At 71.1% G+C, this 56346-nt stretch carries 53 protein-coding genes and 1 tRNA gene (1 of these 54 only partly in view); 38 read left to right on the forward strand and 16 right to left on the reverse strand.

Annotated elements, in window-relative coordinates:
* Positions 1-544 precede the first annotated feature (544 nt).
* Positions 545-1786, reverse strand: coding sequence for an MFS transporter (locus A37W_RS0107370; protein WP_018302386.1), 1242 nt, complete (start codon positions 1784-1786; stop codon positions 545-547).
* On the reverse strand, positions 1783-2382 hold the full coding sequence (locus tag A37W_RS0107375) for an ArsR/SmtB family transcription factor (RefSeq protein ID WP_018302387.1): 600 nt from the start codon (positions 2380-2382) through the stop codon (positions 1783-1785). The genes A37W_RS0107370 and A37W_RS0107375 overlap by 4 nt, the downstream gene beginning before the upstream one ends.
* A 102-nt stretch (positions 2383-2484) precedes the next feature.
* Here A37W_RS0107375 and A37W_RS0107380 point away from each other — a divergent pair, with 102 nt between their 5' ends.
* Together A37W_RS0107380 and A37W_RS21175 are read left to right on the forward strand one after the other, a co-directional pair.
* A complete protein-coding gene (locus tag A37W_RS0107380; RefSeq protein ID WP_018302388.1) occupies positions 2485-3228 on the forward strand; it encodes an RlmE family RNA methyltransferase in 744 nt (247 codons plus the stop codon).
* 35 nt (positions 3229-3263) lie between these two features.
* Positions 3264-5717 carry a beta-glucosidase gene (locus A37W_RS21175; RefSeq protein ID WP_018302389.1) on the forward strand — a complete coding sequence of 818 codons (2454 nt, stop codon included), beginning with the start codon at positions 3264-3266 and terminating at the stop codon, positions 5715-5717.
* A 4-nt stretch (positions 5718-5721) separates the two neighbouring features.
* Here the strand turns inward: A37W_RS21175 and A37W_RS0107390 are convergent, their stop codons facing one another.
* From A37W_RS0107390 to A37W_RS0107400, 3 genes are read right to left on the reverse strand one after another with little or no spacing between them, the layout of a single operon-like run.
* Positions 5722-6630: a DMT family transporter gene (locus A37W_RS0107390; protein WP_018302390.1), complete on the reverse strand. Its 909-nt coding sequence runs from the start codon at positions 6628-6630 to the stop codon at positions 5722-5724.
* On the reverse strand, positions 6627-8978 hold the full coding sequence (locus A37W_RS0107395; protein WP_018302391.1) for a PIG-L family deacetylase: 2352 nt from the start codon (positions 8976-8978) through the stop codon (positions 6627-6629). The genes A37W_RS0107390 and A37W_RS0107395 overlap by 4 nt, the downstream gene beginning before the upstream one ends.
* Positions 8975-10207, reverse strand: coding sequence for an ROK family transcriptional regulator (locus A37W_RS0107400; RefSeq protein ID WP_018302392.1), 1233 nt, complete (start codon positions 10205-10207; stop codon positions 8975-8977). The genes A37W_RS0107395 and A37W_RS0107400 overlap by 4 nt, the downstream gene beginning before the upstream one ends.
* Before the next feature lie 203 nt (positions 10208-10410).
* Between A37W_RS0107400 and A37W_RS0107405 the strand changes: the two genes are divergently transcribed.
* The 6 genes from A37W_RS0107405 (at position 10411) to A37W_RS21180 (ending at position 17123) form a co-directional block, all read left to right on the forward strand.
* Positions 10411-11652 carry a sugar ABC transporter substrate-binding protein gene (locus A37W_RS0107405; protein WP_018302393.1) on the forward strand — a complete coding sequence of 414 codons (1242 nt, stop codon included), beginning with the start codon at positions 10411-10413 and terminating at the stop codon, positions 11650-11652.
* 78 nt (positions 11653-11730) lie between these two features.
* Positions 11731-12669 carry a carbohydrate ABC transporter permease gene (locus A37W_RS0107410; RefSeq protein WP_018302394.1) on the forward strand — a complete coding sequence of 313 codons (939 nt, stop codon included), beginning with the start codon at positions 11731-11733 and terminating at the stop codon, positions 12667-12669.
* The gene (locus A37W_RS0107415; RefSeq protein WP_018302395.1) at positions 12666-13517 is read left to right on the forward strand and encodes a carbohydrate ABC transporter permease; all 852 of its coding nucleotides are present in this window, start codon (positions 12666-12668) and stop codon (positions 13515-13517) included. The genes A37W_RS0107410 and A37W_RS0107415 overlap by 4 nt, the downstream gene beginning before the upstream one ends.
* Positions 13514-15025 (forward strand): argininosuccinate lyase, encoded by a 1512-nt coding sequence (gene argH, locus A37W_RS0107420; RefSeq protein WP_018302396.1) that lies wholly within the window; start codon positions 13514-13516, stop codon positions 15023-15025. Before A37W_RS0107415 ends, argH begins: the two co-directional genes overlap by 4 nt.
* On the forward strand, positions 15025-16074 hold the full coding sequence (locus A37W_RS0107425) for an ABC transporter ATP-binding protein (RefSeq protein ID WP_018302397.1): 1050 nt from the start codon (positions 15025-15027) through the stop codon (positions 16072-16074). Before argH ends, A37W_RS0107425 begins: the two co-directional genes overlap by 1 nt.
* Positions 16074-17123: an ROK family protein gene (locus A37W_RS21180; protein ID WP_018302398.1), complete on the forward strand. Its 1050-nt coding sequence runs from the start codon at positions 16074-16076 to the stop codon at positions 17121-17123. Before A37W_RS0107425 ends, A37W_RS21180 begins: the two co-directional genes overlap by 1 nt.
* Before the next feature lie 123 nt (positions 17124-17246).
* Here A37W_RS21180 and A37W_RS0107435 read toward each other — a convergent pair whose 3' ends face one another.
* Positions 17247-17918 carry a sugar transferase gene (locus tag A37W_RS0107435; protein WP_018302399.1) on the reverse strand — a complete coding sequence of 224 codons (672 nt, stop codon included), beginning with the start codon at positions 17916-17918 and terminating at the stop codon, positions 17247-17249.
* Positions 17919-18092: 174 nt separating this feature from the next.
* Here A37W_RS0107435 and A37W_RS0107440 point away from each other — a divergent pair, with 174 nt between their 5' ends.
* Positions 18093-19247 (forward strand): glycosyltransferase, encoded by a 1155-nt coding sequence (locus tag A37W_RS0107440; RefSeq protein WP_018302400.1) that lies wholly within the window; start codon positions 18093-18095, stop codon positions 19245-19247.
* An 8-nt stretch (positions 19248-19255) separates the two neighbouring features.
* Here A37W_RS0107440 and A37W_RS0107445 read toward each other — a convergent pair whose 3' ends face one another.
* The gene (locus tag A37W_RS0107445) at positions 19256-20521 is read right to left on the reverse strand and encodes a glycosyltransferase family 4 protein (RefSeq protein ID WP_018302401.1); all 1266 of its coding nucleotides are present in this window, start codon (positions 20519-20521) and stop codon (positions 19256-19258) included.
* Positions 20522-20769: 248 nt separating this feature from the next.
* Here A37W_RS0107445 and A37W_RS0107450 point away from each other — a divergent pair, with 248 nt between their 5' ends.
* Positions 20770-22248 carry a hypothetical protein gene (locus A37W_RS0107450; protein ID WP_018302402.1) on the forward strand — a complete coding sequence of 493 codons (1479 nt, stop codon included), beginning with the start codon at positions 20770-20772 and terminating at the stop codon, positions 22246-22248.
* 36 nt (positions 22249-22284) lie between these two features.
* On the opposite strand, the gene A37W_RS0107455 is transcribed toward A37W_RS0107450, so the two are convergent.
* The gene (locus A37W_RS0107455) at positions 22285-23382 is read right to left on the reverse strand and encodes a glycosyltransferase family 4 protein (protein ID WP_156169443.1); all 1098 of its coding nucleotides are present in this window, start codon (positions 23380-23382) and stop codon (positions 22285-22287) included.
* Between the two features lie 373 nt (positions 23383-23755).
* On the opposite strand from A37W_RS0107455, the gene A37W_RS21185 reads away from it, so the two are divergent.
* From A37W_RS21185 to A37W_RS22745, 4 genes are all read left to right on the forward strand, one after another.
* Entirely contained in the window at positions 23756-24826 is a 1071-nt protein-coding gene (locus A37W_RS21185; RefSeq protein WP_018302404.1) for an acyltransferase family protein, read from the forward strand.
* 131 nt (positions 24827-24957) lie between these two features.
* Positions 24958-25218, forward strand: a complete 261-nt coding sequence (locus A37W_RS0107465) for a spike base protein, RCAP_Rcc01079 family (RefSeq protein ID WP_018302405.1) — start codon at positions 24958-24960, stop codon at positions 25216-25218.
* The gene (locus A37W_RS0107470; protein ID WP_018302406.1) at positions 25218-27176 is read left to right on the forward strand and encodes a sialate O-acetylesterase; all 1959 of its coding nucleotides are present in this window, start codon (positions 25218-25220) and stop codon (positions 27174-27176) included. Before A37W_RS0107465 ends, A37W_RS0107470 begins: the two co-directional genes overlap by 1 nt.
* 111 nt (positions 27177-27287) lie before the next feature.
* Positions 27288-28205: a sulfotransferase family protein gene (locus tag A37W_RS22745; protein ID WP_018302407.1), complete on the forward strand. Its 918-nt coding sequence runs from the start codon at positions 27288-27290 to the stop codon at positions 28203-28205.
* Here the strand turns inward: A37W_RS22745 and A37W_RS0107480 are convergent, their stop codons facing one another.
* On the reverse strand, positions 28206-29669 hold the full coding sequence (locus A37W_RS0107480; RefSeq protein ID WP_018302408.1) for an oligosaccharide flippase family protein: 1464 nt from the start codon (positions 29667-29669) through the stop codon (positions 28206-28208). It abuts the gene before it with no gap.
* A gap of 278 nt (positions 29670-29947) precedes the next feature.
* Between A37W_RS0107480 and A37W_RS0107485 the strand changes: the two genes are divergently transcribed.
* From A37W_RS0107485 to A37W_RS24635, 10 genes are all read left to right on the forward strand, one after another.
* Positions 29948-30715, forward strand: a complete 768-nt coding sequence (locus A37W_RS0107485) for a sulfotransferase family protein (RefSeq protein WP_018302409.1) — start codon at positions 29948-29950, stop codon at positions 30713-30715.
* Between the two features lie 96 nt (positions 30716-30811).
* Entirely contained in the window at positions 30812-31753 is a 942-nt protein-coding gene (locus A37W_RS0107490) for a glycosyltransferase family 2 protein (protein WP_018302410.1), read from the forward strand.
* A 110-nt stretch (positions 31754-31863) separates the two neighbouring features.
* The gene (locus A37W_RS0107495) at positions 31864-33231 is read left to right on the forward strand and encodes a polysaccharide pyruvyl transferase family protein (RefSeq protein ID WP_047772389.1); all 1368 of its coding nucleotides are present in this window, start codon (positions 31864-31866) and stop codon (positions 33229-33231) included.
* A 276-nt stretch (positions 33232-33507) separates the two neighbouring features.
* A complete protein-coding gene (locus A37W_RS0107500) occupies positions 33508-35751 on the forward strand; it encodes a GumC family protein (protein WP_018302412.1) in 2244 nt (747 codons plus the stop codon).
* On the forward strand, positions 35738-37012 hold the full coding sequence (locus A37W_RS0107505; protein ID WP_157236472.1) for a polysaccharide biosynthesis/export family protein: 1275 nt from the start codon (positions 35738-35740) through the stop codon (positions 37010-37012). Before A37W_RS0107500 ends, A37W_RS0107505 begins: the two co-directional genes overlap by 14 nt.
* Positions 37013-37289: 277 nt before the next feature.
* On the forward strand, positions 37290-38489 hold the full coding sequence (locus tag A37W_RS0107510) for a tyrosine-type recombinase/integrase (protein ID WP_040753659.1): 1200 nt from the start codon (positions 37290-37292) through the stop codon (positions 38487-38489).
* Positions 38490-39076: 587 nt separating this feature from the next.
* Complete coding sequence (locus A37W_RS0107515) at positions 39077-39262, forward strand: helix-turn-helix transcriptional regulator (protein WP_018302415.1); 186 nt, start codon at positions 39077-39079, stop codon at positions 39260-39262.
* Positions 39262-39651 carry a winged helix domain-containing protein gene (locus tag A37W_RS24110; protein WP_018302416.1) on the forward strand — a complete coding sequence of 130 codons (390 nt, stop codon included), beginning with the start codon at positions 39262-39264 and terminating at the stop codon, positions 39649-39651. Before A37W_RS0107515 ends, A37W_RS24110 begins: the two co-directional genes overlap by 1 nt.
* Before the next feature lie 123 nt (positions 39652-39774).
* On the forward strand, positions 39775-40176 hold the full coding sequence (locus tag A37W_RS21200) for a helix-turn-helix domain-containing protein (RefSeq protein ID WP_040753646.1): 402 nt from the start codon (positions 39775-39777) through the stop codon (positions 40174-40176).
* Between the two features lie 288 nt (positions 40177-40464).
* Positions 40465-40740: a Rap1a/Tai family immunity protein gene (locus A37W_RS24635; protein ID WP_367834143.1), complete on the forward strand. Its 276-nt coding sequence runs from the start codon at positions 40465-40467 to the stop codon at positions 40738-40740.
* A 191-nt stretch (positions 40741-40931) separates the two neighbouring features.
* Here the strand turns inward: A37W_RS24635 and A37W_RS0107535 are convergent.
* A tRNA-Ser gene (locus A37W_RS0107535) sits at positions 40932-41021 on the reverse strand.
* A 165-nt stretch (positions 41022-41186) separates the two neighbouring features.
* On the opposite strand from A37W_RS0107535, the gene A37W_RS0107540 reads away from it, so the two are divergent.
* Positions 41187-42026: a DUF2059 domain-containing protein gene (locus A37W_RS0107540; protein ID WP_018302419.1), complete on the forward strand. Its 840-nt coding sequence runs from the start codon at positions 41187-41189 to the stop codon at positions 42024-42026.
* On the opposite strand, the gene A37W_RS0107545 is transcribed toward A37W_RS0107540, so the two are convergent.
* A complete protein-coding gene (locus A37W_RS0107545) occupies positions 42023-42364 on the reverse strand; it encodes a hypothetical protein (protein ID WP_040753662.1) in 342 nt (113 codons plus the stop codon). The genes A37W_RS0107540 and A37W_RS0107545 overlap by 4 nt on opposite strands.
* A 252-nt stretch (positions 42365-42616) precedes the next feature.
* Between A37W_RS0107545 and A37W_RS0107550 the strand changes: the two genes are divergently transcribed.
* The 9 genes from A37W_RS0107550 (at position 42617) to A37W_RS0107590 (ending at position 49580) form a co-directional block, all read left to right on the forward strand.
* On the forward strand, positions 42617-43294 hold the full coding sequence (locus A37W_RS0107550; RefSeq protein WP_018302421.1) for a 50S ribosomal protein L21: 678 nt from the start codon (positions 42617-42619) through the stop codon (positions 43292-43294).
* A gap of 6 nt (positions 43295-43300) precedes the next feature.
* Positions 43301-43570, forward strand: a complete 270-nt coding sequence (gene rpmA / locus A37W_RS0107555) for a 50S ribosomal protein L27 (protein WP_018302422.1) — start codon at positions 43301-43303, stop codon at positions 43568-43570.
* A 141-nt stretch (positions 43571-43711) separates the two neighbouring features.
* The gene (locus A37W_RS0107560; RefSeq protein ID WP_018302423.1) at positions 43712-44254 is read left to right on the forward strand and encodes a GNAT family N-acetyltransferase; all 543 of its coding nucleotides are present in this window, start codon (positions 43712-43714) and stop codon (positions 44252-44254) included.
* The gene (locus A37W_RS0107565; protein ID WP_018302424.1) at positions 44251-44766 is read left to right on the forward strand and encodes a GNAT family N-acetyltransferase; all 516 of its coding nucleotides are present in this window, start codon (positions 44251-44253) and stop codon (positions 44764-44766) included. The genes A37W_RS0107560 and A37W_RS0107565 overlap by 4 nt, the downstream gene beginning before the upstream one ends.
* A gap of 2 nt (positions 44767-44768) precedes the next feature.
* Complete coding sequence (locus A37W_RS21205; protein ID WP_157236473.1) at positions 44769-45284, forward strand: GNAT family N-acetyltransferase; 516 nt, start codon at positions 44769-44771, stop codon at positions 45282-45284.
* A 34-nt stretch (positions 45285-45318) separates the two neighbouring features.
* Positions 45319-46368: a GTPase ObgE gene (obgE, locus tag A37W_RS0107575; RefSeq protein WP_018302426.1), complete on the forward strand. Its 1050-nt coding sequence runs from the start codon at positions 45319-45321 to the stop codon at positions 46366-46368.
* Positions 46365-47474: a glutamate 5-kinase gene (gene proB / locus A37W_RS0107580; RefSeq protein WP_040753665.1), complete on the forward strand. Its 1110-nt coding sequence runs from the start codon at positions 46365-46367 to the stop codon at positions 47472-47474. The genes obgE and proB overlap by 4 nt, the downstream gene beginning before the upstream one ends.
* A complete protein-coding gene (locus tag A37W_RS21210) occupies positions 47471-48292 on the forward strand; it encodes an aminoglycoside phosphotransferase family protein (protein ID WP_018302428.1) in 822 nt (273 codons plus the stop codon). The genes proB and A37W_RS21210 overlap by 4 nt, the downstream gene beginning before the upstream one ends.
* Before the next feature lie 22 nt (positions 48293-48314).
* On the forward strand, positions 48315-49580 hold the full coding sequence (locus A37W_RS0107590; RefSeq protein WP_018302429.1) for a glutamate-5-semialdehyde dehydrogenase: 1266 nt from the start codon (positions 48315-48317) through the stop codon (positions 49578-49580).
* A gap of 39 nt (positions 49581-49619) precedes the next feature.
* Here the strand turns inward: A37W_RS0107590 and A37W_RS0107595 are convergent, their stop codons facing one another.
* Positions 49620-50222 carry a histidine phosphotransferase family protein gene (locus tag A37W_RS0107595; protein ID WP_018302430.1) on the reverse strand — a complete coding sequence of 201 codons (603 nt, stop codon included), beginning with the start codon at positions 50220-50222 and terminating at the stop codon, positions 49620-49622.
* Between the two features lie 21 nt (positions 50223-50243).
* On the opposite strand from A37W_RS0107595, the gene A37W_RS0107600 reads away from it, so the two are divergent.
* The 3 genes from A37W_RS0107600 to olsA all read left to right on the forward strand — a co-directional run bounded on the left by A37W_RS0107600 (position 50244) and on the right by olsA (position 52150).
* The gene (locus A37W_RS0107600) at positions 50244-50420 is read left to right on the forward strand and encodes a DUF3553 domain-containing protein (protein ID WP_018302431.1); all 177 of its coding nucleotides are present in this window, start codon (positions 50244-50246) and stop codon (positions 50418-50420) included.
* A 141-nt stretch (positions 50421-50561) separates the two neighbouring features.
* The gene (locus A37W_RS0107605; protein ID WP_018302432.1) at positions 50562-51320 is read left to right on the forward strand and encodes a GNAT family N-acetyltransferase; all 759 of its coding nucleotides are present in this window, start codon (positions 50562-50564) and stop codon (positions 51318-51320) included.
* On the forward strand, positions 51317-52150 hold the full coding sequence (gene olsA, locus A37W_RS0107610; protein ID WP_026198355.1) for a lyso-ornithine lipid O-acyltransferase: 834 nt from the start codon (positions 51317-51319) through the stop codon (positions 52148-52150). Before A37W_RS0107605 ends, olsA begins: the two co-directional genes overlap by 4 nt.
* Here the strand turns inward: olsA and A37W_RS0107615 are convergent.
* Entirely contained in the window at positions 52122-52742 is a 621-nt protein-coding gene (locus A37W_RS0107615) for a thiamine phosphate synthase (protein WP_018302434.1), read from the reverse strand. The genes olsA and A37W_RS0107615 overlap by 29 nt on opposite strands.
* A gap of 112 nt (positions 52743-52854) precedes the next feature.
* Entirely contained in the window at positions 52855-53361 is a 507-nt protein-coding gene (ssb, locus tag A37W_RS0107620; RefSeq protein ID WP_018302435.1) for a single-stranded DNA-binding protein, read from the reverse strand.
* Positions 53362-53813: 452 nt separating this feature from the next.
* On the opposite strand from ssb, the gene A37W_RS0107625 reads away from it, so the two are divergent.
* Positions 53814-54440 carry a lytic transglycosylase domain-containing protein gene (locus A37W_RS0107625; RefSeq protein WP_018302436.1) on the forward strand — a complete coding sequence of 209 codons (627 nt, stop codon included), beginning with the start codon at positions 53814-53816 and terminating at the stop codon, positions 54438-54440.
* Positions 54441-54443: 3 nt separating this feature from the next.
* Here the strand turns inward: A37W_RS0107625 and A37W_RS0107630 are convergent, their stop codons facing one another.
* On the reverse strand, positions 54444-55580 hold the full coding sequence (locus A37W_RS0107630) for an MFS transporter (protein WP_018302437.1): 1137 nt from the start codon (positions 55578-55580) through the stop codon (positions 54444-54446).
* 1 nt (position 55581) lies between these two features.
* Positions 55582-56346, reverse strand: partial view of a dipeptide ABC transporter ATP-binding protein gene (locus A37W_RS0107635; protein WP_018302438.1) — the 3' end only. Its footprint extends 1314 nt past the window's final position; the window shows 765 of its 2079 coding nt (coding positions 1315-2079); its start codon lies beyond the right edge, outside the window; its stop codon occupies positions 55582-55584.

Raw genomic sequence — 56346 nt, forward strand, 5'->3', positions numbered from 1 at the left:
CGAAGGAGCGAAGGACCTTGGGCTCGGTGGCCAGACGGGCCGGTCCGGTCTGCGGATGATGCACGTCGATCCACCGCTTCGAGACGTCGACGCCGATGCACTCTTCTGTCATGATCTTCTCCTGTCCCTGTCGGTGCGGGGTCTGGTCACGCAGCCCCAAGCAACTGTTCAGGTTGACGATCCAAAGGCGGACGACTCCCGCGCCGGCTCGCGGGCTCCAAGCCCTGGGACCTCACGGGATGCCGTCCGCCACCAGCACATTGACATGATTTCGTTAGACAGGGGCCTCGCGCGGACGTCGCGCGACATCGGTCGAGGCCCCGGCTCAGGGCCGGGGCGGGCATCCTGTGGCGGCGGCGTCGCGCGTCTCGCACGCTGCCCGGGCCGCTGGCGCGACTGTTCCGGGCGGGGGCTGCGCGAGAGCCTGATCGCTTGATGTCACCCGCCCCGGCCCTGAGCCGGGGCCTCTCGCAGATGAAGCGCGACACTGGTCGAGGCCCCGGCTCAAGGCCGGGCGGGCGACGCCGGAGACGCCGCCCGCCTCTCACGCCGCCCGCTCCAGCTTCTCCACCTCCGCCTCCGCCGCCCGCGCATCCATCCGCCGGAACCCCGGCACCAGGAATGGCACCATCGTCGCCGCGAAGTACGCCGCGCCCAGGGCCAGGAACGCCGCCGTCAGGCCCGCGCCCTGAACCAGCGCACCCGCCGCCAGGCCGCCCAGCGGCATCAGCGACCACGCGATCGCGGTGAAGAGAGAGCTGACCCGGCCGACCAGCCGCCGCGGCACCCTCTCGAAGATGATCGCGCTGACGATCGGATTGATGAAGCCCGCAGCGAAGCCCCCGATCGCGAGGCCGACGAACAGCGTCCAGATCGGCAGCGGCACGACGAATAGCGCGAAGCGGGGCAGGCCGATCAGGAAGAAGCCGATGGCGTAGGTGCGCAGGCGCGGCACCCTCTCCGCCCAGCCGGCGGCGACCAGCGACCCGCACAGGGCGCCGACCCCGAAACAGACCTGCGACGCACCCAGGTAGGCCACGCCACCCGCGCCCTGCGCCCAGAGCGGCTGCAGCACGACGGCCATCCCCTGGTCGAGGAGGTTGGTCACCGCGACCATCATCGTGATCGCCAGCAACGTGCCGTCGGCGCGCAGGAACCGCCAGCCGCCGCGCAGCTGCGCGAGGTAGCCCTCGCCGCTGTCGTCCGGCTCGGGGCGGCCGAGACCGGGCAGGCCGACCGCGACGACGAGCGCCGCAAGGCCGACGAGCCCCGCGTTCACCGCCAAGGCGTTGGCCGGCCCGATCAAGGCGACGAGACCTGCGGCGAGGCCGGCGCCGACGAGGCCGGACAGGCGCTCGATCCCCGAGATCAAGCCCGTCACGCGGGTCAGCGGGACGTCCGCGGCCTCGGCGACGGAGGGCACCATCGCGTATTTCGCGGCATCCGCAGGCCCGCGGAGCGTTCCGACCAGCGCCATCAGCGGCACCAGCAGGAGCGGCGTCAGCACGCCGAGGCCGTAGAGCAGCGGCACGGCCGCGAGCGCGGCGACCGAGGCGAGGTCGGTCCAGACGGACACCCGCCGCGCGCTGAGACGGTCGATCAGCGGCCCGCCCGCGGCCTTGGCGACCACGTAGGGCGCGATCTCGGCGAAGGCGACCACGCCGGCCCAGATCGGATCGCCGAGTTCCGTGAGCACCAGCCACGGCACGGCGATCATCGACAGCCGGGTGCCGAGGAGCGCGGTCCCCTGCGCGAGGAGGAGGGCGGACAGGGCAGGGCGTTTCATTCCGTCTCTCCGAAGCCGGGATGCGGGAAGGCGTGGATCTGCACGCTGAAGCGGCGGCTCCCCTGGGGCGCGGGGCCGTCGAGCGGCGGGTTGGCCGCCTTCAGCGCGCGCAACTCGTCCACCAGCCGCTCGGTCAGCGCCCGCGCCTCGTCGGCGGTCAGCCAGAAGGTCGCGTCGCTGGCGGTGCTCGCCCGGCGCCACTCGACCGGGAGCCCGGCATGGCGGGACTGCGCGGCGAGGATCAGGCGGACCTGCCCGCCGACGATGGCCGAGAGATAGGCGCCGATCGTCTCGGCCTCGGAGCTGCCGGCAGGGGCGTCGTCCTCGGTGTTGGTCGATTCGTGCGCCGCCCGCCACCAGCGGTCGCGCCCGGTGCCGAGGTCGGGCGCATCCTCGATGAAGCCGTGCTGGGCGAGCTGCCGCAGGTGGTACGAGGTGGCGCCGGAGGTGAGCCCCAGCCGCGTTGCCAGTCCGCTCGCCGTCTGCGGGCCTTCAAGCCGGAGGATCGCGAGCATGCGGAGCCGGTCGGCATGGGTGAGGGCCTTCAGGGCCTCGGGGCCGGGGCGGATCTGCTTGATGGGGCGCGTGTCGGTCATGCCCCCGATATAGACCGCAAAGAAATGTTTGCAAAGATTCGTTTGCGATTGAGCCGGACGCCGCCGCTGGACAAGCCGCGGCCGCTCGCCTAGCTGCGGCACATGGCGAAGGGTCCGAAAAAGAACACGTCCGGCCGCGGCCAGCGCGACCTGACGGTGCGGGTGAAGACGGCGAAGGGCCGCAAGCTCAGCTCGACCCTGTGGCTCGAGCGGCAGCTGAACGACCCCTATGTCCGCCGCGCCAAGGCCGACGGCTACCGCGGCCGCGCCGCCTACAAGATCCTCGAACTCGACGACCGCGCCCGCTTCCTCGTCCCCGGCGCCCGGGTCATCGACCTCGGCTGCGCGCCGGGCGGCTGGTGCCAGGTGGCCGTCGCGCGCACCAACGCGCTGGGAGAGAAGCCGGGCAAGAAGATCGGCCGCATCATCGGCGTCGACCTGCAGGAGATCGACCCGATCCCGGGGGCCGAGATCCACCAGCTCGACTTCCTGGCCGACGACGCGGACGAGAAGATCAAGGGCTGGCTGGGCGGGCAGGCGGACGTGGTGATGTCGGACATGGCCGCCTCGTCGTCGGGCCACAAGCAGACCGACCACATCCGCATCATCGCACTGTGCGAGGCCGCGGCCGAACTGGCCTTCGACGTGCTCGCGCCAGGCGGCACCTTCGTCGCCAAGGTCCTCGCGGGCGGGGCCGAGGGCGAGTTGCAGAAGCGCCTCAAGCAGGCCTTCACCAAGGTCGAGAACGTGAAGCCGCCGGCGAGCCGCGCGGATTCCTCCGAGAAATTCGTCCTCGCCACCGGCTTCCGCGGCCGGCCGGACGGGGAGGCGCCGGCCGGGGACTGACCTCCCGCGCCGGCGGTCAGCAAAGGACCGACCAGATGACCGACACCGATCTCGATTCCCTCCTCGACCGGATGACGCTGGAGGAGCAGGTCTCTCTCCTGTCGGGCGAGGATATCTGGTCGCTCCCCGCGATCCCGCGGCTGAACATCGGCAAGCTGCGGGTCACCGACGGCCCGAACGGCGCCCGCGGCTCCGGCTCGCTCGTCGGCGGCGTGACGGCGGCGGCGTTTCCGGTCGGCATCGCCATCGGTGCGACATGGGACCCCGAGCTCGCCCGCGAAATCGGCGCGGCCATCGCCGAAGAGGTGAAGTCCAAGGGCGCCCACGTCTCGCTGGCCCCGACGGTGAACATCCACCGCAGCGTCACCAACGGCCGCAACTTCGAGTGCTATTCCGAAGACCCCGAACTCGCCGCGCAACTCACCGCCGGCTACGTCACCGGCCTGCAGTCGGGCGGCGTCGCCGCGACGGTCAAGCATTTCGCCGGCAACGAGAGCGAGATCGAGCGGACCACCATCAACTCCGAGATCCCCGAGCGGGCGCTGCGCGAGATCTACCTGCGCCCGTTCGAGGCGGCGGTGAAGGAGGCGGGGACCTGGGCCGTCATGTCCTCGTACAACAAGCTGAACGGCACCTACACGGCCGAGAATTACTGGCTGCTGACCGAGGTGCTGCGCGACGACTGGGGCTTCGACGGCGTGGTGATGTCCGACTGGTTCGGCTCGCGCACGACGGCGCCGACGGTGAATGCCGGCCTCGATCTGGAGATGCCGGGGCCGACCCGCGACCGCGGGCCGCAGCTCATCGCCGCCGTCGAGGCGGGCGAGGTGTCGCGCGAGACGATCCGCGAGCGGGCACGCAATATCCTGCGCCTGATGGCACGCACCGGCGCCCTGCACGACGACAGGCCCTTCGAGGAGCGGGCGAACGACCGCCCCGATGACCGCGCGCTGATCCGCCGCGCCGGGGCGGAGGGGACCGTCCTGCTGAAGAACGAGGGCGTCCTGCCGCTGGCGGAGGCGCCCGGAACGGTCGCCGTCATCGGACCCAACGCCAAGGTGGCGCAGATCATGGGCGGCGGGTCGGCCCAGCTGAACCCGCACTACCGCGTCTCGCCGTGGGACGGGCTCGTCGAGCGGCTCGGAGCGGACGTGCTGACCTACGCCAAGGGCTGCGACAACCACCGGTGGGAGCCGCTGATCGAGGGCGGCCTGACCATCGACTACTTCGATTCGACCGACTGGACCGGCCCCGCCGTCCATTCCGAAACTATGGAGCAGTCCGTCGCCTTCCTCGCCCCGCCCTACGGCGGCGGCAAGGTCGATCCCCGCGCCTTCACCGCGCGCGTCACCGGCAGCTTCACCGCCGAGGCGGACGGCCCGCACCGCTTCGGCCTCCACGCCGCCGGCTACGGCCGGCTCTACGTTGACGGCGCGCTCGTCGTCGATGCCGAGGAGGGGGCCTGGGCGAAGGGCCGGACCTTCTTCGAGGAGGGCAACGACGAGGTGACGGGGACGGTCGACCTGGCCGCCGGACAGACGGTGCAGGTCACGGTCGAGGTGCGGCCGAAGACGCCCGACAATCTCGATGTGACCGCCTTCCGCTTCGGCGTGTCCCGCCCCCTCGGCGACGCCGACATCGCCGAGGCGGTGCGGATTGCGGGCGAAGCGGAGACGGCAATCCTCTTCGTCGGCCGCTCGGGCGAGTGGGACACCGAAGGCTCCGACCTCGACGGGATCGAGCTGCCGGGCCGGCAGGCCGAGCTGGTCGAGGCGGTGCTCGCCGCCAATCCGAACGCGGTGATCGTCCTGCAGACCGGCGGCCCGGTCGAGATGCCCTGGATCGGCCGAGCCAGGGCGGTGCTGCAGGCCTGGTATCCGGGGCAGGAGGCGGGCAACGCCATCGTCGACGTGCTGTTCGGCGACGCCGAGCCGGGCGGCCGGCTGCCGCAGACCTTTCCCGTGCGCGTGCAGGACAACCCGACATGGAGCCAGGATCCCGAGGTCTATCCCGGCCTCGACGGGAAGGTCCGCTACGAGGAGGGCGTCTTCATCGGCCAGCGGCACTACGACCGCCACGGGATCACGCCGCTGTTCCCGTTCGGGCATGGCCTGTCCTACACCTCGTTCGCCCTGTCGGACCTGTCGGCCGAGGCGAGCGACGAGGGCAGCGCGACGGCGCGGCTCACGGTGACCAACACCGGCGACCGGGCCGGCTCGACCGTGGTGCAGCTCTACGTCGGCGATCCCGACGCCTCGGTGCCGCGCCCGGTGCGCGAGCTGAAGGGATTCGCCAAGGTGCGCCTCGACGCGGGCGCATCGGCCGCGGTCGAGATCGCCCTGCCGCCCCGCGCCTTCGCCTTCTACGACGTGACGACGGGCGCATGGATGGTGGAGGAGGGGCGGTTCACCCTCGAGGCCGGGCTCTCCGCCACGGATCTGCCGCTCAGGACCGAGCTGGAGCTGGGCGGGCGGACCCTGCCGCGCTGACGCCTCAGCGGTGCCGGTGGCCCCACGGTCGGGCCCCGGCGGCCGCGGCGCCGATCAGCCCGCCCGCGAGGATGAGGCCGGCGCCGGCGACGAAGGTCGGCCCGGGCCGCTCGGCGAAGACGAGCCAGCCGGCGAGCGTCGCGAACAGGATCGAGACGTGGGAGACCGGCGACAGGACCGACGCCCGCGCCGCCCGGTAGGCGCGCAGGAAGCAGAGCTGGGCCCCTTGCGCGAAGGCTCCGATGACGAGGATCGTCAGCCACTCCGCCCCGGTCGGCGGGGTCCAGACGACGGCCGCCGGGATCGCGGTGATGCCGCACAGCCCGACGGTGTAGAACAGCATCATCACCATCGTGCTCTCGCCGCGGAGCGCCCGGGTCTGCACCGCCGCCATCGCGCCGAAGCCAACCCCGGCGAGGGCGACCAGCACGCCGGCCACCGGGATCGGCCCGAACGCCCCCTGTCCCGGCGCCACGATCACAACGACCCCCGCCAGCGTCACCGCGAGGCCGCCCCATTGCGACCGCGCTACCCGCTCGCGCAGCAGGAGGACGGCGAGGCCCATCGTCACCAGCGGGCGGGTGAAGCCGACGGCGTTGACGACGGCCAGCGGCAGCATCGTGAGCGCGGTGAAGGTCAGCGTCAGCGCCGCGGCGTTGCAGGCGACACGGCCGGCATTGCGCCAGGGGTCGCCCATGCGCCGCAGCTCGTCCCGGTGGCCCCAGACGAGGGGCGCGATCAGGATGAGGCCCACCGCGGCGCGCAGGAAGACGAGCTGGAAGGCCGGGATCTCGGTGCCCGTCGCCTTGACGAGGACGTTCACCACGGTGACCAGCGTCATGTCGGTCAGCAGCCAGGCGATGCCGACGGCAGGGGCGTCGTCGGCCTCCGCGCTGACCGCTGCCGGCCTCACGCCTCGGGCGCGACGAGGTTCGCCAACAGGCGGAACGCGCCCGGCACCATCCGGTCGAGCTGGTGGTGCAGGTTCAGCGCGACGTGGCTGTGCCGCCCGCGGCCGAACCTGCCGGTGACGAGTGCGCCCTTGAGTGGCCCCTCGCCGGCGTCGGACATCGAGAGGAGCGGGACGTAAGGCTCGTCCCAGTCGGAGGCGAAGTAGAGGCCGCGCTCCTTGTCCCAGCCCTCCCAGTCGGCGGGGCCGATCCGGTTCGGGGCGTTCAGGACGGGGTGGTCCGGTTCCAGCAGGGTCACCGCCGCGTTTTCGTCCGTCACGCGCCAGCGGAGCGACGGCGTGCCGATGGTCAGCGGCGCGGGCGGGACGGTCTGCGGATCCCAGCCCTGGTCGGGCCGCTGGTACAGCGTCACCAGCGTGCCGCCGTTCCGGACGAACTCGTGGATCCTGCCGATCGCGCTGCGCACGTCCGGCCGGCTCGCCAGCGCGACCACGCCGACCACGATGGCGGTAAAGCCGGACAGGTCTGTGTCGGGCGCGAGCCCGTCGATGTCGGTGACGTCGAGGCCCATCCGGCGCATCCACAGGTCCGTCCGGTCGCTGCCGCCGCCGATCCAGCCGATCCGGGCGCCCTCGGGCAGCGCGAGGTCGAGGTGCAGGACGCGGATCGCCGCCTCCTCGCGGCTGCGAATCGCGCCGGTATGGGAGTGGACGGTGACGGTCTCGCGGGTGGCGGGGCGGCCGTCGAGGGTGGGCACGATGCGGGTCAGGCCCGGCTCGGCCCCCACCGGGGGCGTTATCACCGCGCGGCCGTCCGCATCCTCCATCGACCAGCCGAAGGGGAGGTCGGCGCCGAGGGGGGCGGCGCCGTCGTGGGTGAAGACGAGGGGCGCGGACGGCCCGCCGATCCCGCGCACGAAGGCGTCGGGCGAGGGGGCGAGGAGGGCGGCCGGGCCGACGACGAAGGGCCTTTCAGGGTTCACGTCGGCGCGGGTGGCGCGGCCGTGCAGAGTCGCCGTGAGGACGGCGCCGACGGGGCTGTTTCCGCCGAGGGGCGACCAGCCGTCGGTGAAGGCAGGGCTCGGCTCGGCCGACTCTGCGGCCGACAGCCGGATCGACTCGCCGCCGGTCGCGGTCACGCCCTCGGGCAGGCGGAGGTCGATGTGCACGTCCGACACCTCCGAGGCGAGCGGCTCGGCCACGTGCGCTTGCACTTCGGCCGTGCCTCCCGCCCGCAGATCGTCGCCGGGGACCAACAGGCGCGGCGACAGGCCGGCGGCCTCCATTGCCGCCACGGCGACCTGCCGGCGCTTCAGCGCGACGCGGTGGCGGTTGGTTTCGCCCGTCGCCGGTTCCGCCCGCTCCAGCGCGGCTGCCGCGGTGGCGAGGGCGGCGAGGATGGCGTCGCGGTCGGGGAAGGCGGCGCGCGCGGCGCTGCAGGCCGCCTCCGCCTCGGCCAGCGCGCCGGCCGCCTCGGGCTCCAGAGCCGCGAGATCGCCGAGGGTCTGCGGTAGGTCGTCCGCCACCCGCGCCTCTGCGACGCCGCCGACGCGGTGCAGCGGCCATTCCGTCGCGGGCGTGTCGTGCCAGCGGCCCATGCCCTGGCTGGCGTGGCGCCGGCGGGACCATTCGCCGATCCGCGCCCAGTCGGCGCCGGTGGCCGGATCGCGGCCGGCGGCCCTCTCGGTCACGGTCGCGTCGGGCGGCGGCACCTCGTCGTCGTAGGTGCCGCCGCCGCCGCTCCAGGCCGGCAGGTAGTGCCGCGCCACCGTCCACGGCGCGAGGCCGTCGTCGTGCGCCGGGTCGGCGGCCAGGCGGATCGCCGTCTCCGCCGCCCGCGTCATCGCGCGGTGGTGGCCATGCTGGCCGGGCACGTCGAGGAAGGTCGGCAGGACGATATCGGGCCGATACTGCCGGATCGCCCGCACCAGCCGTGCCACGACCAGATCCTCGCCCCAGCGGGCGAACGTGTCGTCGCCGTCCTTGGAGAAGCCGAAATCGTGCACCGGATCGTCCGGGCCGAAGCCCAGCCACGCCACGTCGCAGTCGAGGACGCGCGCCGCCTCCTCCATCTCGCGGGTGCGCAGCAGGCCGAGGGCGGCGCCCCGCTCCGCCCCGATCACGTTCTGCCCGCCCTCGCCGCGGGTGGAGCAGGCGACGACCGTCCGCATCCCCCGCCCGAAGCGCAGCCAGGCCAGCAGGCCGCTATGCTCGTCGTCGGGATGGGCGCCGGTGTTCATCATCGTCAGGACCGAGCCGAGACGGGACAGCGCGCGGTGCAGGCGGACCAGCGCGGGATCGCCCTCGTCGCGGGCCAGCCGCTCCTGCGGGGTGGGGGAGGTGTCGGTCATCCGGGCTGCTCCATCCGTTCGGTGTCGAGGGGGGCGACCTCGCTCAGCTCCAGCCGGGGCGTCACCGCCTCGTGCATCGGCAGCGCGGCGGCGCCGATGGCGGCGGCGAAGGTGCCGCTCTGGCCGCGGATGACGCGGGGCAGGGCGCGGTCGCTGCGGCGCGCGACGCTGGTGCCGAGCCGCATCCGCGCGATGATCGCGTCGAGCCAGTCGGGCGCGAGGCCGCCGGCGAGGATGATGGTCTGCGGGTCGAGGACGTTCTCGAGGATCGACACGACGGGTGCGAGGTGCGCCGCCGCCTCGTCCAGCCAGGCATCGAGCACGGGATCGGTCTCGGGATGAGCGGTGTCGAGCTCCGCAAGGTCGCCCGAGCGCCCCGAGGCCAGCAGCCGCTCGCGCAGGGCGTGGGTCGAGGCGTAGCGCTCGAGGCAGCCCTGCTGCCCGCAGGGACAGGGCCGCCCGCCGGGCGCGGCGACGATGTGGCCGATCTCGCCCGCGTTGCCGAAGGCGCCGCGCATCAGCGTCCCCGACGAGACCGTGCCGAGGCCGATGCCGGTGCCGAAGTAGATCACGCCGAACTGCGACAGGTGCCGCCCGGCGCCCAGCAGGGTCTCGCCGATGGCCACGGCGTTCGCGTCGTTCTCCACCGCGACGGGGATCCCGAGGAGAGAGGTCAGTGCCGCCGCGGCGTCGATTCCGGCCCAGCCGGGCAGGGTGGTCGGGCCGACGCCGGAGAATCCCTCGATCTCGAACGGGCCCGGCATGACGACGCCGATCCCCATCAGCCGTCCCGGCTGGCCCGCGCGCAGCTCGGCGACCAGCGCCTCGATCCGGGGCAGGGCGCCCGCGGGGGACATGTCGGCGACCTCGAACGAGGTCCGCACCCGGATCCGGTCGGCGAGGTCGACGACGACGGCGGTCATCCGCGTCACCGCCAGCTCGATCCCGATGGTGAAGGCGCCGTCGGGGTTGATCTCGTAGTCCAGCGGCGGCTGACCCCGGCCCGAGGCGGTGCGGCGGCCGGCGGGGAGGATCAGGTTCTCGGCGATCAGATCGTCGATGATGTTCGTCACGGACTGCGGGGTGAGCTGGCACAGCCGGGCCAGCTCGCGCCGGCCGGTCCGGCCCTGCTGGCGCATCAGATCCAGCACCACGCGCCGGTTGTGCTCGCGGTTGCGGCCCGGGTTCTTGCCCCGGGCGGTGGGGCGGGCGGCGTCCTTGGGCGGCACGTGTCTCGGTCCTCGGCTGCGGCCCGGCAGGGCGGACCCGCCCCGAGGGTGGGGCGGGCAAAAGAATAAAACAAGATATTTATCATATTGACACGAATCGTCCCGGTCACTCACGCTTGCGAGAGGCCCGCCCTGCGACCGGCGTGCCTCCACGCTTCCCAGGCGCCCGTCAGAGGCGCCGTCATTCCCCGACGGAGGACCCCATGACCAGACTGCACCTGTTGGCCGGCGCCTCGGCCTTCGCCTGCCTCGCCGGATCGGCGCAGGCCGTCGAGATCGAATACTGGCAGTACATCTACGACACCCGCGTCGAGGCGATGGACCAGCTCATCGCCGCCTTCGAGGAGGCGAACCCGGACATCACCGTCAACCAGGTCACGTTCCCCTACGCCGACTACCAGACGCGCATCGTCGCGGCGAACATGGCCGGGCAGGGGCCCGACGTGATGCAGCTGTTCTACGGCTGGGCCGACAAGTTCATCGAGGGCGGGCTGATCCAGCCGCTGCCCGAGGACGTCTTCCCGCCCGAGCAGATCGAGGAAGAGTTCTTCCCGATCGTCTCGGCGATGGAGCGTGACGGCCAGTATTACGGCCTGCCGACCGCGGTGCGCTCGCTGGCGCTGTTCTGGAACAAGGACCTCTTCGCCGAGGCCGGCATCGAAGGGCCGCCCGAGACGCTGGACGAGCTGATCGAGATCGGCCAGCAACTGACCCAGAAGAACGACGCCGGCAACTTCGAGGTCGTCGGCATGACGCTCGACATGGCCGGGCAGGACCACCAGTGGTGGCGCGAGGTGCTGGTGCGGCAGATGGGCGGCCAGCCCTACTCCGACGACTATTCCGAAGTCACCTACGACGACGAGGCCGGCACGGAGGCGCTGCAGTTCTACACCGACCTCGCGAACGTGCACGAGATCGGCACCCCCGGCTTCATGGACGAGGGCCAGGCCGCGTTCCGCGCGGGTCGCGCCGCGATGACCATCGACGGCACGTTCCGCCTGGGCTCGTTCTCCGAAATCGAGGATTTCGAGTGGGGCGTGGCCGAGCTGCCGGCGAACGCCGAAGGCCTGCAGTCCAACTACGCCAGCTACTTCGCCAACGCGATCGGCGCGGGCGCCGAAGGCGAGGAGTACGACGCCGCCGTCAAGTTCCTGGAATACATCTCCTCGGAAGAGGCGATGGCGGTCTGGCTGGACGTGGTGGGCGAGCTGCCGGCGCGCCGCGAGGCCGCGATGACGGACGAGAACATGGCCGATCCGATCTACGGGCCCTTCCTCGCCGCGCTGCCCTATGCCCACACGACCCTGTTCGTGGACGAGGCCGCGCAGCGGCAGGTCGCCATCGACATGGCGAACCGCGTCCTGCTCGAGGACCAGTCTCCCGCCGACTCCATCGCCGCCGCGGCGGAGGAGGAGCAGGAGATCATCGACGACGCCCGCGACTGATCCCGGACGTCCAGGACGGCGCCGCCCCGCACCTCCCCGGGGCGGCGCCGCGATGACCGAGAGCGCCGGAGAGGGGCGATGACACATCCGACCGACCACGACACGGTGCCGACGCGCCCACTGATCTCGCAGCCGCGGATGTCGATGCGGATGCGCAGCAACCTGTGGGTCTGGTGCTTCCTCGCGATCCCGCTCGTCTTCTACGTCGTCATCCGGTTCTACCCGACCTTCAACGCCTTCTGGCTGTCCCTGACCGACTGGGACCTGATGTCGGACGCCGAGTTCATCGGCTTCGAGAACTACCGCGACATGTTCGCGGACGACGACTTCTGGAAGACGTTCTGGAACACGTTCGAGTACCTGATCTACGGCACGCCCACGTCCCTGGTGATCGCGTTCGTCATCGCCTACTACCTCGACAAGGTCCGCTTCGCGCACAACTTCCTGCGCGCGCTCTACTTCATGCCCTATATCACGACCGCCGCCGCGATGGCCTGGGTCTGGCGCTGGTTCTACCAGCCGGCGCCCACCGGCCTCATCAACGGCGTCCTCGGCGAAGTCGGGATCGGGCAGATCGAGTTCCTCAAGTCGACCACCTGGGCGCTGCCGTCGATCATGGTCACCGCGATCTGGGCCGGCCTCGGCTTCCAGATCATCATCTTCATGGCCGGCCTGCGCGCCATTCCCGACACATACTACGAGGCGGCGCGGATGGACGGCCTCGGCGAATGGGCGATCCTGCGCAAGATCACGCTGCCGCTGCTGAAGCCGACGATGGTCTTCCTCGTCGTCTTCATCTCCATCGCGTTCCTGCGGATCTTCGACCAGGTCTACAACATGACGACGAACGATCCCGGCGGGCCGCTGGGCTCGACCAAGCCGCTGGTGCTGATGATCTACCAGACGGCGTTCTCGTCCTACGACATGGGGCAGGCGGCGGCACAGACGGTGGTGCTCTTCACCATCCTCCTCGTCGTGTCGCTGCTGCAGCTCTGGGTGCTGAGGGAGCGGACATGACCGCCACGGCCGACCTCCGCGAGCGCCGGATGCGCGACATCCGACCGGGCCGGATCATCCGCTGGACGATCCTGTTCATCGGCGGCGTGCTGATGGTGACGCCGCTCCTTTACATGTTCTCGACCTCGCTGAAGACGCCGGGCCAGATCTACGACCTGCGCCTGATCCCGGCGGCGCCGACGCTGGCGAACTACGTCGAGGTGCTGTCCGAGGGCGAGTTCCCCCGCTGGTTCCTCAACTCGTCCATCGTCGCCATCGTGGTGACGGTGTCGAACCTCTTCTTCGACAGCCTCGTCGGCTACACGCTGGCCAAGTTCCGCTTCCGCGGGCGGCGGCTGATCTTCATCGCGATCCTGTCGACGCTGATGATCCCGACCGAGATGCTGGTGATCCCGTGGTACCTGATGTCGGCCCAGTTCGGCTGGCTCGACAGCTACTGGGGCATCATGTTCCCCGGCATGACGACCGCCTTCGGCACGTTCCTGATGAAGCAGTTCTTCGAGACGGTGCCCGACGACTTCCTCGAGGCGGCGCGGATCGACGGCATGAACGAGTTCACCATCTGGTGGAAGATCGCGATGCCGCTGGTGACGCCGGCGCTGTCCGCCCTCGCCATCTTCACCTTCCTCGGCAACTGGACGGCGTTCTTCTGGCCGCTGATCGTCACCACCTCGAAGGAGCTCTACACCCTGCCCATCGGCCTCACGAGCTTCGCCGTCGAGCAGGCGATCCGGTGGGAGATGATCATGACCGGCGCGGCGCTGGCGACGATCCCGACGCTGCTCGTGTTCCTGGCCCTGCAGCGCTACATCGTGCGCGGCGTCATGCTGGCGGGGCTGAAGGGATGAGCGTTACCGACCCCCGCGCGACGGACGACACGCGCTTTCCTGATCCGGTCTACCGCGACACCGTGCTCGCGCCGCTCTTCGACGGGGCGCGCACGCATCACGTGGACGGATTCCGCCGCATCGACCGGGCGCATCTGGTGATGCTGGCCGAGACCGGCATCGTTGAACGCGAGACGGCCGCCGCCATCGCCGGCGCGCTCGAGGCGATCGACCGCGAGGTTGACCCCTCGCAGCTCACCTATACCGGCGAGGTCGAGGACTGGTTCTTCCTCGTCGAGGCCGAGCTGAAGAAGCGCGTCGGCCCCGACACCGGCGGCTGGCTGCATACCGGACGCTCGCGCAACGACATCGACCACACCCTCTTCAAGATGTCGCTGAAGGCGCATCTGGACCGGCTGATGGAACAGGCTCGCGCCGTGCTGGCGGCCCTGATCGGCACTGCCCGGCGCGAGAGCGGCACCATCATCGTCGCCTACACCCACGGCCAGCCCGCCCAGCCGACGACGCTCGGCCATTACCTCGGCGCGGCCATCGAGGTGCTGATCCGCGACATCGAGCGGCTGGAGGCGGCGCGCGCGACCTGCGACCTCTGCTCCATGGGCGCGGCGGCGATCACGACCACCGGCTTTCCCATCGACCGGGCGCGGGTGGCGCAGCTGCTCGGCTTCGCGGCGCCGCAGCGGAACTCCTATTCCTGCATCGCCGCCGTCGATTACACGACCGGCGCCTACTCCGCCGTCGAGCTGCTGTTCCTGCATCTCGGTCGGCTGATCCAGGACTTCCAGGTCTGGTCTTCGTTCGAGGTGGGGCAGCTCTACGTGCCGAACGCCTTCGTCCAGATTTCCTCGATCATGCCGCAGAAGCGCAATCCCGTGCCGATCGAGCACATGCGCCACCTCGCCAGCCAGACGATGGGCCGTGCGCGCACGATGAAGGACATCATGCACAACACGCCCTTCACCGACATGAACGACAGCGAGGGCGAGAGCCAGTCGGCCGGCTACGAGGCCTTTGCCAGCGGCGGACGGGTGCTGGACCTGCTCGCCGCCTTCGTCGCCGCGATGCGGATCGACCCCGCCAAGGTGGACCGCAACATCCGCCGCTCCTGCATCACGATCACCGAGCTGGCCGACACTGTCGTGCGGCGCGAGGGACTGTCCTTCCGGCAGGCGCACGAGATCGCCGCCGCGACGGCCCGCGCCGTGGTGGCGGAGGAGTCGGACCTGCCGTCGGGATACGCCGCCTTCGCTGCCGCCTTCGAACATGCGACGGGCCGCGCCCCCGGCATGGACGAGTCCGCGTTCCGCGAGGCGGCCTCGTCGGAGCATTTCATCGCCGTGCGCGACCGCTTCGGCGGCCCGGCCCCCGAACCGATGGAAGAGGCGCTGCACGCCTACGACGCGGCGCTCGACGGTTTCACCCAGCGGGCCGAGGCCGCCGCCGCGCGCGAGGCGGACTCGGCGGCCGAGCTCGACACCACGTTCCGCGCCCTGACGGAGGCCCGCTGATGGCGACCATCACGCTCGACAAGCTGACCAAGCGCTTCGGCAGGACCGAGGTGATCCACGGCATCGACCTCGCCATCGCCGACGGCGAGTTCGTCGTCTTCGTGGGCCCCTCGGGCTGCGGCAAGTCCACGACGCTGCGCATGATCGCGGGGCTGGAGGAGGTGTCGGGCGGTCAGATCCGGATCGGCGACCGCGTGGTGAACGAGCTCGACCCAAAGAGCCGGAACATCGCGATGGTGTTCCAGAACTACGCGATCTACCCGCACATGACCGTCCGCCAGAACATCGGCATCGGCCTCTACACCTCGAAGCTGGACAAGGACGAGAAGGCCCGCCGCGTCGAGGAGGCGGCGAAGCTTCTGGGGCTGGAGCCGTTTCTCGAACGCCGCCCCGCAGCGCTCTCCGGCGGGCAGCGCCAGCGCGTCGCCATGGGCCGTGCGATGGTGCGCGACCCCGTCGCGTTCCTCTTCGACGAGCCGCTGTCGAACCTCGACGCGCAGCTGCGCGCGCAGATGCGGATCGAGATCAAGGCCCTGCACCAGCGCCTGGGCTCCACCATCGCCTACGTCACCCACGACCAGGTCGAGGCGATGACGATGGCAGACCGGATCGTCGTCATGCGCGACGGCCACATCCTGCAGCAGGGCCGGCCCATGGACATCTACTCCAACCCGGTCGACGTCTTCACCGCGCGTTTCATCGGCACGCCGTCGATGAACATCCTGGCGGGCGGGATCGAAGGGGATGCCCCCGTCGCCCGGAAGGGCGGTCCCATCCTGCTGGGGGTGCGGCCGCAGGACCTTCTGATCGGATCGGCGGCGGGACAGGTGGCCGATACGAGCGGGCTGACCCTGTGGGGGCCGGTCACGGCGGTCGAGCCGACGGGGCCCGAGACGCTGGTCCATTTCGACGTGGACGGCGAGACCGTCATCGGCACCGCCCCGGGCGACGAGATCCCCGAGGTCGGGGCGCGGATCGAGGCGCGGGCCCCGGCCGGCGCGATCCACCGGTTCGACGCGTCCACGAAGAAAGCGCTGGAGCCGTCCTGATGGACGGCCGCCCCCTCCGCCGCCCGCTCCCCGATCCGGCCCGCGCCGCCCTCGCCGCCCTCCTCGGCGAGCGGACGGTGTCGCACCCGGACGCGGCGCTGCGCGAGGCCGGGTGGACCGGTGCCGACGGACGGCTGCGGGCGGATCACGGCCTGCTGCTCGTCGGCGACATCGGCGGCACCAAGATGCTGAGCGCGCTCTGCGACCTCGGCGGCACCGTCCTGCAGACGATGCGCGAGCCGACGACCCGGGAGGGCGCCCCGGCCCTCGTCGCGCAGGTGGTGGCCCAGCGCGACGCGCTCCTCGCGCGCACCGGCCGGCAAGCCGAGGCCATCGTCGCCGCCGGCCTCGGCCTGCCGGCCTCGATCGAGCCGGGGACCGGCCGGATCCACCGTGGCCCCAACATCCCGGGGCTGGAGGAGGGCGACATTGGCGCCGATCTCGGCCGCGCCCTCGGCGTGCCCCTCGCGCTCGAGAACGACGCAAACATGGCTGCCCTCGGCGAGGCGTGGGCGGGCGAGGGCAGGGGCCGGGACGTGGTCGTGCACATCGCCATCGGCACCGGCATCGGCATGGGGATCGTAGTGGACGGCCGGCTGCTGCGCGGCGCGACGGGCGCGGCGGGCGAGATCGCCTTCCTGCCGCTCGGCGCCGATCCGGAGGATCCGGCGACCCACGTGTCCGGTCCGCTGGAACACTGCATCTCCAGCGAGGCGCTGATGCGCCTCTACCGCGCCTCGGGCGGGCAGGGCGCGTCGCTGCGGGACGCCTTCGCCGCTCCGGAGGCGGCCCTGGACGCCGTCCTCGACCGCCTCGGCACCCTCGTCGCCCGCGGCATCCAGTCCGTCGCCGCCATCCTCGATCCCGGCGCCATCATCCTCGGCGGCAGCCTCGGCGCCCGGCCGGAAGTCCTCGCCGCGGTCGAGGCCGCGCTCGCCCGCGGCATGGCCCGCCCGCCCCGCTGCGCGATCAGTCCTCTCGGCGACCGCGCCGCCCTCGTCGGCGCCGCCCGCGCCGCCCGCCGCGCGCTGGCGTCGGCGCTGGAGTGACGGGCGGGACCGCGATCGTCGAACCCGGGCGCCATCCCGCGGCGAAACTCCGGCGCGGACCCGACCCGGATCAATCGGACGGAGACGTGGCCGCAGCCGGCCGCGATGCACCGGGCCGCCCCATCACCGTCCGGTCCGCGCCAGCACTGCGCCGCACGTGCGCAGGATGATCCGCACATCCTGCACCAGGCCGTGGCTGTGGGAATATTCCATGTCGAGCCGTATGCGCGAACCGTAGTCGAGGTCGTTGCGGCCCGAGATCTGCCACAACCCGGTCATGCCCGGGCGATGTGACAGGTAGCACGCCTCGCATCCGCGGTATCTGTCCAGCTCGGCGGCGGTCACCGGCCGGGGGCCGACGAAGCTCATGTCGCCGCGAAGGACGTTCCAGATCTGCGGAAGCTCGTCGAGGCTGGTCTCGCGCAGGACACGGCCGATCCGGGTAACCCGGGGGTCGTCCGTCAGCTTGAAGTCCCGCGCCCATTCCATCCGGGCGTCGGGATTTTCGGCCAGGTAGTCGGTCAGCCTGGCTTCGGCATCCGGAACCATTGTCCGGATCTTCCAGCAGACGAACTCGCGTCCGTCGCGGCCGACCCGGCGATGGCCGAAGAAGCCCGGCCCCCCATCGAGGCGGGCCAGGAGGAAGAGCGCCGCCACGAGGAGGGCGATCGGCAGGCAGAGCATGAGGCAGAGCACGAGGTCGAACGTCCGCTTCGCGCGCCCCGACCAGGCGTCCCGCGCACAGGGAGGGGGGACGGGCACTCCGGTCCGGCCGTTCACCGCTGCCTCTGTCATGTCCGTTCCACCTCAAGTCCGTGCGGAGCCAGTCCGCCCAATGACCTCAACTTCGCCCGCGCGCCGCATCGCCCGAGGCGAGGCGGAAACGGGCCGGTCCGGAGAAATTCGGCAGAATTGGTTACGATTCCTTTACCGGCCGGAAACCACACTCGGGGCAGCGGTGGAGGTGGAATGAAGATCGCAATCGTTCATTACTGGCTGGTCGGCATGCGGGGCGGCGAGAAGGTCGTCGAGCAGATCGCGACTCTCTTTCCGGACGCGGACATCTTCACCCACGTCTGCGATCGCGACCGCATCAGCGACACCCTCCGGCGGCACCGGATCGTCGAGACGTCCATCGCCCGCCTGCCCGGGGCGCGCCGGCATTACCCCAAATATCTCGGCTTCATGCCCCGCGCCCTCGAGGAACTCGACCTGCGGGCGTACGACCTCGTCATCTCGAGCGAGAGCGGGCCGGCCAAGGGGGTCATCACCCGCCCCGACGCGGTCCATGTGTGCTACGTCCATTCGCCCATGCGCTACCTGTGGGACATGTCTCCGGACTATGCCGCCGGCTTCGGCGGCGCCGGCCGCGTCGTCTTCGCCCACGTCGCGCACCGGCTGCGCCAGTGGGACGTGACCTCGGCCCAGAGGGTCGATCACCTGGTGGCGAACTCCCGGTTCGTCGCCCGCCGGATCGAGAAGTTCTGGCGCCGGGCCTCGACCGTGATCCACCCGCCGGTCGATCTGGACGCCTTCCGGCCCACCGCCGATCCGGACCGGGCCGGCTACCTCTTCGTGTCGGAACTCGTCCCGTACAAGCGGGCCGACCTCGCGATCGATGCGTTCCGCCAGCTGCGCGACCGCCGGCTGGTGATCGTCGGCGACGGCCCGGACCTGTCCCGGCTGCGCGCCGCCGCTTCCGCGAACGTCTCCTTCCGCGGCCGCGTTGGGGCCGAAGAACTCACGCAGCTCTACCAGAACTGCCGGGCGCTGATCTTCCCGGCCGAGGAGGATTTCGGGATCGTACCCCTCGAGGCGATGGCCTGCGGCCGGCCGGTGATCGCCTACGGCCGGGGCGGGGCGCTCGACTCGGTCCGAGAGGGCGAGACCGGGACGTTCTTCGACGCGCAGACACCGGACAGCCTCGTCGGCGCGGTCCGACGATTCGAGGCGGACCTGGAAGCCCGTCTGTCGGTCGAGCGCATCGCCGCCCGGGCCGCCCGCTTCGGCGAAGGCGCCTTTCGTGCGGCCTTCGGGGCGTACCTTGCCGAGAGGGTGCCCGGGCTTGCATCTCCCATCGCTCCCCTCCCGGAACTGGCGACCGTCGCCGGCGGCCGGCGGTGACCGCGCCATCAGGCTTCCCGATCGTCGGGCACCGGGCCGGTCCGGCCGATGGCCGCCGACCACATCGCGATCTGCCCGTCGATCCATTCCTCGGGCGTGGTGCAGAGGCCCGCTGCGCCGGAGGCGCCCCGTCGACTCATCGCCGCCACGTCCCCGGGGGGCAGATCGGCCATCCTCCGCAGCGCCGACGCGAAGGCGATCGGATCCCGGGTGTCGCAGGTCATGCCGACGCCGTGGCCCTCCACCTCGCGGGCGAGAAGGGCGGTCTCCGACAGGATGACGGGCAGTCCGGACATCGACGCCTCGGCAGCGACCAGCCCGAAGGGTTCGGGATAGCGCGACGGCATCACGAGAGCACGTGCGTCGGCGATCGCCTCGCCGATCCTGTCGCGGTCGATCCAGCCGGAGAAATCGACCTCGGGATGGGCCGCCTTCAGCCGCGGCAGCAACGGTCCGTCGCCGATGACCCGAAGCGGCACGCCGGCCGAGGCCGCGGCGCCGATCAACTCCGTCACTCCCTTCTCCGCCTCGACGCGGCCGACGAAGACGAACAGGTCCTTGCGCTCCGCCTCGACCCGGCCCGGGCGGAGGGCGCGGGCCGGGTTCCGCAGCGTCCTGAGCCGGGCCGGAGGGTAGCCCGCCCTTTCCATGTACGGCGCCATCGCCGGATGCAGCAGGACGATCCCCGCCCAAGGGGCGTCGCGGGGCATCGTCCGGTGCAGCACGTCCTGCCGGGCGACGCGCCAGAGCTTCTGCGCGTAGCTGCGCTTGTCGCAGTTGGTCCCCAGGCAATCGAGGGAGAGCGGCACCCGCTCGCACGGCTTCATGCGCCGGTAGTCCATGAAGCCGCCGTTGGGGCAGGCGAGGAAGAAGTCGTGGGCGTGCACGAAGGTGCGGTGAGCGACGGGGCGAAGGGCGGAGAAGATGCTCGGCGACAGCGTCTTGGAGAAGCTGTGGACGTGATAGACCGTGTGCGGCGTGTCCGTGGCGGCGACTGTCTCGCGCACCAAATCGCGTGCCGCCCGGTTGTAGAGGCCCCGCGTGCCTGCGGTCAGCGGCGCGCTCTTCGCCAGCTCGTCCCCGCCGGCCGACAGGCACGTTATCCCGTGCCGTGCGAACTCGGCCGGCGCGCCGCGATCTCCGGCGAAGTAGACGACCTCGAGGCCGCGGGCGGCGGCGAGCCGGGCCTGAAGGAGCGCGAGTCCGGTGGCCCCGCCCCGCGCGACGGTCGCGTCATTGACGACGACCAGCCGGGGCCTTCTGCCTATTGCCATCGGAAGATCGCCGTCCTTGGTGCGAAGCGACGCCGACCGTCGAGCCTGAACTCCGACATGGCAAGCCGCTATTTCGGGGTCCGGCCAGGCGCCTGGCGCCGCGAGGCCGATTGGCCGCGAGGACGGGCCGATGGTGGTCGAGACCGCACCATACTCCTTCGGGCGCGGCGTCCGGCGCGCCTGTGGGGCGCGTCCACGGTCCCGGCATGCGGATGGTCTTCGCTGCAGGCCGAGCGCAGGGAGGGTTCATGCAGGCCGTAGGCAGCACCGCCATCGTGCTGGCCGTCGTCGCCTTCATGCTGGTCCGCCGGACGCGGACGGGTTTCCTCACCCTGTTCGCCCTGCTGCCGATGGGGATGATGGCGGCGTTCAACCTGCCCGCCGTCGGCGGGACGTCCATCATCGCCGTCGATCTGGCCGTCCTGACCCTGCTGGCGATAAGTCTCGTGCAGCGCGGCGCCGTGAGGGATCTGCTCCTGATCCTCGGACCGAGGTCGCCGGGCCTCTGGCTGCTCGCCTACCTCGTCTATGCCGCTGTCGCGACGCTGTTCTTTCCCCGGATCTTCGCGGGCGAGACGGAGGTCTTCACGATCAGCCGACTCTCGAACGTCGACAGGATCGTCTCCGTCCCGCTCGCCCCCGTCACCGGCAACCTGTCGCAGATGTTGCGTCTGATGCTGGCGCTGGGCGCCTTCGTGGCGACGGCGCTCGTGATGCTGCGGCTCCGCGATACGGCGCTGGTCCGGCGCGCGATGGCGATCGTCACTCTCGTGCACGCCGCGATGGGGGGCCTCGACATCCTGACGCATGCGGCCGGGGTCGCCTGGCTTCTGGACTGGGCGCGAACGGCCAACTACGTGCTGACGCTTGGGCAGAGCATCAATGGCATCGGCCGCATGATCGGCGGCTTTCCCGAAGCTTCCTCTTATGGATACCTCTGCGTGGGGCTTCTGGGATACTGGCTGCAGACCTCGATCGGCCAGCCGTCGGTCGGAGGTCGGAGGGATCGGCTGGCTGGCTGGATGCTGCTTCTCACGGCCATCCTGACGGTTCGCAGCACCTCGTCCTCCGCCTATGTCGGCGCCGCGATCCTGCTGGTCGTGTTCGGCCTGAACTGGCTGCTCACGGCCGCCAGGGGCGGTCAGGGCATCGACCGACGCGTGGCGGGGGTGGCGGGCGTCGCGCTTGCGCTGCTGCCGTCCGCCGCGATGGCCGTCTACGTGCTCTACCAGTTCGTCCCGGGGTTCGAGACCTATCTGGACCGGACCCTCTTCGACAAGCTCGCGAGCGCGTCAGGGACCGAGCGCATGAACTGGAACCGGCAGGCCCTGCAGACGGTCTGGGACACCAACCTTCTCGGGGCGGGGCTGGGGTCGGTCCGCGCGTCGAACTGGGTGGTCGCCGTACTGGGCTGTACCGGACTTCCCGGCCTGTTGCTGCTGGTCGGCTTCCTGTGGCGGCTCTTCACTTCCCCCGGCCCGGATGCCGATACCGGCACGCAGCGGCTGATCCTCGCGCTCCGGATGGGGCTCGTCGGGTTCCTCGCGCGCGCCGTCGTGGTGAAGGCCACACCGAACCTCGATGCGTCCTTCTTCGCGATGGCGGGGATCGTGGCCGGGCTCACCGTGGCCCAGGTCGCCGCCACCTCCCGGACCGGCCCCTCCGTGCGCCCCGCATCGCCCGGGCATCGGTTGGGTACGCTCCTCCGGGACCGGCCGCCCGGGTGACGGACGGTCTCTGGCGGTCGCGACCGCCCGCTCCGATCAGCCGGACGGGAGCAGGGGGCGGATGAGGGACCAGAGCCTGTCTCCGGCGGCCTTCCAGCTCAGCTCCGCCGCCCGGCGCCGGCCGCGCTCCGTCAGGTCGCGAACGGCATCCGGGTCGCTGTCGAGCCGCTCGATCGCGCGGCGCCAGGCTGCCGTATCCTCCGGGTCGGCCAGGGCGGCCGCGCCACCGCAGACCTCCGGCATCGCGCCCGCCCGAGCGGCGACGACCGGCGTGGCGCAGTGCATCGCCTCCACCGGGGGAAGGCCGAACCCCTCGGTCAGGGACGGAAAGAGGAACATGCGCGCCCCCTCGTAGAGCGCCCGCAGGCCGCTGTCCGGCACGAAGCCGGTGAACAGGGTGCCCGCAGGCGGCGCCCACCCCTTTGCCCGGTAGGCGTCGGCTCCGGGGCCACCCGCGACGACAAGGCGGCGGCCCGAGGCAAGGGGCTCGCGCAGCGCGTCGAAGACGCGGCGAAGGTTCTTGTAGCTCTTCGCCGAGCCAAGGATCATGACGTACCCACCGCGGTCGAGCCCGTGGCGGGCCAGGATGGACGGATCGGCGGGGCGGCTGATGATATGGTCCGTGCCGTTGTGCACCACGTCGATCGTGTCCTCCGTGCCGACCCCGTGGTCGATCAGGGACGCCTTGGAAAAGGCCGACACCGTCAGCACCCGGCGCGCCCTGCGCGCGGTCAGGGGAGTGAGGAGCCGGTACCCCTGCACCTGCCGGAACGTGTAGTCCTCGGGATACAGGACCGACTGCACGTCGTGGATCATCACCACGGAGTTCCGGTGCGCCAGCGGCGCGAGATTGCAGAGGTTCACCAGCAGCGCGCCCCGCGCGAGGCGCGGCAGGGTCAGCATCTCCCATCCCTGGCCGGAGCCGAAGCGCCCGGGGTGGACTTCGGGTCGCAGGTCGGGGAGATCGGGATCAGCGGTCGCCGGTTTCGGCGCGAGCAGACGAACGTGGGCGTCCTGGGCGGCGCGCAGGGTCAGTTGCCGTGTGTAGTGTGCCGCCGTGCGGTGCACGCCGTTGAGCTCCGCTCCCAGGAACTTGCCGTTGACGACGATGGCCGGCCGGCGGTCGCGGCTCATGCGCGAACTCACGGACATGCGCCGGGCGTCGCGGCGGGGCGGGGGGCCGGGAGGATGGGCCCGGGGCGACGGGATGGCACGGGACGGCAGGTCATGGGGGTTCCCGGTGCGATGAGCGCTGAGCAGGTCCCGCTGGGCATGGTCGAGCATGAGGGACGGGGCATCAACACGCCAGAAATGGGGGGGATACCGAGCGGAAGGATCCACGGCTCACAACGCCCAGAGACAGGGTCGGGGAGGAGCCCTCGGTCGCGGCACGCTCCAGAGGATCCAGCCGCCGGTTTCCGGTCGCGCGGATGCTTCGGTCATCCTTTCTTAACCATCCCCAGCCTCTCTGGTCACCGGGAACCTGATCCGAACGTCGAAGCTTTGCATGCCGCGCCCGACGACCGTCCTTCACCTGCAGCATCTGCGGGGAATCGCGGCCCTGATGGTCGTGGTGCACCATGTCGTCAGGGAGCAGCCGGGCGTTCCGGCCTGGCTGGCCGACAGCGATCTCGGCCGCGCCGGGGTCCTGATCTTCTTCGTGATCAGCGGTTTCGTCATGATGCACACGGCGTCCGACGAGCCTGCCGGGAGGTTCGTCGCCAGGCGCATCGCCCGCGTCGTGCCGCTCTACTGGGCGATGACGCTCGTCTACTACGTCGTCATCCTGCGGCGCGACATCGGGCAGGGCGCGGCCCTCGCATCCGTCGACGAGTTGCTGCTGTCGCTGTTCTTCGTTCCTCACTACCACACCGGCGTCCCGGACCGGATCTGGCCGATCCTCGTTCCGGGCTGGACGCTCAATCACGAGATGGTCTTCTACGGCCTCTTCGCCGCCGGGCTCGCTTTGGGACGCCCGCGCCTCGTGGCCGGCACCGTCATCCTTTCTCTTTGCGTCGCGGGGCCGTTGCTCCGAAGCGACGTCGCGGTGCTGGTGACCTGGACCTCGCCGCTGATGCTTCTCTTCCTCGCCGGGATGGGGCTGTCGCGTCTCTGGGACCGGTCCGGTTGCCGGGGACTGCAGCTCCTCCTGCCCGTTGGAGCCGGTCTCGTCGTCGCGACCTCTTTCGGCGTGCCGGGCGGAGGATCGACCGGGCCGGTAATGGCCGTCGGGGCCGTGGCGGTCGTCGCCGGCGCGCTGGCGTTCGAGGGGGAGGGGCGGGTCTGGCGCTCGCGGTCGGCCGCTTTGGTGGGGGATGCGAGCTATTCCATCTACCTCGCCCACACCATCGTGCTGATCCTCGTCCTCAAGGTCTTCGAGATCCTGCCCCCGACCGGCTGGGCCGCCGCGATGTCGATCACATGCGTGCTGTGCGTCGCGGGAGGCATCGGGTGCCATTTCCGGATCGAGCGCCCCCTGTCGCGGGCGGCCGGCCGCCTCATCGGAGCGGGACCCGGCATCCGTCAGTTCCGCATCGGCACCGTCTCCGGCCAGTCTGACATCGTCGGGCGCCGCTGACGCAGCAGGTCGCCCCGCACGCCCCCCGGATCTGCACGCAACGCCCGCTCCCTTAGCGGCGTCTTGAACCCCTCTGCTCATCCTGCGGCCCACGTCGTCCCCGCGACCGCGTCGGCAAGCAGGAGATTTCCATGAGCGACCGTTACGAGAACCATGCAACCGGCCTCGAGAGCCCGGCGATCCGGATCGTCGCGATCACGCCTGACGACGGGGCCGATCTGGGCGAGGCCGTTCGCGGGCTCAACGTCGCCGGCGCGGGGTCCGTCCGCATCCGGACGGTCGGCGGGTCCGAGGGCACGATCTTCGTGGCGGCGGGCGCGGCGTTCCCGGTCCGGGTCGCCCGGGTCTATGCCTCGGGCACGACGGCCTCCGGAATCGTGGGACTCATCTGATGCGCCTCGGCCTGACACTCGGGCTCGGCGCGGCATCGGCCCGGACGGAGGATACGCAGGGTCCCGCGCCCTCCGCTCTCCCCCTTCTGCTGATCGTCGCCGGCCAGTCGAACGCCCGCGCCGACGGAACCTCGGCCGCCACGCCGCCCGCGAAATACACGGACGGCTCGCTCGGCGAGGTCTACAGCTTCGTCGCGGACGGTCTGTCGCTGGCGGAGATCGAGACGGGCACCTTCCCGGCCTACGACGTGACGACGAACGCGGACCCCGACAGCGCGGGCACCGCCTGGGGCTCGGAAGCCGAGTTCGTCTACCGGATGCGGCAGGGCGGCGACGACCGCCCCGTCTACGTGGTGAAGCTGGCGATCAACGGCCAGAACCTACACACGCAATGGCACCCCGACACGCCGAACGACAAGTTCGCCTATCTGGAGGCCAAGGTCACCCGCGCCCGCGCGCTGGTGCCCTGCGGCTTCGGCGCGGAGGTCGTGATCTGGAACCAGGGCGAGTCCGACGCGGCCGAGGACAGCCCCGCCGACGCCTACGCGGGCAACTTCGCCGACTGGCTCTTTGCGCTGCGGACGCGGGTGACGGCCTCGGGCCAGGTCATCGTCCAGCGCCTTCGCCCGCTCGGCCACGCGACCGGCGGCGGCGTGATCGACGCGACCGCAGGCTGGCCCCGGGCCTGGACGATCCGCGAGGCGCAGATCGCCGCCGCTCTGGCGGACGGCAACGCGACGGCGGTCAGCGCGGACTTCGACCCCTCCAACTTCGGGTCCATCCATCCCGGCGCGGACTGGATCGAGGGGCTGGGGCTGCGGTCCTACGCCGCGTGGCGGGGAACCTACGCCGCGACCTACGGCGCGATCACCGACACCGCCTCCGACGCCTTCGCCTTCACCGACCAGACCGACGTGGAGACGGAGAGCGTGATCCTGTCGAACGCGGTCCTGCCGACCGGCTACGAGCGCCGCGCGGCGGTCACCGTCTCCGGCGGCGAGTGGCGCAGCCTCAACAGCCTCGACGACGACAGCGTGGTTCAGGACTGGACGAGCGGCGCGGGCGTCCTCGATCCCTTCCAGAAGCTCCAGCTTCGCGTGACCTCCTCGGCCGACGCCGAAACGGCCACCGATGTCGAGGTGACCGTGGGCGGCGTGTCGGAGACGTGGACGGTCACGACCGCGACCGAGTCCATCGACTACGAGACGGAGACGGACGCCTTCACGACGCAGGCCGTGTCGAACGGCGGCGTGACCATCGCAGGGGCGCAGAAGGCCGCTCTGGACGCCTTCTACGTCGCCGCGAAGGCATCGACCTGGTGGGCCAGGATCGACCGGCTCTACCTGCGCCTCGCGGACGACGTGTCGTCCAGTCTGGACCTCAAGAGCCGGTCCACCACCCTCGAGGCGTATGCCAGCAACGGCGCTCTGCCCTACCTGTGGTCGAGCGACTGGGGCTGGACGCCGCAAAGCGACTTCTCGGCGGGGCTCGGCCTCGGCATCGACCCGAGCGCCGACATGGCGCAGAACGATGCGTCGCTCCTGATCTGGTACTCCCAGCTCTCCAGCAACAGCCGGGGCGACTTCTACGACAGCGAGGGGGGCACCGGCCAGACGTTCGGGCGGTTCCAGGACAGCGGCGCGGCGCAGGCCCGTCTCAACGGGGCGTCGAGCCTCGCGCGATCCGGCCTGACGACGGTCGCCGGGATGCGGGGGATCGTCCGGCCGGACGCTGGCACCTTGCGCCTCCACGGTCCCGACGGCGCCGAGATCGGGTCCGGCAGTCCGGCCTCGGCGGCGCCGGTCGCGACCGCGCTCTACCTCGGCGCCCGGCCGGGCGGCACCATGTCCGACGCGCGGTTCTTCGGCGCGGCGGTGGGCCGGGCGCTGTCGACGGCGGAACTGCAGGACATCGCGGCGCGGGCCGACGCGCTGCAAGCGGCGTTCGCAGCGCCATAGCAGGGCGCCTGGGCGGCCGGCGCTTGTGCTCGGGCCGCCCAGGGTGCAGCCTGTCCGCCGTCCCGCCTCGTGCCGGTCGGGGCATCGCAGACCCCACGAGGACCCAGCTCGATGGCAGAGGTGCGCCCCCGCCCGGACGAGCGCCGGCCGACCCGGACGTCGGCCCTGCCGAACCTGTTCGTCATCGGCGCGTCGAAGTCGGGATCGAGCGCCCTGCATACCTACCTCTCCGCCCACCCCGACATCGCGATGAGCCGCGAGAAGGAGCCCTGCTTCTTCGTCGACCGGTCCGAGCTGGCCGAGGCTTGGCCGATCATGGCGCGCCAGCCCTGCAGCCACGATCTCGACGCCTACCTGGCCCTTTGGCCGGACGGCGCGGACAAGCGGTACCGGGGCGAGGGGAGCGTCTATTATTCGCAGGCGCCGCATAAGTCGGGGGTTCCCGAGCGGATCGCTCGCATGTGCCCCGACGCCCGCATCATCTACACCGTGCGCGAGCCGGTCTGGCGCGCGATCGGCCACTACTGGCAGCGGTTCAAGGAGTTCCAGGAGCCGCTGCCGCTCGACCGCGCCGTGCGGGAGAACGCGCTCTACCGCGACACCTCGGACTACGCGCTTCAGCTTGCGGCCTACCGGGACCATTTCGACCCCGCCCGGATCCACGTCATCGTGGCGGAAGACCTCCGGACGCGGCGAAGGGAGACGCTGGCCGACTTGATCGCCTGGTTGGGGCTCCCGCCCCACCTGTTCCGGGACGACGAGATCACCGACCGCCACGTCTCGCCGCCCGACAGCCGGCGTCAGCGCTTTCCCCTGGTCGCGCGGCTGCGCGATTCGGGCCTGTGGGCCCGGACCCGGCGCCATCTTCCCGAAAGGGCGGTCGGTCTGCTGCGGGAGGGCGCGACCGTGAGGTTCGACAAGGCGGAGGTCGACGACAGCGCTGCCCGCGACTGGCTGTCGGGCTATCTGCGCCCGCGCCGCGCCGCCTTCGAGGAGATGATCGGCCGCCGGATACCGGAGTGGGACTGATCACCCCGAGAAGACGCCAAGGGAAAAGACGCGCAGCCTGGCGCCGAGGAAGAGCGTCAGGATGCCGAGAAGGAGAGCCGCGCAGAGAGCCAGGCCGAGCGACCAGATCCGCGACGGGGCGACGTATTCCAGCACATCCGCGACGAGAAGGAGTGCGGCGGCATAGCCGAGGACCAGCGCGCCCGCGAGCAGGGTGGGTCTGACCATCCGGCGCAAGGGGATGCCGTTGAACTTGCGGATCGTCAGCATCGCCGCGACGGCGACTCCCGCCGTGACGGCCGCCTGCGTCCAGGCGAGCGCTGCAAGACCGAACGGCGCCGCGGCGAACACGGCGGCGACGAGGGCCGCCGTCGAAGCCAGGTCGAAGACCAAGACCTGCCCGGTGCGGCCCGCAGCGGCCAGGGCCGGCTCGAGGAGGGACGGAACGACGAGCAGGACGGCCCGGACCGCCATCGCGCAGGTCACGGTCAGCGCCGCGAGATAGGCCGGGTCGAACAGGACCGCGACCAGATCGTCGCCGAGAAGAACGATCGTGGCGGACACGCCGCCGATCAGCAGCGTGATCGAGCCGCAGAACCGTTCCATGACGACAGAGGGATCGCGGTCCCGCCGCGCGGCCGCGCCCAGCTGCGTCAGCGCGAAGGCGCTCATCGGCTGCGAGACGATGTCCGTTGCTCCGGTCGCGGCCCGTGTGCCGAACCGGTAGAGCCCCGCCTCCGCCGTGCTGAAGGAGAGACCGAGCAGCAGATCCCCGGCATAGCGCGAGAGGAACGTCAGAAGGCGCGCGCCGTAGAGCCCCATCGAGAAACCCGTCGCGCTGCGCGCGAGCGCGCGGTCGAACCGCAAGCGGGGGCGGAGAGGGGAAAGCACCACGCAGAGGGCCAGCCCGGACGCCACACGAATGTAGCGGAACGCCACGAGGGCCCAGAGCGACTGCCACAGCCAGAGCAGCACGACGCCGCCCACGAGCGCCGCGAGGTTCTGGCAGAACAGGATGCCGAACTGCAGCGTCACCTGCTGACGACGCAGCAGCCCCGCCGAATACCACGCGCCGATCGCCGCGAACGGCTGGGCGAGGGCGAGCAGCGCGAGGACCGGCTGAAGCTCGGCCGCGCCGAACAGCGACGAGATCGGCCGGGCGAGGACGACCAGGAGAAGGGCCGCGAGCGTGGCCATGCCGGTCAGCATCCAGAACGACGTCGACAGGACGTCCTCGTCGGGCGCCCTGGAGGTGACGATGAAATGGTAGAAACCGGTGTAGGTCAGGGTCTGGACGAGAAGGACGAAGACGACCGCGAGGCTGTAGACGCCGTAGTCCACCGGACCGAGAAACCGCGCGGCGAGCAGGGTCACGACCAGGGTGGACACCTGCTGAAGGGACCGGGCGACGATCGCGAACAGGGCGAAGCCGCTGCGCCTGCCGACGGATCCCCGCCGCGAGCCGGACTCGATTCCGATCTCCATCGCTCCCCCGGACGCAAGCTTCCGATTGTGGGGTCAAAGCTTAATTTTCGGTAAAGACGTGGGATGCGCGGTCCGACTTGTCGCGAACCGGCGGGAGATACATGGATCGGCCGCCGATGGAATGACGGAAGTGTTGCCGGAGGGACGTCGACGGGTAGTCTGCTGCAATGGGTCCGCGACTGCCGCGGGGCTCAACCGGCCATCGACGGGACCCCGGACCGGCCCATCCGCCGGGGCGCCCCGCGGGAACGCGCACATCCGGACAGCGGGGAACGACGATGCGCGACAAGGTCAAGGCCGGCCTCGGGGCGATGGCGACGGCCGCGATCCGCCAGGCCGACTACGGTCGGTGCATCTTCGTTCTCGCGCACATGCGGTGCGGCTCGACGGCGTTGTCCAACATCCTGTGCTCCCGGTCCGATGTGTCGGGCTACGGCGAGACCCATGTCCGCCACGACTCGCCGACTGCGCCGGGGCGGCTCGTCGTCAATCTCGCGCTGCGGCGGGCGTGGTCGCCCCGGGCCGACCGGCTCTTCGACAAGATCCTGCATACGCGACTCGATGCCGACCCTCCGTCCGCCTTCTTCTCGGCGCGGGCGATCTTCGTCGTCCGCCCTCCCGATCCCACGATCCGCTCGATCCGCAGGCTCTTCGAGCGTCTGGGCCGGCCGCACGACTACCCGACGGACGAGGCTGCCGCCCGCTACTACGTGGACCGACTGCGCCACCTCTGCGCGCTCTGGGACGGGTTCCCGGCCGGGCGGCGCATCGGGCTGACCCATTCGCAGCTGCTCTCGGATCCCGACGCCGCGCTGGCGCGGATCTCGGCCCGGCTGGCGATCGCGCCGCCCCTGGAGAACCGATACGTCAGCCCGGTGCGATCCCGCATCGGCGGCGGCGGAGACCCGCTCGCAAGTGCGCGCCACACCCGGATCGAACCGGCGCGGGAGGCCAGGGCCGAGGGACCCGCCGATATCGACGAGGCCCTCGCGGCCTGCGCAGCCGAGGCCTACGAGCGACTGGTGGATCGGTTCACCCTCGATTGAGCGCTGCCCCATGCGGATCCCGACCGGAATGGCCCTCCTGAAGGTTTTCGGCCAACCTGCAGGTCGCCGAAGCACGAGCGACGACGGAATGGGACGATGACGAACGGACCGGACCCCGACGACCCGGCGACGCGCCAGACGCGCATCGCCGTCATCGTCTGCTCCGTCGGTCGTCCCGATTGCCTGTCCGGCCTGCTCGCCCCGCTTGCGGCGCAGTCCCGTCCGGCCGACCGCGTCCTCTTCGTCGTCACGCGCCCCGAAGACATCGGCGTCGATCCGCGCGGCGCGTTCGGCCCGCGGACCGATGTCGAGGTCATCGTGGCTCCGAAGGGTCTGCCCCGGCAGCGGAACGCGGGCCTCGACCGGGTCATGGGCGACGCCGATCTCATCGTCTTCTTCGACGACGACTATGTTCCGTCCCGTCATGCCCTCGCGGGCATCGAGGCAGGCTTCGCCGCCTGGCCCGAGGTCGGCGGCATGACCGGCGCCCTGATCGCGGACGGCATCAATTCGCCCGGACTGTCGACCCGGGAGGCGGAGCGGCTGGTGGCGGAATGGGACGCCGTGACGCCCCCGCCGGGCGGCCGCCCGCTGCGCATCGTGGACCGCGATCTGGCGGGGCTGTACGGCTGCAACATGGCCTATCGCGCCTCCCACGTGGGCGACGTCCGGTTCGACGAGAGGCTGCCGCTCTATGCCTGGCAGGAGGATATCGACTTCGCGGCCCGCATAGCGGGGCGGAGGATCAGGACCGACGCCTTCGCCGGCGTGCACCGCGGCGCCAGGTCCGGCCGCGAGATCGCGGGGCACCGGCTCGGCTACAGCCAGATCGCCAACCCCTGGTATCTCTGGCGGAAGGGCACGATGACGGCCTCCTTCGCCCTGCGGCTGGCGGTTCGTAATTTGGCTGCCAACCACCTCAGGGCGGCCCGCCCCGAGCCGTGGATCGACCGGGCGGCGCGGGCGAGGGGAAACCGGATCGCGCTTCTGGACGTGATCCGCGGACGGGCAGATCCAGAGCGGATCCTGTCGCTCTAGCGGCCGCCGACGATCGGCCCGCAACCGCCCCGGCGCCGCGACATTAGGGAAATATTCACGATGCCATCGTCACTCGTGACCGTGATCCTGACACGAGCGGGCGAGGCACCGTGACGCAGAGAACTACGACCGCGGCGCGGGGCCTGATCCGCCGGGCGCTCTCCCACGCGTACCGGTCGAGCGGCCTTCGCGAGGCGCGCATGACCGCTCGGTTCGAGGTCAACCTCGCCGAGATGAAGGACCTGTCGACCCGGCGTCTGCCTCGCGGCCGGCAGGGGCGCCGTCTCCTCGTCCTGCCGCCGGATCCGCTGCTCGTCACGGCCTCGCGCGGGGACCAGGCGATGATCGCCGCGATCATGGATCACTACCGGAGCCTCGACGCGGGCTGGCACGTCGTGATCGGGTGCGACGTCCGAACGGATCGAACCCGGGCGATCCCGGACGGGGCGGAGGCGCTGACGCTGTACGGGCGAGGGGCGGGGATCGGCCGCATTCGCGACCGGATCCATGGCGAGGGGATCACCGACTGCCTCCTGGTGGGCGCCGACGTTCTGGACGGGAGCTTCAACCCCGTGTTCTCGCTGGAGCAGCTGCGGATGCTGCACGCGGCGCGGATGGCGGGCTGCGCGATCGGGAACACAGGCTTCAGCTACAGTGCCGACAGCGCCCCGCGGATGCGCGAGGCGTTCGGGGTCTTTCCGCCCCACTACCGCTTCGCCGTCCGTGATCCGATCTCGCTGCGCCGCTTCGCCGATGCGGTCGGAGATCGCGGCCGACGGACGGCGGACATCGCCTTCCTTCTGAGGCCCGCGGCGGACACCCCGCGGACGGCCGCGTCGCGGGCCTGGATCGCCGACAGGCGGGATGAGGGCCGGCATGTGATCGCGATGAACCTTCATCCGGTTCTCGACAGGAGTGACGGCGTCGACAGCAGGACGCTGATCGAGCGATACGCGATCGCCGCCAGGGACCTGAGCGCCTCCCGCCCGGGCGGCCGCGACCTCGCCATCTACCTCATGCCGCACGATTTCCGCGGTGCGGATGCCGACGATCACTGCCTGCGTCCCTTGCTTCAGCGTGTTCGCGAGGCAGGTGTGCCGGTCTTTCACCCCGGGGCGGAACTGGATGCCGCCCAGTGCAAGGCGATCCTGGCGGACTGCGATCTCGCTGTCGGGGCCCGGATGCACCTGCTGATCGGTGCGCTCGGCGCGGGCTGTCCGATCGTCGGGATCGAGTACCGGGGCAAGATCCGCGGCCTCGCCGAGACGTTCGATCTGCCGGCGGATCGTATCCTGCAGCCGACGGCGTTCATGGAATCGTCCCGCAGCCTGCAGGCCGCCATCGCAGCCGCGCTCGGGGCGAATCGGGACGATCGCCGACGGATCCGGGACGCCCTGCCGCACGTCCTCGGCATGGCCGCGGACAATTTCAGGCTGGCGCCGGCAGTCGGTTCGCCGGTCGGTGTCGATCCGGTCTGAGCGACGTCGCCACGGCCTGCACCGGTCGGCCGGATGGTGCGCGATGCGGTTTCGTACAAGGCGGATCGAGCGGTCCTCGGCGTGAAGTCGGGACTCGCGGGCCCCGGGGCAATCCTTCCGCGCAGGCCGCAGCGCGACCCGGTTAACCCCTTGCCGCGACAGGTGGGCTAGAAGAGGCAGGCGCAATCGCCCGACCGGCGGCCAGCGCACCCGTCACCCGGCCGGCCATCGGCAGCCGGTCGCACCGCCGAACGCGAAGGAGCCGGGACATGCGCAGTGACTGACACGGGCGTCGTCCGACCCGTCGCAGGAGGCCCGCCGCGGCGGGCGGCCGACCCGTCGGAGGTCGACCCCCGCGACTTCCTCGCCGCGCTCTGGCGCCGGAAGTGGCTCGTGCTGCTCTGGACGCTGGCGGGAGCGGTGACCGCCTTTTCCATCGTCTCGCGGATCGAACCGCGATACGCGGCGCGCTCCAGCGTCATGCTCGACCCCCGGTCGGTCCAGGTCCTTCCGGCGGAGGAGGTCGTGTCCGACCTGAACCTGACCAATCCGCTCCTCGACAGCGAGGCCGCCGTGCTGCGCTCGAACCAGCTTCTGGAGCAGGTGATCGCCGGCCTCGACGACACGCAGAGGTCCCTCCTCGATCCGCGGAACCACCCGCCCGACCTGGTCGAACGGATCGAGACGTCGTTCCGCCGCGTCGCCGATCTGTGGCCCGGTCTCGACGACACGTCCGGTTCGGCGCCCGCCGAGGGTTCCGGCGATCAGGTCCTCTCGCCGGAGGAACAGGAGATGCGGCGCCTCGTCACCGCGCTGCGCCGGTCCCTGACGATCTGGCGGGAGGGGCAGTCCTACCTCATCTCCATCGGCGTCGAGACGTCGGATCCGGCCCTGTCCGCGGACCTCGCGAACCGGATCGCCGCGGTCTACATCGACCGGCAGATCACGGATCGGCAGGTCGCCGTTGCGCGGGCGACGTCCTTTCTGCGCGACCGGGTGGAGGATCTGCGTTCGCAGGTCGAGGACTCCGAGGCCGCCATCGAGGCGTTCCGCTCCTCCCAGCTGGCGACATCCGGCATCGGAGCCGAGGCGCTTCAGCAGCAGCTGCTGGATCTGAGCACGCAGCACGCCCTGGCGCAGGCGGAGCTGGCCTCCGCGCGGGCCCGGCATGAACAGATCCGGCGGACGATCGACGCGGAGGGCATCGGAGCGGCGGCCGACCTGCTCACCTCGCCGCTCGTGCTGTCCCTGCGGGAGGAGTTGTCGGCCCTGCGGCGGGAGGATGCGGACCTGGCGACGACCCTCGGCCCGGATCATCCGGACCGCCGCCGTCTCGCGGCCGCGATCGCCCTGGTCGAGGACGACCTCGCGGCGGAAGTGGACAACATCGTCGCGGGGCTGGGCAACGAGGTCGACGTCGCGCTGATCCGGGCCGAGTCCCTGCGCGACACCCTGAACGGGATCGAAGGGCGGGCGGCGGACCTGTCCTCTTCGTCCCTCGCCCTGCGCCAGCTCGAGCGGGAAGCGGACGCCGCGCGGGCGACCTACGAGGGAAGCCTGACCCGCTACAACGAGACCCTGTCCCTCGACCGGCTGCAGCGCGCGGATGCCCGCACCGTGGAAAGAGCGGTCCCCCCCGGCGCCCCGTCGGGGCCGCGAATCCGGCTGTTCACGGCGTTCGGCTTGGTCGCCGGTCTCTCCATCGGCCTGATCGCGGCGGTCCTTTCGTTCGTCGGCGCCCGCGGGTTCACCCGCCCCACGGAGGTCGAGGCCGTCTGCGGCGTTCCGGTCCTGACCGCCCTGCCGCGTCAGAGGTGGCGCACCGTCGAGCGGATGCTCGACCAGCTCCGCATGCGCCCCTATCAGATCTATGCCGAGAGGATGCGGCACCTTCGCTTGCTGGTCGAGCCGCGCGGCGGCGCGATCCCGGCGGCGTCCGGGCCCACCGGACGCACGTTGGTGATTACGTCTTCGGTCGCGGGCGAGGGCAAGACGACCACGTCCGTCGCGCTCGCCTACATCGAAGGGCTGGCCGGGCGGTCCGTGGTCTATGTCGACTTCGATACCCGGCGGTCGCAGATCACGCGCGACCTCGCCCTCGACACCGCCAGGCCCGGGCTGGGCGACTATCTCCGGGGCAGGGCGCGGCTCGGCGACGTCCTCCAGCACTCCGGGGAATGGGGCTTCGCCATCCTTCCGATGCTGCGGCCCGATCCCGGCCTGAACGACGAGATCGGGGCGTCCCGCCTGCAAGAGGTCCTGCAAGAGCTCTCCGCCCGGTTCGAGATCGTGGTCCTCGACACGCCGCCGATCCTGGCGGTGACGGATGCGTCGCCTCTCGTCCGCCTCGCCGATCAGACCCTCCTGCTGGTGAAGAGCGAGACGACGGGGAAATCCGCGGTGCGCGAGGCGGTCCGGCTTCTCGACGATCAGAGCCCGAACGTCTCGATCGTCTTCACGCACATGGACCCGCGGCAGGAGCGCAGCACCTATGGAGGCCGGGCCGATGGCTATCTATGACGTCGTCCGGGGGACGCATCCGGCCCGATCGATGATCGCCGCAGCGATGGTCTTCGCAAGCCCGACTCGGGGGCAGGAGGCCGGAGACCCGCCGCCCGCCTACACCCTCGTCCCCGGGGATATCGTCAGTGTGGACTACGGCGGGACGGCGGACTCCGTGCAGGCGCTCGTCGATATCGACGGCCAGATCCGGATGCCCGGCGTCGGGGCAGTCGGGGCCGCCTCGCTGACGCTCGATGCGCTCGAGGCCGTGATCGAGAGCAGGATCGTCGCGACCGGGCAGATCCTCGACCCCGCCGTGACCACCACGATCGCCGCCTACGCCCCGATCGTGATCGCCGGCGATGTCGGCGCGTCCGGGCGGTACGACTACCTGCCCGGCATGACCGTGGCGACCGCCATCGGCTTGGGGGGCGGGCTGCGGACGGAGGGTGCCGCCCGGCTGGACCTGGATCGCGCCCGCGCCGAGGCGGAGGGTCAGCAGAACAGCGCCGCTCTCGCGATCGCCGCCGAGGTGGTCAGGCTCGCGCGGCTCGACACGACGGCCGCGCTGCCCGTCGACGGGATCGATTCGCTCGAGGCGGCGCCGCGGATCGAGCTGTCGGACCCGCGCCGGGCCGCCATCCCGGCGCCGGCCACCGCCCGCATCGCCGAGCTGCTGGACGCCGAACAGGCGCTCCTCGATGCCGAGGTGAAACGCGCCCTCGAACTCGGCGCTCTCTGGACGGCCGAGATCGCCGAACTTCGCCGGCAGGAGGGCCTCCTCCACCAGCGTATCGCGGTGCAGGACGAGATCGTGGCGCAGGTCGCTAGGGACCTCGAGGCCGCCGAGGATCTGCAGGCGAGGGGCCTCCGGACCGCCTCGCAGCTTTCGAGCGTGCAGCAACGCGATGCCGACGCCCGCGCCCGTCGGCTGGAGATCGAATCGGCGCTGACGTCGACGTTCCGCGCCATCTCGGACGCACAGCAGCAGCGCGCGGAGTTCTTCCTGGCCTGGCGCCTGGAAACGCTGAGACAGCGGGCCGCCGGCGCGCTGGCCCTGGGCGAGGCGCGTCTCCGGTACGATCGGGCCCTGGCGCAGTCCGCCATCCTCGGCGGCGATGCGGCCAGCGTGTTTCCGGACTCGGGTATGAACGTCGCGTTCCGGCTCGTGTCCGCCCGCCCGGACAGAAACCTGCCGGACAGCGGCGAGATCGAGGCGGAAACGCCGCTCCTGCCTGGCGATACCCTCGTCGTGACGCTCGAAGCCGCGGCCGACTAGGATCTTCCCACAGGATCAGCGGTCCCATTGCGACGGTCACTGCGGAGACGGAACGTCCGTGCGCGAGGCAGGCGCGCCTCGGTGCGATCCCAGCGCCCGGTATCGTCACGAGAATCGCCGGCTGTGTGTGGCGGAGAGACAGTCCGCCGAACCCCGTTCTCAGGCAGTCCGAAACATTCCGCTTCCCAGTGACTTAGCGCCCGACGACCTCTTGAGCGTTCCGAAGCCGTCCCCCATATTCTAGCCTGTAGTGGGGGACGGAATGGGGGACGGGCAGATGGCGGACGGCACGGCGACCAGGAGACCGGCGAAGTCGTTGACGGCGGCGTTCGTGCGGACGGCCAAGACCCCCGGCAAGTATTTCGACGGGCACGGTCTCTTTCTCAAGGTGGACGCGGCCGGGGCGCGGCGCTGGGTGCAGCGGATCGTGATACGCGGCAAGCGGGTGGAGATGGGTCTCGGCTCGGCCGACCTCGTCACGCTCGCGGAGGCGCGCGAGGCGGCGCACGAGAACCGCAAGGTCGCGCGGGCCGGGGGCGACCCTCTCCGCGCCAAGCGCGAGGCGGAGGCGGTGCCGACCTTCGCCGAGGCGACCCGGATCGTCTACGACATCAACCGGCCCTCGTGGCGCAACCCGAAACACGCCGCGCAATTCCTCTCCACCTTGGAGACCTACGCCTTCCCCCGCATCGGGCAGATGTCCGTCGCGGACGTGACCGCCGCCGATGTCGAGGCGATCCTCGCGCCCATCTGGCGGACGAAGGCAGAGACCGCGCGGCGGGTGCGCCAGCGGATCGGCAAGGTGATGAAGCTGGCGATGAAGCGGAAGTGGCGGGCTGACGACCCCTCGGCCGTTTCCGGTGAAGAACTCGGCCGTCACAGCACGTCGCAGACGCCGCGCAAGGCGCTGCCCTATTCCGATGTCCCTGCCTTCCTCGCGGCCGTCCGCCAGTCGAAGGCGACGGGGGCGACGAAGCTGGCGATGGAGTTGCTCGTACTGACCGCCGCCCGGTCCGGCGAAATCCGGCTCGCCCGGTGGGATGAAATCGACCTCGCCAACGCGACGTGGACGATCCCGGCGCAGCGGATGAAGGCGGGCCGCGAACATAGGGTGCCGCTCTCGGACCGTGCCGTGACGGTGCTGCGGGATGCCCAGCGCCTCGCGGACGAAAGCGGTCTCGTGTTCCCCGGCACCCGCTACGGCAAGCCGCTCTCGGACGCGACCTTGCAGAAGCTGACCCGCGAACTCGGCTTCGATGTCCACGTTCACGGTTTCCGCAGCACGTTCCGGGTGTGGGCGCAGGAGCGGTCCACAGCGCCGCGCGAGGTCGCGGAAATGGCGCTCGCCCACGTGGTGAAGAACAAGGTCGAAGCAGCCTATGCCCGGTCCGACCTCTTCGACCTGCGCCGCCGCCTGATGGAGACATGGGCCGCCGCCGCGACGGCCGCGATGGCTGACGTGGTGAGGGTGGCGTGAGCGGGGACGAATTCGAAAAGGTCCGAACCTACGGGCTCCTAGACGCGCTGACCGGCGGTGAGGGCCGCCTCGTTGATCCTTGGGATGTCGGCCGAGGCATGAGCGAAATGGACTTTCATCAACGATGGGCACGGATCGGATGGTTGTCCGAGCGCGCGTGGTTGGCGAAGGCCGCGGCTGACTCACTCAGGTCGAAGGGTGGACGCCCGCAATTGAACATCTGGCGAGCCTTCTTCTGTTGGTCTGTATTGCACGACGTTGTCGCCCCCATGTTTCGAGGCGCGGAGATTCCGGACCGTCCGTCATTCCGGCACGGGATCGTTTGCGACAACGGGACTGCGGTGAAGCGCGCAATCGAAGCCGAAGAGCGGGGCGAACTGGGTGGAGGCGCACGACCGCTCTTTCCAAAAAAGAAAGACCTCGCGTCATCCATTTCCCGGGGCCGGACCAAACTCGGGATGGACGACCGATGGCGGTCATCAATTGCGGAAACCATGGCGCGGGAGTTGTCGCAATCGGCTTCGCTCCTAATCGCCAATCGGCGGCAATAGCTTCCAAGTCATCGCAACAAGCCAAGAGGCTCTACGATGACCGAAGAAATCCTTCGCCGCCCGGCCGTGGTCCGGGTGACGGGTCTGCCGACCTCCACCCTCTACGCCGCGATGGCACGCGGCACGTTCCCCCGGCCGGTGAAGCTGGGTGAGCGCGCCGTGGGGTGGCGCAAGTCCGACATCGAGAACTGGCTCGCCTCGCGCACGGAGGCCAGCGCCTAATGTCTGAGAAGATGCAAGAGAACGGCCCGGACCTGCGCCAACAGGTTCCGGGCCGGGGGCGCCAATCTAAGCGGACCGGCACCCCCGACATAGCCCCGAAACGCCGCTCGCGCCAGCGCCGCGAGTGGATCGTCACCGACATGACCGGCGAGACGAAGAACATCGTCGTCACCGGCCGGGTCGCGTGGATGATGGAGCGGCTCGTGGAGGTCGGCCCGGTGGGTGTGACCACCTTCGACCACCCCGGCGTCCGGCTCTCGCACTACGTCATGTGCCTGCGCCAAGAGGGCGTGGACATCGAGACCCGCCGCGAACCGCATGGAGGAGCCTTCCCCGGCCGCCACGGCCGCTACAGGCTCGTCTCCGAGGCGCGGAGGGCGGACCAATGACAAAGGACCGCCACCCCGCCATAGACGCGGAGACCGCCCGTCAGCGCCGTCTCCGCCTGCGCTGGGCACTGACCGGCCCGGCCGCGCGGATCGTGCAGGAACTCGCCTTCGGGCCGCTCCGCGATGGGTAAGGCGAACCGCACCGGGCGGAGCAAGGGCAGGTATGTCCAGCTGCACGAGTGGTTCCAGCGCACAGAGGCTTGGGCGACGATGTCGCCCGGCCCGCGCGCGCTCTACGTCGAGGTCAAACGCCGCTTCAACGGAGCGAACAACGGCGACCTCTTCCTGAGCCACCGGGACGCCGCGAAGGCGTTGAACGTGTCCCGCAACACCGCCTCGCGCTACTTCGCGGAATTGCAGGAGCGCGGCTTCCTGCGCATGACCCAGGCGCATTGCCTCGGCCCCGCCGGGATCGGGCAGACGTGCAAATGGGCTTTGGAGGAAGAGACCACCCCGGACGGCCGCGCCGCGACGAAGTCGTTCGTCCGGTGGACCGCGAAAACAGAAACCCCGCGCAAAAACTGAGCCACCCCGTCCCCATCGTTGGGACGCCGCCAGCGCAACCGACCGGGAACTCCGTCGAGGCGGCTCAAATTTGGGGACGTGATTGGAGGTTTCGGCCCCGACCGCGTCCCCACCGTTGAGCCATATCTACATCTAGCCATAGGCACCCGCTTGCGGGGGTCGATGTCAGCACCTAGCCTGCGATGAGCCTGACAGAGCGAAATACCGATGTCTCATAAGCTGCGAGTTGCCGTCCTTCTGACGGCCCTCTCTTCTCCGACGCCGCTCCTTGCTACGCCGGTTCAAGAGATGATTGAGCCATGCACGGCTGCCGCTATGGGCAACACGTCTCGTCCTGACGCTACCTTTTGTCTCGGTGTCATCTTCGGCTTGATGCAGATGTCAGACATGAACTGCTATGCTGGGCTGACCGGCCGAGTGCCGACGGCTGGAACTCCACCCAGCAATCAAGCTGCCGCGCAAGCGTTCGTAAATTGGGCTAGAGCCAACCCGAGTAGCTGGGGACAGGACTACGTCGTCGGGATGCTGCTTGCACTCTCCGCTACCTTTCCCTGCACTCGTTAGCCGGTCGACGTAGACGCGGCTCGCGGAGGCAAGCCTCGCGCGCGCGCGCCCGCGCGTATTGGTCTCCCTCGTGCGCGCGTATTACTTAAAGAACCCTCGCCAGATCGAAGCGATGGGGGACGCGATGGGGGACGGCACGCCCATTCAAAGCCGAATATCCGTTCTAAAACAGAGGGATATAGAGCTGTGTGTGGCGGAGAGACAGGGATTCGAACCCTGGGACCCCGTGAAGGGTCAACGGTTTTCGAGACCGCCCCGTTCGACCACTCCGGCACCTCTCCGCGGTCGCGTGGGCCACCTAGCCGGACGGCGGGGGTACTGCAAGCCCCTTTTGCCGGGCGGCTGACGCCCGGCTGACAACTTCGTGCGGCGCGGGGTGGCGGGGTTTCCAGGTGGGCGGGGCGGACGTATGCCGGAGGGGACCCGATCTGTCAGGAGCCATCCCCATGTCCGCGATCACCGTCACCCGGACCGCCCTCGCCGCCGCGCTCGTCGCGGCCCCGTTCGCCGCCCCCGCGCAGGAGGCGGAGGGCGACGTCGATGCGCTCTTCGAGGCACTGCTGCTGCCGGAGGTCCTCGGCGTCATGCAGCAGGAGGGTGTCGGCTACGGCGCCGAGGTGGGCGAGGATCTTTTCGAAAGCGCCGTCTCGGCCAGCTGGTCCGACGGCGTCGCGGCGATCTACGACGCTGAGCGGATGGAGCGCGAGGTGCGTGCGGCCTTCGCCGAGGCGCTGGAGGGCGAGGATCTCGCGCCGATGATCGAGTTCTTCACCGAAGGCGCGGGCCGCACCGCCGTCGCGCTGGAACTGTCGGCGCGCGAGGCGATGCTGGACGAGGAGGTCGAGGAGGCCGCCCGCGAGGCGGCCGCGCTGGCGATGGCCGACGGGACCGAGCGCTCCGCGCAACTGGAGCGGTTCGTCGAGGCGAACGACCTGGTCGAGACCAACGTGGTCAGCGCGATGAACTCCAACGTCGCCTTCTACCTCGGCCTGATGGACGGCGGCGCGCTGCCGGCGCAGCTGACCGAGGACCAGATCCTCGCCGACGTCTGGGGGCAGGAGCCGGAGATCCGGCAGACCACTACCGAGTGGATCTACTCCTTCCTCGGCCTCGCCTACCAGCCGCTCTCGGACGAGGATCTCGAGGCCTACACCGCCTTCTCCGAGACCGAGCCGGGGCAGACCCTGAACCGCGCCGTGTTCGAGGCGTTCGACGCGCCGTTCGAGGCGATCAGCCACGATCTCGGCCGTCTCGCCGCGCAGTACATGGTCCAGCAGGACATCTAGGCACGGCCGAACGACTGGATGGCGAGCGACAGCGCGGCCGGATTGTCGGCATAGAGGCCGAGATCCCCGGACAACTGCAGCGTGCGGGCCGAGCGGTCGCCGGCCGGCACGCCGGCGGCGTCGTAGGCGCGGGTCAGGGCCGGGCCGCCGCCGGCGTCGATTTCGGCCAGGATGGCGGGGAAGCTGTCCTTCACCGCCAGTTCCACCGCCGCCCGGTCGCCGCTGCGGGCGGGGTCCACCAGTCCGCGGATCGCCTCCACCGGACCCTGCGCGGCGCCGGGGGCGCAGGCGGGAATCGCCAGAAGGACAAGGGCGGCGAGGCGGGCGGGGACTGTCATCAGGAGGCGCTCCATCGGCTGTGCGGCGGGGGTTGACTTGAGGGGGATAGGCGCAGATAAGCCCGCATCCCGGCAAGGGCGCCCCGGCGCACCGCAGGGTTTCCCGCGCCTTTCCGCCGACGACCGGCGGGGCCGGGACAGCATGGCAACGATCGCTCCTGGCGGGGCGCGCTGTCCGACGGCGGGCCGACCGGCCCCGTGAACGCCGCCACGAGGCGGGGCCGAGGGACGCGGTATACGAAGGAAAGACGCATGTTTGCGGTTCTCAAGACCGGCGGCAAGCAGTATCGGGTCACCTCGGGCGATGTCCTGAGGGTCGAGAAGCTGGCCGCCGACGCGGGCGACACCGTCCAGTTCAACGACATCCTGATGGTGGGCGACACGATCGGCTCTCCGCTCGTCGCCGGTGCGGGCGTGCAGGCCACCGTGATCGACCAGATCAAGGCAGAGAAGGTCATCCACTTCGTCAAGCGCCGCCGCAAGCACGGCTCCAAGCGCACGAAGGGCCACCGTCAGCAGCTGACGCTGGTGCGGATCACCGACATCCTCGCCGACGGCGCCGACAAGAGCGGCGTGAAGGCCGCGATCGGCGCCGCGATGGCGCCGCGCGACGCCACCACGTCGTCGGCCCCGGCCAAGGCCGCGCCGAAGAAGGGCGAGGCCTCGGTCTCGGCCAGCAAGACGGACGCGCCGAAGCAGAAGGACGAAGCCGCGCCGCAGGGCGGGTCGGACGACCTCAAGAAGCTGTCGGGCGTCGGCCCCGCGCTGGAGAAGAAGCTGCACGCCGCCGGCGTCACCTCCTTCGCCCAGATCGCCGGCTGGACCGAGGCCGACGTCGCCGAGATGGACGAGAAGCTGTCGTTCAAGGGCCGGATCGAGCGTGAAGGCTGGATCGACCAGGCCAAGCAACTGGCCGCCGAGAAGGAGTAACACCCCATGGCACACAAGAAAGCAGGCGGTTCCTCCCGCAACGGGCGCGACAGCGCCGGCCGGCGCCTCGGCGTCAAGAAGTTCGGGGGCGAGTACGTCATCCCCGGCAACATCATCATGCGTCAGCGCGGCACCAAGATGTGGCCGGGCGAGGGCGTGGGCATCGGCAAGGATCACACGATCTTCGCGATGACCGAGGGCCGCGTGAGCTTCCGCAAGGGACTCAAGGGCCGCACGTTCATTTCCGTGCTCCCCGAGGCCGACGCCGCCGAGTAACCCGGCCTTTCGGGGCGAGACAGGGGGACCGGCGGGATCGCCGGTCCCCTTCGCATTTTCTGCGCCACGACATATATTTGCACCATTCGCCGCGTAGGGGGACGCGGCCGGGGGGTGGCAGGTTTCGGAGGAGGAACCTCGATGCTGATCGATACCGTCACGGACCAGCCGGCAATCCCGGCCGAGCGGTTCGTGCTGCGCCCGCCCCGGCGCTCTGACCAGGGGCTGATCGAGCTCTATGCCTCGGACGAACGCGTGGCTAAGATGACCCGCTCGATCCCGCACCCCCTGCCGCCCGGCGCGGTCGAGGCGTTCATCCGCCAGGCCCTGTCGCCCGACCGGCGCGAGGACGTGTGGATCATCGACGGCTCCGCCCACGGAGCGTCCGAGATCATGGGCGTCGTGTCCCTGCAGAAGATGGAGCGCGGCCAGTCCGAGATCGGCTACTGGGTCGCGCCGGCCTTCTGGAACACCGGCGTCGCGTCCGAGGCGGTGCGCGCGCTGGTCGAGGCGAACCCGACCGGCGCGGCCACGATCTTCGCCGAGGTGTTCCAGGACAATCCGAACTCCGCCCGGGTGCTGACCGGCTGCGGGTTCGAGTATCTGGGCGACGCCGAGGCCTACTCCGTGTCGCGCAAGGCCACCGTCCAGACCTGGACGTACCTGCTCAAACCGCGGAAATGAGCGCGCCCGCCGCGCCCGGCCAGCCGGTCCTGACTTACCGGCCGCTGGGCCCGGCGGACGCTCCGCGCCTGCACGAGATCGGCTCCGACTGGGCGGTGGTCCGCCAGCTCGGCGGATGGCCCTGGCCGCCGGACCGCGCCTTCACCGAAAGCCGCTCGAAGCCCTACGAGGGCGGCGAGGGCTTCGTCTGGGGCGTGTTCGAGGGTGGACGCCTCGTCGGATCGGTCGGCGTCACCCGGCGCGAGATCGGCTACATGTTCGACCTCGCGGACCGGGGCCGCGGCATCGCCCGCGCGGCGGTGGACGCCGCGATCGGCTTCGCCTTCGCGTCCTGGGACTGGCCCGAGATCCGGGCGACGACGTGGGCCGACAACCCGGCCTCGGCGCGGGTTCTGGCCCGCGCCGGGTTCGTCCACTGGTCGACCCGGTACGAGCGGTCGAAGGCGCGGCGGCTGCCGGTCCTGCTGCACCGGCACCGCCTGACCCGCGCGCGGTGGGAGGCGGGACGATGACCGTGCCGACCCTCACTACCGCGCGGCTGGTCCTGCGCCCGCTGCAGCGGGGGGACGCCGACGCGCTCGCGACCGCGCTCGACGACTGGGACGTGATCCGCTGGCTGTCGGGGCCGCCCTATCCCTACCGCCTCGCCGACGCGCGCCAGTTCATCGCCGACGTGCGTGCAGGCGGTGCCGGCGTGTGGGCGATCACGCTGGCGGACGGCGGGTTCCTCGGCACCGTCGGGCTCGGAGTGGAATTCGGCTACTGGCTGCGCCGCGGCGCCTGGGGGCGAGGTTACGCCACCGAGGCGACGACCGCGCTCCTCGACCACCACTTCGCCGGGGGCGGCGCGGCGGTCGAGGCGGGCATCCACCCGGACAACGCCCGCTCGCGGCACCTGCTGGAAAAGCTCGGCTTCGTCGCCGACGGCCATTCCGTCACCTACTTCCCCGCCCGCCGCGCCGATATCGAGCGGCCGATGTTCCGCCTGACGCCCGAGGCGTGGCGCCGCTTGAGGGACGCGGCGGAATAGCGTAAGCGGCCCGCCTGACACACGGACGCGCGCCATGAAGTTCCTCGATCTCGCCAAGGTCACCATCCGCTCGGGCGCGGGCGGCAACGGCTGCGTGTCGTTCCGGCGCGAGAAGTTCATCGAGTTCGGGGGGCCCAACGGCGGCGACGGCGGCGACGGCGGCGACGTGATCGCCGAGGCGGTCGAGGGACTGAACACCCTCATCGACTTCCGCTACCAGCAGCATTTCTTCGCCCAGAACGGCCGGGCGGGGCAGGGCGCCAACCGCACCGGCGCCAGCGGTGACGACATCGTCCTCAAGGTTCCGGTCGGCACCGAGATCCTCGACGAGGACGAGGAGACGCTCATCGCCGACCTCACTCAGGTCGGCCAGCGCGTCGTCCTCGCCCGCGGCGGCAACGGCGGCTTCGGCAACGCGCATTTCAAGACCTCGACCAACCAAGCGCCCCGCAACGCCAACCCCGGGCAGCCGGGGGTGGAGCGGATGATCTGGCTGCGGCTGAAGCTGATCGCCGACGCCGGCCTCGTCGGCCTGCCGAACGCGGGCAAGTCCACCTTCCTCGCCGCCGTCTCGAACGCCCGGCCCAAGATCGCCGACTACCCTTTCACCACGCTCGCCCCCAACCTCGGCGTCGCCGGCGTGGACGGGGCGGAGTTCGTGATCGCCGACATTCCGGGCCTGATCGAGGGGGCGAGCGAGGGCAGGGGCCTCGGCGACCTCTTCCTCGGCCATGTGGAGCGGTGCGCGGTCCTGCTGCACCTGATCGACGGCACCTCCGGCGATCCGGTCGGCGACTTCCGCACCGTCGATACCGAGCTGGAGGCGTATTCGCCCGACCTGCACGCCAAGCCGCGGATCGTCGCGCTGAACAAGATCGACGCCCTCGACGAGGAGGAGCGCGCCTTCCTCAAGGAGGAGGTCGAGCGCGGGATCGGGCACGCCGTCATGCCGATGTCCGGCGCCACCGGCGAGGGCGTAACCGAGGTGCTGCGCGCGCTGCGCGCCCGGATCGGGACCACGCGACAGGCCGAAGCGCGGGACGAGACCGGGGACGGGCCGGAGGACGGGCCGTGGCGTCCGTGACGCCGACGCTGGGCGCAGCCCGGCGGATCGTCGTCAAGATCGGCTCGGCCCTGCTGGTGGACCGCGCGACCGGCGCCCTGCGCGAGGACTGGCTGTCCGGCCTCGCGGCGGACGTGGCGCGGCTGCGGGCGGGCGGGGCGCAGGTGATCCTCGTCTCGTCCGGCTCCATCGCCCTCGGCCGCGGCGTCCTCGGCCTCGCCGCGGGCGAGCTGGCGCTGGAGCACAGCCAGGCGGCGGCCGCCGTGGGGCAGATCCGGCTGGCGCGGGCCTACGAGGCGGCGCTGCAGCCGCACGGGATCGTCACCGGGCAGGTTCTCGTCACGCTGGAGGACAGCGCCGACCGCCGCCGCTACCTCAACAGCCGCGCGACGATGGAGACGATGCTGTCCCTCGGCGTCACGCCCATCGTGAACGAGAACGACACCGTCGCGACCGACGAGATCCGCTACGGCGACAACGACCGCCTCGCCGCGCAGGTCGCGGTGACCTGCGGCGCCGACGTGCTGGTCCTGTTGTCCGATGTCGACGGCTTCTATTCGGGCAACCCCGCGCTCGACCCCGCCGCCCGCCGCTTCGACGTGGTGGAGCGGATCACGCCGGAGATCGAGGCGATGGCGGGCGAGGGCATCTCCGGCGTCAGCAAGGGCGGCATGCGGACCAAGCTGATGGCGGCGCGGGTGGCGACCGACGCCGGCTGCGCGATGGCGATCACGCTGGGATCGACCGACAGGCCGCTGTCGGCGCTGGAGAACGGCGCGCCCTCCACCTGGTTCCTGCCGCAGACCGACCCGCAGGCGGCGCGCAAGCGCTGGATCGCCGCGATGAAGCCGCGGGGCGAGCTGGTGGTCGATGCCGGGGCCGAGCAGGCTCTGGCGCAGGGCAAGAGCCTCCTGCCCGCGGGCGTGACCGCCGTCACCGGGCGGTTCGGCCGGGGCGATCCGGTGACCATCCGCGGCGCCTCGGGCACGCACCTCGGCACCGGTCTGGCGCGCTACACCGCCGAGGAGGCGAAGGCGATCCGCGGCCGCCGCTCGGCCGAGATCGAGGCGATCCTCGGCTACAAGGGCCGCGCCGCGCTGATCCACCGCGACGACATGGCGACGTGACCGCGCCCGCGGCGCGGGCCGCCGAGGCGGCGGTGCGCTGGTCGCTGACGGATCTCGCGCTCCACGCCGAGACCCCGCGCAGCTGGATCTACCGCTGCCGTTCGCCCTTTGGGCCGGCTGCGCTGAAACTGCTCACCGAGGCCGGGGCCGAGGAGATCGCGGGCGCGGCCTACCTCGCCGGACGGAACGGCGACGGGGCGGCGCGGCTGTTCGGCGTGTCGGAGGACGCCATGCTGCTGGAGTGGCTGGACGGCCCGCCTCTCGGCGACCGGGTCCGCCGCAACGGGGACGCAGAGACGCCCGCCGGCCTCGCGGCGCTGGTGCGGCGACTGCACGCTCCGGCCGCGACAGCACCCGGACTCGTGCCGCTGGACCGCTCCATCGCCGGCCTCTTGTCGGACACCTCTGCCGACCTCGCGGCGCCGCGGGCGCTGGCCCGACGCCTTCTCGCCGAGGGGCGGACGCCGGTGCCGCTTCACGGCGACCTGCACCACGAGAACGTTCTCGAGACGCCGGACGGCTGGCGCGTCATCGACCCCAAGGGCCTGATCGGCGACCCCGACTTCGAGACCGCGAACCTGTTCCGCAATCCCGAGGGGCGTCCCGACCTCGCCCTCGACCCGGCCCGTGCGCTGGCGCTGGCCCGCGCGCTGGGACATGGCCTCGGCCGTCCGACCGCGCGCCTGCTCGCCTGGGCGGTCGTGCTGGCGGGCGCCTCGCGGACCTGGAGGCCCGAACCGGACTTCGATGCGCCGATGCTGGCGGCGGTGCAGGCGGCGATGTCGGAAGCCGTTTCCACGGACGGCGATTGGGTCTAGGACGGGCGGCGGAGGTACGCCCATGAAGGACCACACCGACATTCCCGCGCTGATGGCCGACATCGGCGCCAAGGCCCGCGCCGCCGCGGCCGAACTCGCCTTCGCCGCCGAGGACCGCAAGGTCGCGGCGCTGCAGAGCGCGGCCTACGCGATCATGGACAACCGCCAGGCCATCCTCGACGCCAACTGCGAGGATCTCGTCTACGGCGAGGAGAAGGGCCTGACGCCCGCCATGATGGATCGCCTCACGCTGGACGAGGCCCGCGTGCGCGCCATGGCCGACGGCCTGCGCGCCGTAGCGGAACAGCGCGACCCGGTGGGCCGGACGCTGGCGGAGTGGGACATGCCGTCGGGCCTGCACATCCGGCGCGTCAGCACGCCGCTCGGCGTGGTCGGGGTGATCTACGAGAGCCGCCCGAACGTCACCGCCGACGCCGGCGCCCTCTGCCTGAAATCCGGCAACGCCGCGATCCTGCGCGGCGGGTCCGAGAGCTTCCATTCCTCCGCCGCGATCCACGACTGCCTCGTCACCGGACTGAAACAGGCCGGCCTGCCCGAGACGGCGATCCAGCGCGTGCCGGTCCGCGACCGCGAGGCGGTGGCCGAGATGCTGCGGATGACGCAGCATATCGACGTGATCGTGCCGCGGGGCGGCAAGGGCCTCGTCGGCCTCGTCCAGCGCGAGGCGCGGGTGCCGGTGTTCGCGCACCTCGAAGGCATCTGCCACCTCTACATCGGCGCCACCGCCGACCCCGCGATGGCGGTCGAGATCGCCCTCAACGCCAAGACCCGGAGGACGGGCATCTGCGGCGCGATGGAATGCGTGCTGATCGACTGGCGCTTCTACACCCAGCACGGGCCGGTGGTGATCGAGGCGCTGCGCGACGCCGGCGTCGAGGTGCGCGCGGCGGGCGACCTGGCGAAGGTGGCGGGGACGGTGAAGGCCGCGCCCGAGGATTTCGGCGAGGAATTCCTCGACATGATCTGCGCGGCGAAGCTGGTCGACGGCGTCGACGAGGCGATCGACCACATCCGCACCTACGGGTCCAACCACACCGATGCCATCGTGACCGAGGACGACCGGGCGGCCGAGTACTTCTTCCAGCGGCTCGATTCGGCGATTCTGATGCGAAACGCCTCCACCCAGTTCGCGGACGGGGGCGAGTTCGGCATGGGGGCCGAGATCGGAATCGCGACGGGCAAGATGCACGCGCGCGGGCCGGTGGGGGCCGAGCAGCTGACCTCGTTCAAGTATCTCGTGACGGGCAACGGCGCGGTTCGGCGCTGATCGTGCCGGCCGTTCGTCCGACCAGGGAGCCTCGCCGCCCTAGAATCCCGCGGTGATCCGGTTCGCGCCGATGTCGACCGCCAGCGTCCGGTCAAGCTCTGCCAGAACCTCGGGCAGGAGCACGAACTGGACCTCGGCTGGAGCGGGCTCGGCCGGGCCCTTGGCCGGAGCGGACAGGCTGGACCACAGGTCCTGCCGTACCGCCAGTCGGTCCCCTTCGGCCCACATCTCCCACCGCGGGCCGCGGCGGCGGATGTGAACGTCGCCGCCGCGGGGCAGGGCGCTCTCGAAACACATGAGCGTCAGCAGGACCGCCCGTACCTCGGCCCGCTCCTGCGGGTCATCGACGGCCCAGTAATAGGTCAGCCGCCCCCCGCGCGAGGCGGCGGCAAGGAGCTGCGCGATCTCGTCCCGGGCGACCATGCTGCCCGGCGCGGCCCGGCCGAAGGCAAGGCGGAAGAACCGCAGCATCGCGTTGGCCGTCTCGATGCTCTGGGCGATCAGCTCCATCTCCGGGGACGGGGGGCCGTCGCCGGCGAGCGTCATCAGCTCCACCCCGTTGCCGATGGCACCGAGGGGGCTACCTAGGTCGTGGCAGATGCGGGAGCCGACCAGGGCGACGATATCGGCCCGACGCGTCACCGCCGGGAGTCCGCCAGGATCATGGACAGCAGCGCCTTTCTCACCCCCGGAGTGTTCGTGACCCATCCCGACCGCCCGGACTGGGGCCGCGGGCAGGTGCAATCGAACATCGGCGGCCGGGTGACCGTCAATTTCGAAGAGGCCGGCAAGGTGGTCATCGACGCGACGCGCATCCTCCTCATCCCGGTCACTCCCTGACAGCCGCGACGCCACCGGGACGACCCGCCACGGTGTGGGACCAATTCCCCACTTCGGCACAGGATAGCCCGGTTCGGTTGCCAAGTCGTTAAGGTCTTCATAGATCCGGGCGCGACGATCCACTCCCGGCGGCCGCCCCAGATGCTCGACATTCTTCCGGACCTGACGCTGCGGCTCGCCGCAGGGCCACAGGACCAGTTCGCGGTGGAGCGGCTGCGCTACCGTGTCTTCGTCGAGGAGATGGGCGGCGACGGTCCCCTCGTCGACCATGATGCAAGGCGCGAGAGGGACGGGTTCGACGCTTTCGCCCGCTCGCTGATCCTCGTCGATCCGGCCCGGCCCGAGGGCGAGCACGTGGTCGGCGCCTATCGCCTGCTGGACACTGCCGCCGCGCGGCGTGCGGGGCAGTTCTACTCGGAAGGCGAGTTCGACCTCGCGCCGCTTCACCGCTCCGGACGCCGGCTCATGGAGCTCGGGCGGACCTGCCTGCACCCCGACTGGCGCGGGGGGCCGGCCCTGTGGCGGCTGTGGAGCGGGCTGGCCCGGCTGATCGCGGAGGAGGGGACGGAGATCCTCTTCGGCACCGCCTCCTTCCCGGGAACCGATGTCTCGGCGCTGGCGCAGCCCCTGGCCCTGCTCCAGCGCGACCACCTCGCGCCCGAGGCGCTGCGCGCGCGGACCCGGCGTCCGGTGGCTCTTCCGCAGGTGTCGCGGATCGACCGGCGTGCGGCCATGCTGGCGACTCCGTCGCTCATCAAGTCGTACCTGCGGGTCGGGGGCCGGGTCGGCGAAGGCGCGTTCGTCGATGCCGCCTTTAACACCACCGACGTCCTGATGATCCTCGACACGGGCGTCGCGCCGGTCCGCCAGCGCGCGCTCCTCGACGCCGCGCGCGCGTGAGTCCGACCTGGCGCGGGGCGCCGCCGCCGGCGCGCCGGCCACTTGCGGCCCAGGACCGGGGACGGATCCTCCTGCGCGGGGCGGCGGTCGGCGCGGTCGTGTTCGGCGGCCTCGGCCTGCACCTCCTGGTCCGGCTGGTCGAGCGACCGCTTCACGGCCCGCGGCGCCCCTGGACGCCGCACATCACCTGCGCCGTCTGCCGCGCAGCGCTGCGGCTGATGCGGATCCGGCTCACCGTCCGGGGGCGGCCGATGGACGGCGCGGGCGCGATGGTCGCCAACCATTCCTCGTGGCTCGACATCTTCGCGCTCAACGCGCCGGCGCCGCTCTACTTCGTCGCCAAGGAAGAGGTGGCGGGCTGGGGCGGGATCGGCTGGCTGGCGCGGGCGACGGGGACCGTGTTCGTGCGGCGGGAGCGGCGCGCGGCGGCGGCGCAGGTGGCGGACCTGCGCGCCCGGCTGGCCGCGGGCCACCGCCTGCTGTTCTTTCCCGAGGGCACGTCCTCCGACGGCCGGCGCGTGCTGCCGTTCAAGCCGACGCTCTTCGCCGCGTTCCTCGGCCCGTCTCCGGCGTGGCTGCAGCCCGTCAGCGTGGCCTGGACGGCGCCCAAGGGAGAGCCGGCGGCGTTCTATGGCTGGTGGGGAGACATGGCGCTGGCCCCGCACCTCGCTTCGGTGCTGGCGGCCCGGGCGCCGGGAGGGGTGACGGTCACGTTCCACCCGCCGGTGCCGCCGGAAGGGGACCGCAAGGCGCTGGCATCGCGGCTGGAAGGGACGGTGCGGGCGGGGCTCGAGGCGGACCTCAGCCCATCGCGGCCGCCAGTGTCCTGAGCGCGGCGGCCGGGTCGTCCATCCGCCAGATCTCGTCGCCGATGCCGAAGAAGTCGGTCCAGGGCGCGAGCGCCCGGACGGTCGTCTCGTCGAGCGCGCCCTCGGCGACGACCGGCACCTCGATCATCTCCGACCACCATTCGAACAGGTCCGCCTCGGCCCGCTTGCCGTCGCCGAGCGGGCTGACGCCCACCGGGCCGAAGGCGACGTAGTCGGCGTTCAGCTCGGCCGCGGTCAGCCCGTCGTGGCGCGACTGGCCGCAGAAGGCGCCGACGATGGCATCGTCTCCGAGCTCTCTCCGCACCGCGCGCACAGACCGGGACCCATCCGTCAGATGCACGCCGTCGAGGCCGTGGGCGCGGGCGAGAAGGACGTGCCGCTCCAGCACCAGCGCGACCTCGCGCGGCTCGGTCACCTCGCGCACCGCGTCGGCGGCGCGGGCGATCCGCTCCTCGTCGTGCCCGGCGAGGGCGAGCCGGACGCAGGCCACCGGCAGCGCGTCGAGGCAGGCGGCGAGCTGGTCCGGGAACTGCGCCAGCTCGATCTCGGGCGGGGAGATCAGGTAGAGCTGCGGGCGGTCTTTGTCGGTCATGGTCGCTGCCTGTCTTCGTCCGGTCCTCGCCTATAGCGGAGCGCCGGGCGGGCGCAAAGGGGCCGTGCCGCCACGCGGCAGCACGGTCGCGGTCCTCGACCGGGGAGACCGGCTAGAACGGGATCTCGTCGTCGAAATCGCTGCCGCGGCCACCGCCGCCGCCACCACCGCCGCCGCCCGGTCCGCCGCGATCGTCGTAGCCGCCACCGTAGCCGCCGCCGGGCGAGCCGCGGTCGTCGTAGCCGCCGCCACCGCCGCCGCCTTCACCGCGACCGTCCAGCATCGTCAGCGTGTCGCCGAAGCCGCGCAGCACGACCTCGGTCGAGTAGCGGTCCTGGCCGGACTGGTCCTGCCACTTGCGGGTCTCGAGCTTGCCCTCGATGTAGACCTTCGATCCCTTGCGCAGGAACTGCTCCGCCACCCGGACGAGCCCTTCTGAGAAGATCGCGACCGAGTGCCACTCGGTCTTCTCGCGCCGCTCGCCGGTGTTGCGGTCCTTCCAGTTCTCGGACGTGGCGATGCGCAGGTTGCAGACCTTGCCGCCGTTCTGGAACGTCCGCGTCTCGGGGTCGCGGCCGAGATTGCCGATCAGGATCACCTTGTTCACCGAGCCTGCCATCTGTTCCCCTCGTCTCGAATCCGGGCCGTCGTTTCCCGACGCTTACATCACCCGGCCATGGTTAATGGAAGGCTAAACCGACCTGAAGGGCCGGCTCGGATGGACCCGGCACATCGTCGGCGCTCCTGTTCGGCAGGCCGCGAGCGCGGGCCGAGGATCACGTCGGGCCCTCACGAAGGGCTGGAGCGGGTTCTCGCCGAAAGGGCCTGCGAGGGCGGTCCAGGAACGTGGATGTCCCGGCGACCGCCGCGCTGCGAGGCCCCACCGAGAAGGCGATGAGGACCTGTGAGAACAGGCCTGCTGCGGATCCTTCCCCCACGGGACCCGGTGTGCGTCTCGCTGCTCTGCCACGGCGGTGCCGGTCAGGTGGCCGAGGGGGTGGCCTGAGCGCTGGCCAGATCGCCTGTTCTGGGGTACGGTGCGCCGGGTTTTGGAGAGGGGCAGGAGGGCCGATGTCCTATCGCACCGAAGGCGCGTGGGCGCGTCGCACCACAGGCGCACTGGCGCTGCTGGCGGCACTGGCCGCCGCACCGGCCGCGGCCGACACCGTGTCGACGATGAACCGCGCGAGCACCTTCGCCTCGCAGCTGCGGGTGCTGGATGGGCGGGCGGCCACCCAGTACGAGAATTCCGCCCGGCTGCAGCCACCCCGCGCCGAGCCGCTGATCGGGTCGGGCGCGGCGGCGGATGTCGCCGTCGTCTTCACCGGCGCCTATTCCGGTCCCTACCTCGCGATCGCCCGCGCCGCGGCCGAGCGGCACGGCATCCCGCCCGACCTGTTCCTGCGCCTCGTGCAGCAGGAGAGCGGGTGGAACGCGCGGGCTTTGTCGAACAAGGGCGCGATCGGGCTGGCGCAGCTGATGCCGGGCACGGCGCAGGTCCTCGGCGTCGATCCGCACGACCCGGCGCAGAACCTCGAGGGCGGGGCCCGCTACCTTGCCGCGCAGTACCGTGCGTTCGGCAACTGGCGCCTCGCGCTCGCCGCCTACAATGCCGGCCCCGGCGCGGTCAGCCAGTACGGCGGCATTCCGCCCTACGCCGAGACGCAGAACTACGTCCGCGCCATCTGGGGCGAGTAGGGATCACGGCTCCAGCCGGTTCGCGAACAGGATCGCGAGGACCGGAAGCGGGACCAGCAGGGCGAAGGCGACGGGGAAGCCCAGCGCCTCGACGACGCCGCCGAAGAGCGGCGGGCTCATGAAGCCGACCAGCGTGCCGAAGGTCGCGAAGGCGGCGACGCTCTCGGCCGCGGGCCGCGCGCCGTCGCGAGCGGCGGCGGCGAAGCCCTGCGGCTGGACCACCGCGATCCCGACCCCGATCAGCAGGCACGAGACCAGCGCCGGCACGACGTGCCCGGCCAGGGCGAAGCCGACCATCCCGGCGAGCAGCAGGACCGACGTCCAGCGCAGCGTCCGCGTCACGCCGTGGCGGATCACCCAGCCGTCGCCGAGGAACCGGCCCAGCGTCTGCGTCGCCACGACCGCCGGCAGCGCCAGCGTCGCCACCCACTCCGCTGCACCCAGCGTGTCGCGCAGGTGGATGACCGACCAATTGCGCATGATCCCCTCGATCACGAGGCTGGCGAGCGCGAAGAGCCCGATCCTGATCGTCCCGCGCCCCGGCAGCGCGAAGCGGCGGGCGGGGCCGGTGGCGGTGCGGGCCCGGCTCTCGGGCAGGCCGTTCAGGACGAGCGGCGTGGCGGCGGCCATAAGCGCCGCATGGCCCGCAAACTGCCAGACCGGCGCCAGCCCGACGGCGACGAGGCCCGTCGCGGCGAGGGAGGCGGCGAGGAAGCCGAGCGCCCACCAGCCGTGACAGCGGTTCATGATCCGCGCGCCGGACGCTACCTCGACCCGATCCGCCTCAATGTTCTCGGTGACGTTGACGATGCCGAAGACGAATCCGAAGGCCAGCAGCGCCGCGCCCAGCGTCGGCGCGGAGACGGCGAAGGCGGCGGGAATCTGCAGCGCGGTCGCGAGCGGCAGCGCGACCGTCAGGACGCGCCGCGGGCCCCACCGCTCCACCAGCGCCGGGACCAGCATGGAGCCGGCGACGACGCCGATCGGCATGGCAAGGAGGACGAGGCCGTAGACCGCCTCGCTGAGGCCGAGGCGCAGCTGCACCTCGGGCAGCCGCAGGAACAGGCTCGCCACCAGCGTCGCATGCAGCGCGAAGACCGCCATGACGCGGGCCGCCGGGCCCGCCGATGTCAGGGCCATGCTATTCGGCCGCCACCTTGATGACCGGCTCCATCGTCGCGAGCTGTTCGTCTGTCAGCCAGCACAGCGCATGGTGGCCGTCGCCGAGGGTGCGGAAGGGGGGCAGCTCGGTCTCGCACTTGTTGCCCGGCACATGGCTCTTCCAGCGGCAGCGGGTCTGGAACGGGCAGCCGGGCGGCGGGTTCATCGCCGACGGGATCTCGCCCTCCAGCACGATGTGCTTCTTCTCGACGCGGGTGTCGGCGATCGGGACGGCCGACAGCAGCGCCTCGGTGTAGGGGTGGTAGGGCGGGGCGAAGACCTGGTCGGTGGTGCCGATCTCGACCACGTGGCCGAGATACATGACGAGGACGCGGTCGGCGAGGTAGCGCACGATCGACAGGTCGTGGCTGATGAAGAGCAGCGTCGTCTTCTGCTCGCGCTGGATCTCCATCAGCAGGTCGGTCACCGCGGCCTGCACGCTGACGTCGAGCGCGCTGACCGGTTCGTCCGCGACCACGATCCGCGCGCCGCCTGCGAAGGCGCGGGCGATGCCGACGCGCTGCTTCTGCCCGCCGGACAGCTGCCGCGGCATCCGCTCGGCGAAGGCGCGGGGCAGCTTCACGAGGTCGAGGAGGGTGAGCATCCGCTCCCGCCTCTCGGCGTCGCCGTTGCCGACGCCGAACACCTCCAGCGCGCGCATGATCTGGCGGCCCACGGTCATGGAGGGGTTCAGCGTGTCGAAGGGGTTCTGGAACACCATCTGCACGTCGGCGACGGTCTGGGT

This window comes from Wenxinia marina DSM 24838 (assembly GCF_000379485.1).
GTDB lineage: Bacteria > Pseudomonadota > Alphaproteobacteria > Rhodobacterales > Rhodobacteraceae > Wenxinia > Wenxinia marina.

Bases quoted from the DNA above. Each gene is read 5' to 3' on its own strand.
- A37W_RS0107505 (WP_157236472.1), top strand. From the start codon at position 35,738: ATGGCTATCTATGACGTCGTCCGGGGGACGCATCCGGCCCGATCGATG.
- A37W_RS0107455 (WP_156169443.1), bottom strand. From the start codon at position 23,382: ATGAGCCGCGACCGCCGGCCGGCCATCGTCGTCAACGGCAAGTTCCTG.
- A37W_RS22745 (WP_018302407.1), top strand. From the start codon at position 27,288: ATGGCAGAGGTGCGCCCCCGCCCGGACGAGCGCCGGCCGACCCGGACG.
- A37W_RS0107480 (WP_018302408.1), bottom strand. From the start codon at position 29,669: ATGGAGATCGGAATCGAGTCCGGCTCGCGGCGGGGATCCGTCGGCAGG.
- A37W_RS0107435 (WP_018302399.1), bottom strand. From the start codon at position 17,918: ATGACAGAGGCAGCGGTGAACGGCCGGACCGGAGTGCCCGTCCCCCCT.
- A37W_RS0107405 (WP_018302393.1), top strand. From the start codon at position 10,411: ATGACCAGACTGCACCTGTTGGCCGGCGCCTCGGCCTTCGCCTGCCTC.
- A37W_RS0107415 (WP_018302395.1), top strand. From the start codon at position 12,666: ATGACCGCCACGGCCGACCTCCGCGAGCGCCGGATGCGCGACATCCGA.
- A37W_RS0107485 (WP_018302409.1), top strand. From the start codon at position 29,948: ATGCGCGACAAGGTCAAGGCCGGCCTCGGGGCGATGGCGACGGCCGCG.
- A37W_RS0107630 (WP_018302437.1), bottom strand. From the start codon at position 55,580: ATGGCCCTGACATCGGCGGGCCCGGCGGCCCGCGTCATGGCGGTCTTC.
- A37W_RS0107625 (WP_018302436.1), top strand. From the start codon at position 53,814: ATGTCCTATCGCACCGAAGGCGCGTGGGCGCGTCGCACCACAGGCGCA.
- A37W_RS21200 (WP_040753646.1), top strand. From the start codon at position 39,775: ATGGGTAAGGCGAACCGCACCGGGCGGAGCAAGGGCAGGTATGTCCAG.
- A37W_RS0107590 (WP_018302429.1), top strand. From the start codon at position 48,315: ATGAAGGACCACACCGACATTCCCGCGCTGATGGCCGACATCGGCGCC.
- A37W_RS0107410 (WP_018302394.1), top strand. From the start codon at position 11,731: ATGACACATCCGACCGACCACGACACGGTGCCGACGCGCCCACTGATC.
- A37W_RS0107440 (WP_018302400.1), top strand. From the start codon at position 18,093: ATGAAGATCGCAATCGTTCATTACTGGCTGGTCGGCATGCGGGGCGGC.
- A37W_RS21175 (WP_018302389.1), top strand. From the start codon at position 3,264: ATGACCGACACCGATCTCGATTCCCTCCTCGACCGGATGACGCTGGAG.
- A37W_RS21180 (WP_018302398.1), top strand. From the start codon at position 16,074: ATGGACGGCCGCCCCCTCCGCCGCCCGCTCCCCGATCCGGCCCGCGCC.
- A37W_RS0107540 (WP_018302419.1), top strand. From the start codon at position 41,187: ATGTCCGCGATCACCGTCACCCGGACCGCCCTCGCCGCCGCGCTCGTC.
- A37W_RS0107510 (WP_040753659.1), top strand. From the start codon at position 37,290: ATGGCGGACGGCACGGCGACCAGGAGACCGGCGAAGTCGTTGACGGCG.
- A37W_RS0107550 (WP_018302421.1), top strand. From the start codon at position 42,617: ATGTTTGCGGTTCTCAAGACCGGCGGCAAGCAGTATCGGGTCACCTCG.
- A37W_RS0107490 (WP_018302410.1), top strand. From the start codon at position 30,812: ATGACGAACGGACCGGACCCCGACGACCCGGCGACGCGCCAGACGCGC.
- A37W_RS0107425 (WP_018302397.1), top strand. From the start codon at position 15,025: ATGGCGACCATCACGCTCGACAAGCTGACCAAGCGCTTCGGCAGGACC.
- A37W_RS24110 (WP_018302416.1), top strand. From the start codon at position 39,262: ATGTCTGAGAAGATGCAAGAGAACGGCCCGGACCTGCGCCAACAGGTT.
- obgE (WP_018302426.1), top strand. From the start codon at position 45,319: ATGAAGTTCCTCGATCTCGCCAAGGTCACCATCCGCTCGGGCGCGGGC.
- A37W_RS0107445 (WP_018302401.1), bottom strand. From the start codon at position 20,521: ATGGCAATAGGCAGAAGGCCCCGGCTGGTCGTCGTCAATGACGCGACC.
- A37W_RS0107470 (WP_018302406.1), top strand. From the start codon at position 25,218: ATGCGCCTCGGCCTGACACTCGGGCTCGGCGCGGCATCGGCCCGGACG.
- A37W_RS21185 (WP_018302404.1), top strand. From the start codon at position 23,756: ATGCCGCGCCCGACGACCGTCCTTCACCTGCAGCATCTGCGGGGAATC.
- A37W_RS0107380 (WP_018302388.1), top strand. From the start codon at position 2,485: ATGGCGAAGGGTCCGAAAAAGAACACGTCCGGCCGCGGCCAGCGCGAC.
- A37W_RS0107545 (WP_040753662.1), bottom strand. From the start codon at position 42,364: ATGACAGTCCCCGCCCGCCTCGCCGCCCTTGTCCTTCTGGCGATTCCC.
- A37W_RS0107615 (WP_018302434.1), bottom strand. From the start codon at position 52,742: ATGACCGACAAAGACCGCCCGCAGCTCTACCTGATCTCCCCGCCCGAG.
- A37W_RS0107450 (WP_018302402.1), top strand. From the start codon at position 20,770: ATGCAGGCCGTAGGCAGCACCGCCATCGTGCTGGCCGTCGTCGCCTTC.
- A37W_RS0107375 (WP_018302387.1), bottom strand. From the start codon at position 2,382: ATGACCGACACGCGCCCCATCAAGCAGATCCGCCCCGGCCCCGAGGCC.
- A37W_RS24635 (WP_367834143.1), top strand. From the start codon at position 40,465: ATGATTGAGCCATGCACGGCTGCCGCTATGGGCAACACGTCTCGTCCT.
- argH (WP_018302396.1), top strand. From the start codon at position 13,514: ATGAGCGTTACCGACCCCCGCGCGACGGACGACACGCGCTTTCCTGAT.
- ssb (WP_018302435.1), bottom strand. From the start codon at position 53,361: ATGGCAGGCTCGGTGAACAAGGTGATCCTGATCGGCAATCTCGGCCGC.
- A37W_RS0107515 (WP_018302415.1), top strand. From the start codon at position 39,077: ATGACCGAAGAAATCCTTCGCCGCCCGGCCGTGGTCCGGGTGACGGGT.
- A37W_RS0107370 (WP_018302386.1), bottom strand. From the start codon at position 1,786: ATGAAACGCCCTGCCCTGTCCGCCCTCCTCCTCGCGCAGGGGACCGCG.
- A37W_RS0107395 (WP_018302391.1), bottom strand. From the start codon at position 8,978: ATGACCGACACCTCCCCCACCCCGCAGGAGCGGCTGGCCCGCGACGAG.
- A37W_RS0107565 (WP_018302424.1), top strand. From the start codon at position 44,251: ATGAGCGCGCCCGCCGCGCCCGGCCAGCCGGTCCTGACTTACCGGCCG.
- rpmA (WP_018302422.1), top strand. From the start codon at position 43,301: ATGGCACACAAGAAAGCAGGCGGTTCCTCCCGCAACGGGCGCGACAGC.
- A37W_RS0107560 (WP_018302423.1), top strand. From the start codon at position 43,712: ATGCTGATCGATACCGTCACGGACCAGCCGGCAATCCCGGCCGAGCGG.
- A37W_RS0107605 (WP_018302432.1), top strand. From the start codon at position 50,562: ATGCTCGACATTCTTCCGGACCTGACGCTGCGGCTCGCCGCAGGGCCA.
- A37W_RS0107600 (WP_018302431.1), top strand. From the start codon at position 50,244: ATGGACAGCAGCGCCTTTCTCACCCCCGGAGTGTTCGTGACCCATCCC.
- A37W_RS0107465 (WP_018302405.1), top strand. From the start codon at position 24,958: ATGAGCGACCGTTACGAGAACCATGCAACCGGCCTCGAGAGCCCGGCG.